Consider the following 57,671-nt stretch of genomic DNA (forward strand, 5'->3'; position numbering starts at 1 on the left):
CAGATTGCCTTGGTCTTTCTATGGAGTCCGAAGGGGCGCTAGAAGTTGCTCGCCGAGCTCGTGGTACGCCACGTATTGCTAACCGTCTACTGCGCCGTGTTCGTGATTATGCGGAAGTAAAAGGCGACGGGCATATTTGTCCGGAGGTTGCTGACAAAGCGCTAAACATGTTGGATGTCGATGCTAAAGGTTTCGACTACATGGATAGAAAGCTTCTGCTGGCGATTATGGAGAAGTTTGGTGGTGGTCCGGTAGGTATCGACAACATGGCTGCCGCGATTGGTGAAGAGAGAGACACTATTGAAGATGTGTTAGAACCTTACTTGATTCAACAAGGTTACCTACAAAGGACGCCAAGAGGTCGAATCGCGACCGACAGAGCGTATTTACACTTTGGAATAGATAAACCCTCCAATCGTTAAATTATTCATTTTTAAAGATCCCAGTTGCATAAGCGCTGGTTTTTTTTGCTTTTTACTGAATAACAACTCTTTGAGCGAGTCGATAAAAAGATCGAAAAGGGAGCTTCAAAAATGGAAACTTTGATTTCAGGTTTGATTTAGATAACAGGAAATGAAATAAGTTGTCATATTTTTTGTTAATACTTTATAGATAGTTGTAATTCGGATGTTGAGGCGGTGTTGAGCATTTGTCACAGATATCATGCGCTGTTATTAAGACAAGCATAATTGGTGTGATTTTAATCATAATTGTACAAAAATAACTCTAATTTGCTCAAATAAATTTGATACAAATCAACGCAGGGTTCTCCCATAAACCTTTTGAAACATACTGATTTTACCAGTAATATTAGCGCCAGCTATATTAGCTCATGCTTAACAATAATCTAACTATAACGGTACGTTTTTGCTACAAATTTCAATTTGTAATAACAATTACATAAATTGTTTTAACATGGATTTTTGCGGTGAATAATCACACAAGTGTCATTCAGCCGACACAAAGGAGTTACCATGATTGATGTTGTTGATCTGTCGCGATTGCAGTTTGCATTTACAGCGATGTATCACTTCCTATTTGTTCCACTGACTTTAGGTATGGCATTTCTACTTGCCATTATGGAGTCAGTTTATGTAATGACTGGCAAGCAAATTTACAAGGACATGACCAAGTTCTGGGGTAAATTGTTTGGTATTAACTTTGCTCTTGGTGTAGCGACAGGCTTAACCATGGAGTTCCAGTTTGGTACTAACTGGTCTTACTATTCTCACTATGTTGGCGACATTTTTGGTGCTCCGCTAGCTATCGAAGCGCTTGTTGCATTCTTCCTAGAGTCTACTTTTGTTGGCCTATTCTTCTTCGGTTGGGACAGACTGTCAAAGCGTCAGCACTTAGCGGTAACTTGGTTAGTAGCACTTGGCTCTAACTTCTCTGCGCTTTGGATCTTGGTAGCAAACGGCTGGATGCAAAACCCAGTGGGTGCGGAATTTAACTTTGAAACTATGCGTATGGAAATGGTGAGCTTCGCTGAAGTTGTACTAAACCCAGTAGCACAAGTTAAATTCGTACACACAGTAGCTTCTGGTTACACAACGGGTGCAATGTTCATCCTTGGTATCAGCTCATACTACATTCTTAAAGGTCGTGACCTTGCCTTTGCTCGTCGCTCTTTCGCGATTGCAGCGTCTTTCGGTATGGCGGCGATCTTGTCAGTAATCGTACTAGGTGATGAATCTGGTTACGAGCTTGGTGAAGTTCAAAAAGTGAAGCTCGCTGCTGTAGAAGCGGAATGGCACACTGAAGAAGCACCAGCCGCATTTACTGTTTTTGGTATTCCAAACCAAGAGACAATGAATACTGACTACGCAATTAAAATTCCTTACGTAATGGGTATCATCGCAACGCGTTCGCTTGATACTGAAGTAACGGGCCTACGTGACCTACGTGATGACCACGTTGATCGTATCCGTACTGGTATGTACGCGTACGAGCTGCTTGAAAAGCTACGTGCAGGCGATAAGTCTGAAGAAAACATGGCTGCGTTCGACGAAGTGAAAGGTGACCTAGGTTACGGCTTGCTTCTTAAGCGCTACACAGACGACGTTGTTGATGCAACTGAAGACCAAATCCAAATGGCTGCGGATGATTCTATCCCAACAGTTTGGCCTCTATTCTGGTCATTCCGTCTGATGGTTGCTTGTGGCTTCATCATGCTGTTTGTATTCGGTGCTGCGTTTGTTCAAACGTGTCGTCAGAAAATCGAACAGAAACCATGGGTACTTAAAGCTGCGCTATTCTCAATCCCACTTCCTTGGATTGCGATTGAAGCAGGTTGGTTCGTTGCTGAGTTTGGTCGTCAACCATGGGCGGTTGGTGAAATCCTACCGGTTAACGTTGCTGCATCAGCACTGACTATTGAACAGCTTTGGACTTCTCTATTCGCTATCCTGGCACTTTACACAGTGTTCTTGATTGCTGAAGTTTACCTAATGCTGAAATTCGCACGTAAAGGTCCAAGTAGCTTGAAGACAGGCCGTTACCACTTCGAACAAAACGATAACTCTGTTGAAGACAAAGTTAGCCGTTCAGTTGAAGTATAAGTGAGGGAATATTATGTTTGATTACGAAAGCTTACGACTTATTTGGTGGGTATTGATCGGTGTTCTACTGGTTGGTTTCGCCGTAACTGATGGCTTTGATATGGGTGTTGCCGCTCTGTCACCTGTTATCGGTAAGAGCGACACTGAACGTCGTATTATGCTAAACACGATTGCCCCTCACTGGGATGGTAACCAAGTTTGGCTTATCACTGCGGGTGGTGCATTGTTTGCTGCATGGCCACTGGTTTACGCAACGTCGTTTTCTGGCTTCTACTTCGCAATGTACGCGACGTTAGCAGCGCTTTGGTTACGTCCACTTGCACTTGACTACCGCTCTAAGATCGAAGATCCAAAATGGCGCAAAACTTGGGACTATGCACTTTGCTTTAGTGGCGCAGTACCACCAATCATTTTCGGTGTGGCATTTGGTAACCTACTACAAGGTGTTCCATTTGAACTGAACGAATTTATGATGTCTAAGTACCATGGTACGTTCTTCGCTCTGCTTAACCCATTTGCATTGCTTTGTGGTGTGTTGGCTCTGATGTTGTTCGTGATGCAAGGTGCAACATGGCTTCAAATGAAGACAACAGAAGCGCTGCACGCTCGTGCTCGTAACGTTGCTCAGATCACTGGCCTAATTGCTATTGCTCTATTCGTTATTGGTGGTTTCTGGGTTCAATCTATCGAAGGCTATGTAATTACGAGCACTATCGATACGTTTGCTGACTCAAACCCACTAAACAAAGAAGTATCACTTCAAGTGGGTGCTTGGATGACAAACTTCGAAACTTATCCAGCAATGTGGGCTGCGCCGATCCTTGGTGTAGCAATGCCACTGCTTGCTGTGATTGCATCTCGCTTTGAGCGTGGTGGTTTCGCATTCTTGTTCTCAAGCCTATCGAACGCTGGTGTTATTCTAACGGCTGGTTTTGCAATGTTCCCATTCGTAATGCCATCAAGCCTGAACCCTAACCAAAGCTTGACTATGTGGGATTCAACAGCGAGTGAGCTAACGCTTGGTCTTATGACTGTCGTTGCGGCGGTAATGGTTCCTGTGATTCTTGGCTACACAACTTGGACATACTACAAAATGTTCGGTCGTCTAGATAAGAAACACATCGAAGATAACGACGTTTCAGCTTACTAAGCTAGAAGTGAAATAACTTAGGAGAAATTTTATGTGGTACTTCGCATGGATTTTGGGTGTACTTCTAGCATGTGCATTCGGCATCATCAATGCTCTATGGCTAGAGCATTCAGAAATGATGGACAAAGACAGTGAGTAATCTCGCAGAGCAAATCGCTAAGCTGCATCAACCAATGGATAAGACTCTGCTTAGAGCCTTATCCCTAGTATTGGGTTTCATGCATGTGGGTTTAGTGATGTGGGATCCTGAAGCGTATGCGACAAGCATCGGTGGCTTTAACGCGATCATCGGGCCAATGTTCATTTGGGCAGTATGCTCAAGCATGGTTTACGGTATCGGATTTAAGCCAAGAGCTTGGATGTGGCAGCTACTGTTTAGCCCATATGTTTCACTCACAATTTTGCTCTACCTAACGACGCTGCGCCTTCTATAAAAGGCAAAGGATTTAGGTTCATAACAACGTGAACCTTTATACTTGTTGGGTTTTTAGCCAAAAAGAGGTCATCTTATACAGATGGCCTTTTTTTTCGTCTCTCAAATCAAAAAATTCACAGCGATATACTATTAATGATAAGGAGTTAGGTTATAGTGAAATCTTTATCGTTTTGGATTGTGGTATCAAATTGCAGGGATTATCTAAGCCATTTACGTGGCCAGTGACAGTGTATTACGAAGACACCGATGCGGGTGGCGTTGTATACCATTCAAACTATCTTAAGTTTTTCGAACGCGCTCGAACTGAGATGTTGCGCTCAATTGGCGTTTCTCAGCAAGTATTGTTAGAACAAAACATCGGTTTTGTAGTCCGACATATGGACATTGATTTTATTCAAGGCGCGCGTCTTGATGATTCTTTACAAGTCATTACAAATATTTACGAGTTGAAGCGAGCTACCTTGGTCTTCTGTCAAGAGATCGTAAATCCTGATGGCAAGGCATTGTGTAAAGCAATGGTTAAGGTAGCATGTATCGATAATCAAAAAATGAAACCCAAAGCAATGCCAACATTTATTCTCACGGAGCTAACGAATAGTGACTGCTGAAATCTCAATCTTAGGCCTAATTTTAGAAGCTAGTTTACTAGTTAAGATGGTCATGCTGACTCTTATGGGCATGTCTGTTGTTTCTTGGGCGATGATCATAAAAAGAAGTAAAGTGTTATCTCAAGCTTCTAAACAAACAGAAGTGTTTGAAGACAAATTTTGGTCAGGCGTTGATCTTGCAAAACTGTACCAAGAGAGCAACAAACGCAAAGACGAGCTTTCTGGTACTGAAGAAATTTTCTACGCAGGCTTTACTGAGTTCGCTCGCCTTCGTAAATCGAATGCAACATCACCTGACTTCATCATGGAAGGCACTGGCCGTGCGATGCGCGTTGCCGTTGCTCGTGAAGTCGATGAACTAGAAACTAACTTACCTTTCTTGGCGACCGTTGGCTCTATCAGCCCATACATCGGCCTATTTGGTACGGTTTGGGGCATCATGCACTCATTCATCGCACTAGGTGAAGTGAAGCAAGCGACGCTCGCAATGGTTGCCCCTGGTATTGCAGAAGCACTGATCGCAACAGCAATGGGCCTATTCGCTGCGATTCCAGCAGTAATGGCGTACAACCGCTTCAGCAGCCGAGTAGGCAAGCTAGAGCACAACTACGCGACTTTCTCTGAAGAGTTTCACAGTATTCTTCACCGTCAAGCGATGGCTGGCAGGGAATAATAGATGGCTGGATACCAACCTAAAAAACGCAAAATGACAGCAGAGATTAACGTTGTACCTTACATCGACGTTATGCTTGTTTTGCTGATCATTTTTATGGTGACTTCGCCGTTTGTTACTCAAGGCGTTGACGTTGAATTGCCTCAGGCTTCAACGGCTAAATCGGCACAAGACCTACTGGGTGACGACAATGCAAGTTTCATCATCGTTGAAGTGAACAAAGACGGTGAACTTGGCTTGAGCGTTAATGACGAAGAAGTACAGCGTGGCTTATCAATGGAAGATATTATCGTCCGTGTGAAAGCCGAGTTGTCTCTGAAGCCAAACTCTCCAGTGGCGGTTGGTGGTGATGCCGCAACGCCATACGCTGAAGTGGTTTTATTACTTGATGAATTAAGCCGTGCAGGTGTGCCAAAGGTTGGCCTTTTAACGGATATAAGGGAATAGCTCCGTAGCATTCATGAAAGCGAATAATAAAAAATCCAATAATTTCAGATCACCGCTTCTTATTTCTCTTGGGCTGCACGTCATTTTATTCGTTGCGCTCATTTGGGGGGCGGATTTCACGATGTCAGAGCCAAAGCCTACAGGGCAGATGGTTCAAGCAGTGGTGATTGATCCTCAGTTGGTTCGCCAGCAAGCTCAACAGATTCGTCAACAAAGAGAAGCGGCAAGCAAGAAAGAGCAAGAGCGTCTTGACAAACTAAGACGTGAAAGCGAACGACTTGAAAAGAATCGTAAAGCTGAAGAAGAAAATATTCGCAAGCTAAAAGAACAGCAAGCGAAAGAAGCTAAAGCAACTCGTGAAGCTGAAAAGCGTCGAGTTGAGAAAGAGAAACAACGCAAAGCTGAAGAAGCGCGTTTACAGCAAGAGCAAAAGAAAGCCGCTAAAGCCGAAGCTGACCGTAAGCTAAAAGAAGCTGCGTTAGTGAAAGCCGAGAACGAGCGTAAAGCCAAAGAAGCGGCAATCGCAAAAGCTGAACAAGAACGCGTGGCAAAAGAAAAAGCAGCGAAAGAGGCAGCAGACAAAGCTCGTAAAGAGAAAGAAGCCGCTGAACTCGCGGAAAAGCAACGCATAGCGAAAGAGAAAGAAGCGGCAGCCGCAGCAGAGAAAGCCCGTAAGGCAAAAGAAGCTGCAGCAAAAGCAGAAAAAGAGCGTAAACAACAAGAAGCCGCATTGAACGATATCTTTGCTGGGCTTGAAACGGAAGCGACTCAAAACTCTTCAGCAAGACAACAATTTATCACTGATGAAGCGCAACGTTACGGGGCTATCTATACCCAACTGATTCAACAGAACCTGTTGTTAGAAGACAGCTATCGAAGACGCTCATGTCGAGTGAACCTTAAGCTGATTCCAACGGGCTCTAACGCGATATTGGGTAGTTTGAGTATCTTAGATGGCGATAGCCGTTTATGTGCAGCAACCAAGCGTGCGGTGGCACAAGTACAATCTTACCCGTTGCCTAAAGACCCAGACATTGTGAACTCACTGAAAGACATTAACTTAACTGTATCACCAGAGTAAAAGGACGAACTTGTGTTAAAGAAACTATTACTGAGTTTTGTTTTCTTAATAGCTACAAGCAGCCAGTTTGCACATGCAGCGCTGGAGCTGGTTATTACAGACGGTATTAACTCTGCAAGACCTATCGCTATTGTACCTTTCCGTTGGGAAGGCTCAGAGCCATTGCCACACGATGTATCAGCGGTTATCGCTTCTGACTTACAGCGCAGTGGTAAATTCAGCCCAGTTGCGACAAGCAAAATGCCTCAAACGCCTTACAGCGAAACTGAGGTTAACTTTGATGCTTGGACTAACCTAGGTGTTGACTCATTGCTTACCGGTAGTATCACTAAAAATGCCGAAGGGCAGTATGTGGTGAATTACCAATTGATCGACATTGTTCGTGGTCAACTGACCAAAGGACAAAGCCGTGCACTAAGCGATGAAGGTCAATTGGTTCTTTCTAAAGATCACGTGCTGTTCAACAAGAAGGCTACGGTTCCTGGCAAGCGCTTGAGAGAGTACGCACACCGTATCTCAGACCTAGTGTATGAAGAGCTAACTGGTGAGAAAGGCGCGTTCTTAACTCGTATCTCTTACGTGGTAGTGAACGATAAAGACAAGTACCCGTATCAACTTCGTGTTGCTGACTACGATGGCTTTAACGAGCGTTTAGTACTTCGTTCTAAGCAGCCTCTCATGTCTCCAGCATGGTCACCAGACGGCAAAAAGCTAGCTTATGTGAGCTTCCAGAATGGCCAAGCTGAAATATTCATCATGAATATTTACACGGGTGAACGTGAGAAAGTGACGTCATACCCTCGTCACAATGGTGCGCCAAGATTCTCGCCAGATGGTAAAACATTGGCATTGGTATTGTCGAAAACGGGCAGCCTTCAGGTGTACACACTTGACCTTGCTAGCCGTAAGCTGACTCAAATTACCCGCGGCCGTTCGAATAATACTGAACCATTCTGGCACCCAGATGGCAAGTCTCTTATTTTCACATCGGATCGTGGTGGTAAACCACAGATTTATAATGTAAATTTGTCCAATAATTCGACTTCTCGTATTACTTGGCAAGGTAGCCAAAACTTAGGTGGCCAGATCACTCCTGATGGTCGATTCATGATCATGGTGAATCGCAGCAACTCAGGTTTTAACTTGGCTAAGCAAGATTTGGAAACCGGTGCGGTTCAGGTACTAACAAAAACATTGTTAGATGAGTCTCCAAGTATTGCACCGAATGGAGGTATGGTTATCTATAGCTCTATTTACAACAAAACAAATGTACTATCGATGGTTTCTATCGATGGACGTTTTAAAGCTAGATTACCGGCAACTAACGGACGCGTAAGAGCGCCTGCATGGTCACCGTTCCTCTAGGGAAAATTACATATTCTTTTAGCTATTGATAGTGTTAACTATTGTGGCATTTAACTATCTATAGCACTCTTAGTCGCTGTAGAAACTAAGTTTGATAACGTAAGGAAAAAAAGATGCAACTTAACAAAGTTCTTAAAGGCTTGATGATTGCACTACCAGTGATGGCAGTAACGGCATGTAGCTCAACTGATGAAGCAACATCTGCAACATCTGGTACTGAAAGCAACCAAACAACTTCAGGTTCAGAAGGCAATGTAGACACAACTGTTGTAACGCCAATTGACGCTAACGGTCAACTGTCTGAGCAAGAGCTTAAAGAGCAAGCGCTACGTGAAACTCAAACAATCTACTTCGCATTCGATAACTCTACTATCGCTGGCGATTACGAAGAAATGCTAGCAGCTCACGCAGCATACCTAGTTAAGAACGTTGACATGAACGTTACTATCGAAGGTCACGCTGATGAGCGCGGTACTCCTGAGTACAACATCGCACTTGGCGAGCGTCGTGCACAAGCTGTAGCGAAATACCTACAAGCTCTAGGTGTTCAAGCTGACCAAATCTCTATCGTAAGCTACGGTGAAGAGAAGCCACTTCTTCTAGGTCAATCTGAAGATGTGTACGCTAAAAACCGTCGCGCAGTACTAGTTTACTAATTTTAGTAGACTATATAATTGAGGAATTGCCTCATGTTCAGTAACACAAAGCGAGTCATTTTGCTTTCGTTACTGGCAAGTGCAGCGAACACCGCGTTCGCTGCACCAGCTCCAGTATCCGATCTCAATAGCACCGCAACCAATTCATCATCTTCCTCTCGATCAGCATCTAACGAATCAGATATTGAGCGTTTAGAGCGCCTGCTTCAAAATCGCAATCTCGTTCAGCTTCAAATGCAACAGCAAATCGACGACATGGCACTGGAGATCAGTGAACTTCGTGGTGAGCTGGAACGAAACAGCTACGATATGAAGCAAATGCTAGAGCGTCAGCGTGAACTGTTCATTGAACTGGATCGCGTAAGAGGCGAGGTGAAAGCAGCAGGAACAGCAACGGTAGCAGTGGCGGCGAGCGAAGGCTCTAAAGACGCTTCTGGTACGTTCAGTACTGATGTGGATGAGCAAACTGCTTATCAAAATGCTGTAGATATGATTCTAAAGCAACGAGACTACACGGGTGCTATCGCTGCATTCCAAAAGTTTCAAAAAGACTTCCCAGATTCTACCTTCACACCTAACTCACATTACTGGTTAGGTCAGCTTTATTTCGCTAAGAAGCAAGATAAAGAAGCCGTGAAGAGCTTCGCTGCTGTTGTGTCGTACAAAGACTCAAACAAGCGAGCAGATGCACTGGTTAAGCTTGGTGACATAGCAGCGCGCAACAACAACGCGACGCAAGCTAAGAAATATTACCAACAAGTCGTAACCGAGCACCCAAACAGTGCTTCGGCTAAAGTGGCCAAAACCCACTTATAACCAAAATAGGGGTGCTTAGGCGCCTCTTTTTTATACCTGTTCACTTCCGTTTAGTGTTTACTTCTCTTGCTAGTGATGACAACACATCGCCTTGTTTATGCGTTTTAAGCATTAGCTAGTCACCGCTTGCAACCAATCCTTTTTGATCCCAATCGCTGTCCTGTGTAGAATACTCGGATTCTCGGAAGAAGTTGCGTAGAGCAAGAGCAATGAGTCATATACTAGATAAAATCGATACAGTTTACCCGTTTCCGCCTAAGCCAGTTCCATTGAGCGACGCTCAGAAACAGGCCCACATCGCAAACATCAAAAAACTACTTCAAGAAAAAGATGCAGTTCTAATTGCACACTACTACACCGATCCTGAAATTCAGGCTCTGGCAGAAGAAACTGGTGGTTTCGTTGGCGATTCATTAGAGATGGCTAAGTTCGGTAACCGTCACTCAGCAAGCACTTTGATCATCGCTGGTGTTCGTTTCATGGGTGAGTCTGCAAAGATTCTTACTCCTGAAAAACGCATTTTAATGCCAACACTTGAAGCTGAATGTTCGCTTGATCTTGGCTGCCCAGCTGACAAATTTACAGAATTTTGTGATGCTCACCCTGACCACACTGTGGTTGTATACGCGAACACCTCTGCAGCTGTTAAAGCTCGTGCAGACTGGGTAGTTACGTCGAGCATCGCTTTAGAAATCGTTGAAAGCCTAGACGCTGAAGGCAAACCCATTATTTGGGGGCCAGACCGTCACCTAGGTTCTTACATCGCAAATCAAACTGGCGCTGACATGTTGCTTTGGCAAGGTGAGTGTATCGTTCATGATGAGTTCTCAGCTGATGCTTTGAAGAAAATGAAATCGGTATACCCAGAAGCGGCTATCTTGGTTCACCCAGAATCACCAGCAAGCGTGGTTGAACTGGCTGATGCTGTAGGCTCAACAAGCCAACTGATCAAGAAAGCAAAAGAGCTGCCTCATCCACAGATGATTGTTGCGACAGACAAAGGCATCTTCTTCAAGATGCAGCAATTGGTTCCTGAAAAAGAGCTGATTGAAGCGCCGACAGCGGGTGCTGGTGCAACGTGTCGTAGCTGCGCACACTGTCCTTGGATGGCAATGAACGGCCTTGAAGCGATTGAAAACGCGCTTGAGAATGGTGGTGAGCAACACGAAATCTTCGTTTCTGACGAATTACGCGTGAAGTCTCTTATTCCATTGAACCGCATGCTAGATTTTGCAGAGCAGTTAAATGTGCAGGTAAAAGGTAACGCGTAAGTCGTTCTTTTATCTAACCAATAAAAAAACCAGCCACTAGTGCTGGTTTTTTTGTATCTGCGTATAGGCCGCCAATATCAATCTTGTGGTCATGTATCTTTTTCTGATGATACATCTTGTTGATATCGCGTATTTTTTCTAGCATGTAAGTAAGAGGAAAAGATTAGAGGCTCGAATGATAATCTGGTTACAACTCAAACGCTGGATCAAAGCAAACATCTTTGTTTTGAATGGCAAAAACTTACTGTTCACTTTTCTTGGCTACATCGCTTTATCGTGGTCGATGCTGTATTTGGCGGGTGAAACAGATTTAACCAGTTCGGTTACCGTATTCGCTTACTACTTGGTGGTGACGGCTTCTACGGTTGGTTATGGTGATTTATCACCGACCACGGTAGCGGGGCAGTGGATCGTTATTCTATTTGTGATTCCAGGCGGGTTGAGCCTTTTTGCCGCGTTGCTCGGTAAAGTGGCGACAGAAGGTGTTGAATATTGGCGAGCGGGCTTGCTAGGAAAAAGGAGAGTTAGAGTGGACAACCACATTTTGATGTTGGGGTGGAATGAGCAAAGAACCATTCATCTCATCCGCATGCTACAACACGAAGAAACGGGTAAACGACCAATCGTGCTATGTACGCGTTCAGATATCGAGAACCCGTTACCCGGTGAAATCAATTTCGTCAAAGTAAACAGCTACACCGATGGCAAAGAGATGGAGAAAACGGGCATTGAGTCTGCAAGTTGCATCCTGATTGATAACCCAGAAGACGACATTACGTTATCTGCGGCGCTTTACTGTGCCAACCGAAACCCTAAAGCGCACCTTCTTGTTTACTTTAAAGATGAAGCGCTGAGCGACCTGCTACACAAACATTGTCCAAACTCTGAATGTATTCCGGCTGTGGGTGCTGAGATGCTAGCAAAGGCTGCGGTAGACCCAGGTTCCAGTGCGCTTCACCAAGAATTATTGAGCTCAACAAGAGGTATGACACAGTATTCAACGTATTTCCCTGAAGACGCTGAGTCTGTCACCGTCGCGCCTATTTTCTCAGTGTTTAAAGAGAAGTATCAAGCAACTCTGATCGCCATTGATACGGGGAGCGGTATTGAACTCAACCCAGAGTTAGATCAAGTGGTCAGCAGTGGTACTAAGCTGTTTTATATTGCTGATGAGCGAATTGATGACTTCGATTGGAAAGGCTTCTAAAGCGACTATTTTATTTCGTCTGAAAACTAAAAAAGGCCTCATAATGAGGCCTTTTAGCTTGTATAAAGCTAACTGTTATTGAGCTTCAGCCAGTGCAATGCCACGCTGCGTTAGTCCGCAAAGCATCACAGGAACAGCGTTAAAGATCTCTTCGAACTGCTCTAGGCCTTCGATGCCTTGCTCTGCAAGCGTAGCAATTGACGTTTCTGGATCGTAAAGCATGCTCAGTGACAGCAGGACACCGCCAACGAGTGCGTTATCTTCGCTCTCTTCAGGCATTAGTGTTTCCCAATCGTCGCGAGCAATCTGCCAGCCTTGAAGCAAGCCTTCACAAAAATCACGAGCGGCAGTGTTCACCACTTCTTCGTCGTCTAATTGACAAGCTTCAGGCCAAACCCAAGTCCCTTCAATCAGTTCTGGGCGGGTTTTATTCCAAAGCTCGATGATAACTTCAATGTAGCTTTCTAGCTGTTCACCATCCGTAAAAGGTGCGACTTCTTCGCCACCCCATAAGAACGGTAGCCACTCATGCGGGGTTAACACATTCGGTGCCGCTGCCATTGCAGTGACAAAGCCCATTGTTTTGTGTTCTGTGATTAGCTTTCCTTCCAACTCTGGAAGCGCAAGAATATCTTGTAAAGTCAAAGTGAGGTACCGTAAAAGGGAACATATTTGCGCTTATAGTACCAATGAACTTGTGCCAATCAAGCTTCAATCTAAAAAGGCTTGATGTCATGGATGATAAACACTAGGTTTAACAGAAAAGAAAACAATAAAAGAATTATGCAGATACGGTCGTCTTTAAAGAAAAAAAGCATGGTAGCGCTTGGATTATACCTTGCGATGTTTATTGCCATTGTCGGTAGTGTGACGTATTACGTCGTAGAATCCCCTGTGCGCGCCAAATTACAACAAAACCTCGACTTGCGTACGCAACTGTTATCCGCATTGATTACAGAGCCACTCAGTAGTTCTCGAGGCTTCGTAGACAGTCTCGTTGGGTTTGCTCAAGCGCATCGTAACGGTGATGATGTTATTCCGCTCTTTAAGTCCATGTTGGCGGCGAGCGACGATACGATTGTCAGTGCCGGTATTTGGCCCGAACCTTATGCGCTTGATTCTAAAAAGCTTCTCAACAGTTACTTTTTTAATAAAGCCGACGATGGAATAATCGACCAGATATATTCTTACAACAACCCCCAAAATGCCCCTTATCAAGAAGAGTATTGGTACACCTCTGTCGTCAACCAAAAACAAGGCACGATCTCTTGGAGCGATGTGTATATCGATCCATACACACACGTTCGAATGATTACGGCGTCTTCCCCTTATTATTACGACGGTACTTTTGCCGGTGTTGCCACGGTGGATCTCTCGCTCGAAGAGCTGCTTGGTTTTATCAAGAACCACGCCGAAGAATACAACCTTGGCATTACGCTCAGAGATAAGCTTAACCAAGTGTTGGTTTCGCATAACTTTAATCTCGTTGAAGGCATTTACATCAGTAGCAATCAATTTGGTGATTTCGGCTGGCAAGTGGATGTGGTGAACTCCAAATCACGAGTAGAAGACGAAGTGTTTCGTCAGGTGATGAGCATTGAAGGCGGTATTGTTCCGCTATTGCTACTTTGTGTCATGGCGGGGTATTACTTATTGAACCGTTATTTGATTAGTCCAATCACAAGGATTGCAGCACAGGTTGATAGTTCGAAAGCCGGCGAAATCATTGATGTGGATTACTCGAGTGATGACGAAATCGGCCATTTGATTAAAACCTTCAACGAAAAGACCATTTATCTCGAAGCGGAAAAGGTTAAAGCTCAGGCATCCACCAATGCAAAAACCGCTTTCCTTGCGACCTTGTCACATGAAATTCGCACTCCGATGAATGGGGTATTGGGTACCGCTCAAATCCTATTAAAAACGCCTCTAAATTCTGAACAAGAGAAGCATCTTAAGAGCTTGTATGAGTCCGGCGATCATATGATGACTCTACTCAACGAGATCTTAGACTTCTCGAAGATCGAGCAGGGCAGGTTGGATCTTGATGAAACGCGTTTCCCGCTTGATTCGATCATCGGCAGTATTAACAGTGTTTACTACACATTGTCTTCCGAGAAAGGGCTTCAATTCAAAGTGTACTCTGAGGTGACTTCGGGTCGTTGGTACTTCTCAGATAAAGCTCGCCTTCGCCAAATTTTGTTTAATCTATTGAACAACGCGGTGAAGTTCACCTCCAGAGGCTTTGTTGAGGTGTACCTGAAAGAAGTTGTAGAGGGGAGTGACACCTATCTGAGCATTCGAGTTCGTGATACCGGAATTGGTATTTCTAAAGAAGCTCAGAAGCGTATTTTTAAACCGTTTGAACAAGCGGAGTCTTCGACCACAAGGCGTTTTGGCGGTACTGGCCTTGGCCTCGCGATTGTGAAGAAAATTGCCCAGTTGATGGATGGCAGTATTACCGTCACCAGTGAAGAAGGGATAGGCACGAGTTTTGATGTTCGCTTGAAGATTCAGCCATGTCAGCCAGGAGAAATCGAGAGTTTGCCACATAAGAAGTTGGACTACTCTGGCTTAAAGGTACTGATCGTCGAGGACAACCGAACTAACACGGTGATCATTGAAGCCTTCATGAGCAGTAAAGGCTTTACCTGTAAGAGCGTCGAAAACGGTGAACTTGCGATACAAGCCGTGGTTGCTGAGCGCTTTGATTTGGTGCTCATGGATAACCATATGCCTGTGATGGATGGCGTTGAATCAACCACTGCTATTCGTGCTTTGATAGGCGATGTGTCATCGGTATTGGTGTTTGGTTGTACGGCTGATGTCTTTAAAGAGACTCGTGAGCGTATGTTGGGGGCAGGTGTGGATTATATTATTGCTAAGCCGATTGACGAGCGTGAACTGGATGATGCCTTGTTCCGCTATTCAAATAAGCTTTATCAATACCATGAAGTAAAAGCGGATGAGCTCGAAAGCCAAGACGTAAAACCACACGATTCGAAAAGTAAAAGCGAGTCACTGCCTAAACCTGATCTTCGCAACAAAGATAACACTGAAGAGCTGTTAGTGACGTTGTATGTGGCGCTAGAAGACAACAACCTAGAACTGATTCAATTTGCACTAGAGAGCCTACGTGTCCACGTTGAAGCTATGAACAACGCGGAACTTACTGAACAAGTCGATAAAGCGTTAGAGCAGGTTGCTTTAGGATCACCACCTACACAAGATGTCATTAATATCATTACTGTAAATCTACCTATGGCTTAAATGTTGTTTAATTACGGTAAGTAAATGACGAACTGTCCAATATTTGACCTTGGTTGGATTTTTTGGTGAAAGTGACTGCTTTTAAAGTGGTTTTTGGTTGTTAATTTACAACTTGATTTTTAATTTGGAGTGTATGACTACTAATCTTGTGATTTAATAGCGACATTATCTGGTGAGGTGCATATGTGCCTTGTTTATATGTTACTAAATCACTAATTAAGCAGTGATATATTTTAGGTTTGTCGTCAATGAAGTCTCGTGGTCCATTTTGTATTCGAAACGCAGCTGCGGATACATTTGCTATGGTCGTTTTCTGTTTTATTTCTGGCATGATCGTAGAAGTGTTTATTTCTGGTATGACGTTTGAGCAATCTCTTGCTTCTCGAACGTTATCTATTCCTGTAAACATTGCTATCGCTTGGCCTTATGGCGTTTTTCGTGATTGGTTCTTACGCAATGGTGCAAAACTTTCAGAAAGCTCATTGATGAAAAACTTGTCTGATTTGATGGCATACGTGTTATTCCAGTCTCCAGTGTATGCGGGTATTTTGTTGGCAGTGGGTGCTTCAGGCGACCAGATCGTTACGGCTGTCACCAGTAATGCAGTTATCTCGTGCGGTATGGGCGTACTTTACGGCTACTTCCTCGATATGTGTCGTAAATGGTTTCGAGTTCCTGGCTACTATCAACAAGCTTAAGAAAAGCAACAAGCGTAAGTGCAGCGAAAGAATGAAATTTGGTTTGTTTTTGATCTAATGAGTTAATTTGTAATCGAACAAACCGAAAAAGGCACTTTTTTTGAGAATGCCCCTTGACCAAAGCAAGCAGAATCAATAAAGTAGCGCCTCGTTGAGTGACATGCTCAACACACAATTTGTGGAAGGATGGCTGAGTGGCTTAAGGCGCTCGCCTGGAAAGCGAGTATACGTTTATAGCGTATCTGGGGTTCAAATCCCCATCCTTCCACCACTATTCAAAACCCTAGCAGAAATGCTGGGGTTTTCTCGTTTTAGAGCCTCTATATCCCACCTCATCTGTATACCTCCCTAATATCCGTTCCTTTAATCATTGCTTTATAGTTATAATCTCTATTAATACCGTCGCAGAATTAACCATATTAGGTGTTTTTATCATAGATAATCGCTTGATTTTTTGGCGTGAACCTAGATTATTAATAGTACGCAATATTATGAATAATCTAACTATTAGGAATCCATAACCTCATGACAGAAACCCTAGTTTCTCCAATGCTCTCTTTTACGATCGCGATTTCATTACTGTTTATCGGTAAAGGTTTGATCGAGCGATCTGAAGTATTAAGAAAGTATTCACTGCCAGAGCCTGTGATTGGTGGCTTTGTCTGCGCAGCGACCGTAGCGGCGCTTTACTATATTTTTGAAATCCAAATCACTTTTAGCCTAGATGTCAGAGACTTTTTGCTTCTCTACTTTTTTGCTGGCATCGGGCTCCAAGCGGATATTAAAACACTGATTAAAGGCGGGCGACCGTTGTTCATCCTACTGTGTCTTGCTGCCATTTTTATCGTGTTGCAAAACGTAGTCGGAATGGCAGTCGCTTCTGGCTTTGGAATGGATGCGAAAGCAGGCTTGCTATCTGGGTCTGTTAGCTTGATAGGCGGCGTAGGCACAACGTTAGCTTGGGCGCCAATGTTTGTGGAAGAGTTTGGTATTGCTAACGCGCTCGAACTTGGTGTCGCTTCAAACACGGTTGGTTTAATTGCAGCGTGTGTGATTGGTGGTCCGATTGCGAACTACCTGCTCAATAAACACAAAGTAAGCCCTTCTAATGAAGAAGAGGTTACGGTTGGTGCATTCCAAGAGAGTGAAACAAAAACAGAGCTTAGCCACTACGGCGTTCTGTGGGCGTGGTTGATTCTTAACTTAACACTAATGCTGGGTTACAGCTTGAGTGAAGTTATCGACTCGATGGGCCTAAAACTGCCGTTATTCGTTAGCTGTTTGATCGCAGGTATCCTAATCGGAAACGTTGGTCGCGCACTGTTTAAGAAACGTCGTACACAAGAGAAAATCGCTCAAGGCCGCAAAGGCTTAGCGATGATCTCTGATATTTGTTTAGGCATGTTCTTGACCATGGCATTGATGGGGTTGCGTATCTGGGATCTCGATGGACTGTTTGGCTATATCTCTGTTGTCATGAGTATCCAGATCTTGCTTTCCCTGTTGTTTACTGTGTTTGTCGTTTATTACTTGATGGGAAGAAACTACGATTCTGTGGTGATATGTTCAGGCTTCGGTGGTATCACTCTAGGCTCGACCGCAACAGCAATTGTGAACATGACCGCAGTAACTCATCGATATGGCGCAAGCCCACAAGCATTCATTGTGGTGCCATTAGTATGTGGTTTCTTTGTTGATTTGATCAACGCATTGGTGATCAGTTTCTTTGTTGGTCTGTAGTGAAGTGACCGGTTATTGACTGCTTGAGGTTTACATCGGGATAATGACCACAAAGGCGATGACGAAAGTTGTCGCCTTTGTGTTATCTACAGCAAAAAATACACGTATATCAACCTTTGATGTAATGCCTTGAAGTGACTCGGTGCACAAGTTAGTAAGAGCAATTACGATCTTGATAAATTGGGATATATGTTCGCAGCAAATTTGTGAGACGCTTGATTAAGTGTCAGTTGAATTACAAGGAAGTTGAATGCACCACTTTAATATCCGTGCTCTCGAGTACTTAAACGCGTTATCAAAATACAGGTCGTTACGTAAGGCATCTAAGATGATGAACGTTGACCCTGCCGCGATGAGTCGAATGCTGACACAGTTAGAAGCGCAAGCGGAAATGAAAGTATGGGAGCGCAACAACCGCCAATCTCTGCTGACTGAGGCGGGGAACGAACTGTTGAACTACTATCGCTCCATTGTTCGTGGAGAGGCGGCAGTGCTTGCTCGACTAACCAAGCTTAAAAACCTCAAGGGCGGTAATGTTAGCATCGCGATTGGAGAAGGATTTATTACTAACTTGGTCTCTAAACCGATGCAAACCTTCATGACTCGTTATCCTGATATCAATCTTTCTATTGAGATCGCAGGGGCATTGGATGCAGTCAAGATGTTGGAAGATCAACAGATAGACTTTGCGATAACCTATGCGTCTGCACCACATCCTAAACTGCACTCTCACGTTGAACGCAGCCATCCGCTCGAATTGATTGCTCCGAAGGGGCACTTCCTTACGATGAAAGAAGCACCAGTGGTAATGCAAGATATTCAAGACGCTTCTCTCGCCTTGATCGATAACTCGACCGGCATGGGGAGGCTGGTAAAGCAGGCTGAACAAATTTCCCATCTTACCTTGCAGCCAAAGCTACAAACCAATTCGGTCACTGCACTGACAAACTTTGTTTCAGCAGGGTTGGGCGTCACCTTTATGCCCAAGCTCACCGTGATCGATGAGATAAAATCAGGGCAGATTGAAGTGGTTGCGACCGAGTTGGAGATGTTATCGAAGGCGACGGTTAAGGTTCAATCTTTGAAAGGCCGTGCACTAACGCTACAAGCGGAAACCTTGTTAGATTTCTTACTCGAGAACGCCACTTTCTTGAGTCATGACGCTTACAATATCTAGGCTTAATCAGTTTACTTAGCGACTCCTACCTAAGCTTTCAAATACCGCCAATATCACACTTCCAAACTGCTGGATTTGTTTTCGAGTCGAATTGATGTTTTGTCAATGCCACCTCTATTGTTAAGTCAACACATGCGGAATAAGTTACAAATTATTAACGAAACGAGTTTTAGACTGACAGCTGTGTTCGACAGATTTGGCTTTGTCAGGCATTAGGGGAAGATAATGGAAGTTATTGTAATTGGCAGTGGTGTTATTGGATTGACCAGCGCATGGTACTTGGCAAAAGAAGGTCACTCGGTCACGGTTATTGATCGTCAAGATAGCAGTGGCAAAGAAACCAGTTTTGCGAATGCCGGGCAAATTTCTTACGGTTATTCATCACCATGGGCGGCACCGGGCATCCCTTTGAAAGCGATGAAATGGCTTACCCAAGAACATGCGCCACTTAAAGTGAAGCCTTCTCTTTCTCCAGAGTTAATGTCTTGGGCGACTAAGATGCTCGCCAACTGTAATGAAGCCAAGTACGCACAGAATAAATCGCGGATGTTACGAGTCGCTAACTACAGCCGAGATTGCCTGACTCATCTAAGAATCAGTGAAGATTTGGCTTATGAGGGCAGGCAGAAAGGCACCTTGCAAGTATTCCGAAGCGAGAAGCAACTCGATGCTATTCAGCAGGATATGAAGCTATTAACAGAGAGTGGAATCGAACACTCGCTGTTTGATGTTGAACAGTGTCTGTCAGTGGAGTCTGGTTTAGCAGACGTTAAAGACAAGCTGGTGGGCGGCCTGTATTTACCACACGATGAAACCGGTGATTGTCATCAGTTCTGTTTAGCGCTGACTGAGAAGGCCAAGCAACTTGGTGTTAGGTTCGTGTTTGATACTGAAGTGGTAAGTTTGAATCATCAGAACCAAACCATAAAGAGCATTACGACAACTCAAGGTGAATTCAAAGCGGACGCTTATGTGGTAGCTTCGGGAAGCTACTCTCGTGAGCTGCTCAAGCAAGTGGATTTATCAATCCCGGTTTATCCAGTCAAAGGGTATTCGTTAACACTTCCGATCGTGAGTGCAGATAAGTCGCCGACCTCTACAGTAATGGATGAAACCTACAAGGTAGCGATGACTCGTTTCGATGACCGAATTCGTATTGCAGGGACGGCAGAGCTTGCTGGCTTCAATTATCTTATTCCTGAAAAACGTAAAGCCACGATTGATATGGTGATAAAAGATCTTTTCCCACAGGCGGGGGATTTCTCTAAGGCAGAATACTGGACAGGGTTAAGACCGATGACTCCGGATGGTACGCCTATAATCGGCGCGACGCCTATCAAGAATCTATTTACCAATACAGGCCATGGAACTCTAGGTTGGACAATGGCATGTGGCTCAGGAAAGATCTTGGCAAGCGTGGTCAGTGGCTCTGCTAGTGATATAAAAACTGATGACTTGAGTATCCACCGCTATATGTAAAAGCAAGCCGTTAGTTATCTTGCCTATGGTTTGATGATATCGACATTAGGAGCATGAAGCGGATGCACCTAATGTTGTAAATCTAGGTGCATGGTTTTAAGTCTCCTCTATTTATAATCACGAGATGACTTGAGACTTAAATGATCTTAGCTCTGGCGGTAGCTCCTTATTTACGAGGTTAATAGCTTTGCGATGTTCTAATCCAATGGATCTCACTACGTCCCCGAAATGTTGGTTAAACAATAGCTCGAAATCACCACTGAGTTTGTAGTCTTGCAGTTTGTCCTCAAGTAATTGAGCCAGTTGAGCCTTGTCTGGGTGGACATAGAAGACCAGAGGAAGAGGGTAATAAAGCATAATACTTTTTTCTATGACTAACCCATCCAGGGAATAGGTATGTTCTTGGTATATGCTTTCAACTTCATTGGCTCCGAGTGACACATAATCACATTTTTTATCTGAGAGAAGTTTCAGAATCTCTGGTAACGTTCCTTGCTCTAGTACTCGATATCCATTTGCTCTAAACAGCTCAGCATCAGCCCATGTCGCAGGAATTCCAGCGATAAGTGATTTCAGTTTATTGCTGTTGATATTATGGAATGTGGGTTGATCTTGTTCCCTAATTATCAGGATACGGTGTCCTAATAAGCCTTTACAAATTGGAGAGTTGAGTTTGATTGCAGGCTTATCAGCAAATTTACGGTTTCCCGCCACCGTGACGAGTACATCATAATTCTTGCGGAATATATTTCCTTCATCCTCAGCTCTTGGAAAGTCTGTATTATCGCTGTGAACGACAATAGGTTCGTTCGGATCCCAATTCAACAAGCTATGAATTAGCTCCAACTCATAGTGCTGTCTTTTACCTGATTTATTGCCATTCCAAAAGTTAAACATAGTTGTCCTAAGGGGGAACTTACATTTTATGACTGGTATGCTGACATAGGTTTAGCGTCTAAGAAAGCGCTTTCTTTTGTTTTTGAGAGAATCATACATAGATACAGTCTATGTATGTTGAGAATCGCCACGGAAAGGCTATTTTAAAGAAAGCACATAAGTTCATTGATGGGTTAGAGGTTCGACGATTAGGAAAGACCATGGGGGTACCATTAGTGAATTTTAACTTATTGTTTTTAAATTGTTTTTCGTGTTAGTGAACAATTAATGTGACGAATGGCACTGTTGTGTATTTCTATTCTCAATCTATTCTAAATTTGTGATCTATGGTTCGTTTCACCGAAATGTAAGTTGAAGAATCATTCTATCGGCTTATTATCCACCTAAAGAAAGCGGTTTCTTGATGCGAGTTGCCGATAGTGAATACGAAAACACCCCCCTTTTTTAAAGTTAAAAGAAAGCGCTTTCTTTCTGGTTATTATCATTAAAAGGACAACGTGATGCACAAAAAGACATTGATTGCTTCGCTCGCCATTGGAGCTTTATTCGGAGCCTCTGTACAAGCAGATGAAGTTAAGCAGGGTGGCACACTAACGGTGCCAATTATCAATACTGGCTTTGTTGAAAACTTTAACCCTTATACAACTAAAGACTTGCTGCATGGGGTAATGTTTGAGCCATTGGTCGTATTCAACAACATGACAGGTGATGTTGATTATCGCCTGGCTGAGTCGGTTGAGTATTCAACTGACCTGAAAACATTGACGCTTAAGTTACGAGAGAATTTGAAGTGGTCTGATGGTTCAAAGTTAACTGCAGACGACGTTGTTTTTAGCTTTATGTTGACTAAAGAGGCACCAGCTTTTGACCAGAAAGGTATTTGGTCTTCAGGTAATTTAAAAGAAATCAAATCTATTGACGCGCGAACCGTCGTGTTTGAGCTGACGGAAGCGGATTCTACATTTGCTTGGAACTTAGAGCGTTACCATATTGTACCAAAGCATATTTGGTCGAAAGTTGAAGAGCTGACAACGTTTACCAACCTTAACCCGGTAGGTAGTGGCCCAATGACGACGGTTAAATACATTAAACCGCAACAGATGGAGCTGTGCCGAAACCCAAATTACTATTTAGAAAATAGACCTTATTTAGATTGCATCAACTTCCGTTCTTACAATGACAACTCTCAGATCCAACCTGCCTTAATCAAAGGTGAGATTGATTGGGGTTCAAATTTTATTGCTGACGTTGAGTCAACATTTGTCGATATGGATAAAGAAAATAACCATTTTTGGTATCCAGCGAATGATGCTATCCACCTTTACGTAAATACCAAAGAAGCGCCATTTGATGACCTAAGAGTACGACAAGCACTTTCTATGGCTCTTGATCGTGAAACCATCGTTGATATTGCTGCTTACGGTTATCCGACCGCAAACTTCAATGCTGGTGGCATCGGTGAGCTATACGAAACGCACATTGATAAAAATGTATCTAAGAAATATGGTTATCTAACTAAGTACGATGTTGAAAGAGCAAACGCTTTACTTGATGAAGCGGGCTTAGTTGACAAAAACGGTGATGGATTCCGCGACAAAGCAAACGGGGAAACGGTTGAGTTTGATATCGAGGTTGTAAACGGTTGGACCGACTGGATCCAAGTGGTTCAGATGGTATCTGAATACTTTGAAGAAGTGGGTGTGAAAGCAAACGTTAAGACTGTGGATTGGGCGGTATATGACAGCAATTTGAAAGAAAGCAAATATACCATGTCAATTAACTGGTCAATGGTCGCGACAAATCCAATCTTGGCGTACCAAGAGTACTTCTCAACGTCTCGAATCGGAAAAACTTGGCATGCTGGTCACGGTGTTAATTCACCAGAAATCGACGCATTGATCGACAGCTTCGGCAAAATTGGTGATGCAGAGCAGCAAGAGAAAGTGTTGAGTGAACTTCAGGAATTTACGGCTGAAAACCTTCCCTTTATCCCTCTATTTTCTAACCCAACTTGGTTCCAATACAGTACTAAACATATTGTTGGTTGGCCAAGTGAAAAAGACCCATACGTACAGCCAGTATGGTACGACGGTGGTAAGAGAGTAATAATTCTCAACAATCTACACCTTAAGTAAGTTATTTTTGAGAGGGCTACAGCTTAGGTTGTAGCCCCTAGGTTAAAAGATTTTTATGTCGTTTTTAATTCGCCGATTTGGCTTCTATTTTACCGCTTTCTTAATCGCTATCTCGTTTAATTTCATGTTGCCTCGCCTAATGCCAGGAGATCCTGTTGATGCTCTTTTCGCTGCAGCTCAAGGTCGAATGGATCCTGCTCAAATGGATGCTGTTCGTGAAATGTACGGTTTTGTTGATGGCAATGTTTTCGAACAATACTTCGCGTATATGAAAAGCGTATTCACTCTTGATCTGGGACCTTCAGTGCTTATGTTTCCTGTAAGTGTTTCAGATGTCCTTGCTATGGCACTGCCGTGGACTATGTTCCTAGCGCTTGGTTCGCTGATTGTTGCTCTTATCATTGGTGTCAGTATTGGTACGTATGCATCGTATCGACGTGAAGGGCTATTTGGACAAATTGTTCCGCCAGTTTTGGCATTTATTAGTAACTTCCCGTACATCGTGACCGCGTTACTGTTGTTCTATTTCTTCGGTTTAAAACTCGAACTATTACCTTTGGCATACACTTATGACCCATCGCTAGAGCCAGGTTTTACATGGGAGTTTATTTCTAGTGTGGCTAAACACGCTGTGTTGCCTATGGGCTCTATGGTCCTGGTTGGGATCGCAACATGGGTCTTCAATATGCGTAATGCGATGATCAATGTGTTGGGTGAAGATTACGTAACGATGGCTGAGGCCAAAGGCTTGAGTAGTTATCGTGTTATGTCTCGCTATGCTGGTCGAAATGCCATCCTTCCTGTTGCGACCGCTATTGCAATGGCAATCGGATTCTCATTCGCAGGCTCAATCATGACCGAAGTGGTTTTTAACTACCAAGGCTTGGGGAACATCCTTCTTAAAGGCATAGTTGCTCGTGATTACCCACTTATCCAAGCCATTCTTCTTATCTTGGTGACAGCGGTACTGACCGCTAACTTTATTGCCGACCTTCTATATGTCTGGCTTGACCCTAGAATCTCGAACTGAGGCGCATGATGGATAATTTAATGGATACTCAAAAAACCGCTAACCAGCCGAATATGCCAGTACGTGAGCCAAAATGGTCGTGGAAAAACGTAAAGAAAACTCTCGGTAAAGCTTACGCATTTTTCTACGGTAACCCTCCAGCCATTGTAGGTACTTTTTTACTTACGATTGTCTTAGCTGGGGCGTTATTTGCGCCTGTATTATCGACTCATAATCCAGAAAAGCGCGTAGCACGTCCACATATTGCACCAAGTTCTGAGCATATTATGGGCACTACTCGTAGCGGGCGTGATGTATATAGCCAGGTTCTATTTGGAGCAAGAAAGTCGCTTACTGTTGCGATCTCTGCGGGCGTAATCGCGATGACAATAGCAGTGCTCGTCGGGGTTTCATCTGGTTACTTTGGTGGAAAAGTCGATGAACGCTTGAACTTCGTTACTAACGTATTTCTTGTGTTTCCACAGTTGCCCTTGCTGATTGTTCTCGCCGCATTCTTAGGGCAGGTCGGTTCGCTGGTTATTACCGTGTTGTTAGGAATAACCTCCTGGCCTTGGGGAGCTAGGGTGATTCGTGCACAGACCATGGCAATTAGAAGCAAAGAATTCATCATTTCTGCAGAAGTTATGGGTGAATCAAAAATCCGCATTATTTTAGTAGAGATCTTACCAAACTTAGTTTCGATTGTTTTTGGCGGGTTCCTAGGCACGGTTATCTACGCAATGGGCTCTGAAGCTGGTCTAGGTATTTTAGGTTTAGGTGATGCAACAGAAGTGAGTTGGGGCTCTATGCTGTATTGGGCACAGACCTCTTCATCGTTATATACCGGAGCGTGGTGGGAAATGCTGGTTCCTGCATTGGCGTTAGCGATTACTGGTGGTGGACTCGCATTGATTAACATGTCAATTGACCAAGTGAGCAACCCTAAATTACGTACGGGCCCACACATCAAACTGTGGCACAAACTTAAAAAAGAAGCAGATAAACGCCGAGGCCTATAATGAGCAATCTATTAGAAATTAATAACCTGTGTGTTGATTACGTTTCTCCTAATGGCGTAGCAAGAGCCGTTAATGACGTTAGTATTTCCATTGCGCCCGGTGAAACGCTCGGTATTGCCGGTGAGTCTGGTTGCGGTAAAAGTACATTGGCTTTTGCTATATCACGCCTACACAAAGCACCAGCGCTTATCTCTGAGGGTGAAATACTCTACAAAGGGCAGGATGTTTTAAAGATGAATAACAAGCAGTTACGTGACTTCCGTTGGAATGACGTTTCTATTGTTTTTCAAAGCGCAATGAACTCACTTAACCCTGTCATTACCATCGGTGAGCAGCTAACGGACGTTATTCTAGCGCACAGAAAAATACCTTATAAACAGGCTCACGATCGTGCGGTCGAGCTGTTAGGAACGGTTGGGATTCATGGCGACAGAATGTCGAGCTTTCCCCATCAACTGAGTGGAGGTATGCGTCAGCGAGTTGTTATTGCGATTGCTTTGGCGCTGGAACCTAAACTGATCATCATGGACGAGCCAACAACGGCACTTGATGTAGTGGTTGAACGTGAAATCTTGAATGAACTGTATGAGCTTAAGAGTAAGTTTGGCTTCTCTATTCTGTTTATTAGTCACGACTTAAGCCTCATGGGCGAAATTGCTGATCGAATTGGCGTGATGTATGCGGGTAACCTTATTGAATTAGGTGATGCGAAAACGGTATTTAGTGAACCTAATCATCCTTATACAAAAGGGCTTATCTCTTCATTCCCGACTATTCATGGGCCAAAAGAACGTCTCTACGGGATCCCTGGGAATCCTGTCAACCTTTTGGATACACCTCAAGGATGTAACTTCCAAGAGCGATGTGGCGAATGCATTTCAATGTGCATTAAAAGTGAGCCTCGTTTGGGCGCTATTGCGACTGGGCATCACGTATCTTGTCACCTAGTTTGAGCGAAAGATTATGAATACTTTAAAGAACGTTGATAAAAGCGAAGTTATCTTATCAGTTAAGAATTTGGTAAAAGATTTCCCACTTGGCCAGTCAGTCAAAAGCAATATGATGCGAGCCGTAAATGATGTTTCATTTGATCTTCGTAAAGGAGAAGCATTAGCGATTGTTGGCGAATCTGGCTCAGGGAAAAGCACAGGAGCTCGAATTCTTACCCGAATTTACGATAAGACGGCTGGAGATATCGAATTCAAAGGTGAGCCTCTGTCTGACTATATTGAAAAATATGGTGAGCTTGAATATGCACGCCAAGTGCAAATGATTTTTCAAGACCCGTTTGGCTCGTTGAATCCTGTACATACGATTTACCACCATATTGCGCGACCATTACTTATCCATAAACGAGCAGAAAAAGAAGCGATTCCGAACCTCGTTTATGAATTGCTTGAAATGGTTGGGCTTACACCAGTTAAAGAGACCGCAGAGAAGTACCCCCATGAACTAAGTGGTGGACAACGACAGCGTGTCGCAATTGCACGCGCAATTGCTGTTAGCCCTGAAGTTATCCTAGCTGATGAACCTATCTCTATGCTTGATGTGTCTGTGCGGTTAGGAATCTTAAACCTAATGGCTGACTTGAAGGATAAGCATGGTATTTCGTTCATGTACATCACTCATGACATTGCGACAGCGCGTTATTTTGCTGAGAAAACGGCGGTGATGTATGTAGGACATATGGTCGAATGGGGCAATAGCGACAACGTCACTCAGAACCCACAACATCCGTATTCTCAGTTGTTGTTGTCAGCAGTGCCAGAAGTCGGTAAATCGGGCAAGCGTGACATGAACGTGAAAAAAGGCGATATCCCTTCTTGGAAGCCAAGTAGCGTAGGTTGCCCGTTCGCAAGCCGTTGTATGAAAGCCGATAAACTTTGCACGCAATCAATACCAGAACCGACTCAAATTGCAGAAGAGCATTTTGCTCGTTGTCATCATTTGTAAACTTTAAATCCTTTTTGAAACGCAAAAGAAAGCGCTTTCAAAGTTTAAGTGTAAGAATTTTTTGGAATTTTGATATGAAACAAGACTACAACTCAACACCAGAGGTCGATGGCAAGTTCGTTGATTTAGATGGTGAGCGTTACTACCAAATCTCTAATGTTGACCAAATGACGCCATTCTTTATTAGCGTTGTATCGTCGAGCGATCACTGGTTATTTATTTCATCAACAGGCAGCCTTTCAGCTGGACGCATTCGTCCGGAAAATGCGCTTTTTCCTTACAAGTCTGTTGACCATATTCATGAAAATGCGGAAAACACCGGCTCAAAATCCATCTTCCGTATTGAACATGGCGACAAGGTTGTACTTTGGGAACCGTTTAATACATTCCATGATGGTATTTTTGATGTTGAACGCAATCTTTATAAAAATACGATTGGAGACAAGATTGTATTTGAAGAGATAAACCATACTTTGCAACTACAGTTCCAATACAGCTGGAATACGAGTGAAAAATACGGCTTTATTCGTCGTTCAAAACTGACCAACCTCGCGAGCTTTGAGCGTAAAGTCGAAGCACTAGATGGCTTACAAAATATACTTCCTTCAGGCGCTCCGTTATCAGCTCTTCAAACAAGAAGTGCATTAGTTGATGCGTACAAGTGGAATGAACAAGTTGATGGTAGTTCATTAGCTCTGTTCAGCATGTACGCGAAATTGAGCGATAGAGCCGACCCTGCTGAATCTTTGCTAGCGACGACAGTCTTCAGCTTAGAAACGGAAAGCAGCCAAATTTTATTGACGAGTGCTCAAGTTAATGCGTTCAGAAAAGGTCGAGCGGTTAAAAGTGAACCTTTAACGAAAGGGGTTAGAGGGAGCTATTTAGTTCATAAGTCTCTGACGCTGCGAGCACATCAAACCAAAGTTTGGTCGATTGTCGCTGATATAGACAAGACTCATTCCGATATCTGTCAGCTTCAATCTGAGCTCTCTGTTCCTGCTAACCTAGCACTAGCTTTAGAAAAGAGCGTTGCAGATAATCAAGATGAATTGATCACATTAATGTCTGGCGCGGATGCGTGGCAAATAACAGCTGAAGAAAATACCAGCGTTCACCATTATGCCAATGTGTTGTTCAATAACATGCGTGGTGGCGTGTTTGAAAACGGCTATATGTTAGAAAAGGTTGACGTAGTTAAAACTATGGAAAAGGCCAACTCTCAGGTAGCTGGCCGCCATCAAGACTTTTTTGATCAGTTAGGGGATGTTTTCAGCCATTCTGAATTAGTTTCGCGCGCTAAAGCGACAGGGGATTCTCAATTAGTTCGATTGAGCTACGAGTATCTACCGCTTACTTTTGGACGTCGTCATGGTGACCCTAGTCGCCCTTGGAACCACTATGAGATTAAGCTTAAAGATGAAAATGGCGAACGCTTACTTTCTTATCAAGGCAACTGGCGTGATATTTTCCAAAACTGGGAAGCGATGGCTCTTAGTTATCCAGGGTTCATCAAATCATTCATCTCTAAGTTTGTTAATGCTTCAACGGTGGATGGTTACAATCCGTATCGAATTACTAAAGATGGTGTAGATTGGGAGCTGTTAGAGGCGGATGATCCTTGGAGTAACATTGGTTACTGGGGCGATCATCAAATCATTTATCTATTAAAATTCCTTGAGTTAGCAGACAAATTTGAGCAAAGCGATCTTATCGAATTACTAGAGAGTGACATTTTTAGTTATGCCAACGTGCCTTACGAGCTTTGTGGAGTTCAAGGCCTCTTTGATAACCCTAAAGATACCGTAGAGTTCAACCAAGACTTGCAGGAATTGACAGAGCAACGTGTAAAGAGCTTAGGCAGTGACGGTCGCTTGTTGATGACGGGTGACCAAGAAGTTTATATGGTCAACTTAATGGAGAAGATACTCGTCCCTTTATTGGCGAAATTGAGTAACTTAGTGCTTGATGGTGGTATTTGGCTCAATACACAACGTCCAGAATGGAATGATGCAAACAACGCTATCGTTGGCAACGGCCTCTCAATGGTAACCTTGTACTACATGCGTCGCTATGTTGCCTTTATGCAGCGCCTGTTAGAGAAGTCACCATCGTCATACAGTATTTCCAAAGAAGTGTTTGAGTGGATGTCTTCTGTTACACAGATCGTTTCAGAGGCAAATACAGAGATTCGTCAAGATACGGTCACTCGTCAAACGCGTAAAGCAATGCTGACTAAGCTGGCTAAATCCGCTGCTAATTATCGTGAGCGCGTGTACCGAGTAAATGGATTCTCAGGGAAAACGAAAGTTGAGAAAGAAGCGATTGTTCAATTGATGGGCGCGAGCTTAAAAGTCCTAGATTCTACGATTGCAAACAACTTGCGTGAAGACGGTTTGTACAATGCGTATAACATCTTGAGTTGTTCTGGTGAGAGCTTAATGGTTGAAGAGCTTTACCCTATGCTAGAAGGGCAAGTTGCAGTATTGAGCTCGGGTCTATTATCATCTAAACAAGCGGTTGAGTTGTTGGATAAATTGTTTGCCAGTGACATGTATCGTGCTGATCAAAATAGCTTCATGCTTTACCCTGACCGTGAGCTGGCTTCTTTTATGGACAAAAACTGTTTAGACGCTAAAGACATTGACCAGAGCAAATTGTTAAGCATGATGGTTGTTGCCAAAGATAACCGATTAGTAAACCAAGACAGCAAAGGTTCTTACCACTTCAATTCAAGCTTTGAAAACAAAGGTTTCCTTCAGGCTGCGATTGATGAAATTAAAGCCGATTACCCGTCAATTAGTGATGATGAATTTTGTCATGTATCTAGTTTGTATGAGCGTGTATTCAACCATAAAGCCTTTACTGGGCGTTCGGGAACCATGTTTGGTTATGAAGGTTTAGGTTGTATCTATTGGCATATGGTTTCTAAGTTGCTGCTAGCTGTGCAAGAAAACTATCAGCATGCTTGGAGTATGGACTCTAATAGCCAGGAAACTCTTAAATTAGCGGATTACTATTACAAAGTGAGAGCTGGTATTGGTTTCAACAAAACGCCGGAAAACTACGGTGCGTTTCCGACGGATCCGTATTCTCATACGCCAAAGCACTCTGGAGCACAGCAGCCAGGGATGACAGGGCAAGTTAAGGAAGAAGTGATTACTCGTTTTGGAGAGCTAGGTCTAGAGGTCGTTGATGGCACAATTGTAATTAACCCTTCACTTCTTAGTCCTAAAGAGTTCTTACAAAAAGCGGCGACTTTTGACTGCCAAAATATTGAAGGACAAATGCAGAGCTTTATTGTTCAGGCTGGGCAACTGGCTTTTACTTACTGTCAGGTACCGTTTATTTACCAACTCAATGATGAGCCAACACAGGGTATTGAAGTTCAGTTTAAAGACGGAACAAGTGAGGCATTTGCATCGTTAACGCTAAACCATGAAATGGCTTCACAGCTCTTTTCTCGTAGTGGTCTTATTGAGAAAGTCGTTGTCGTGTTGTCAAAGCACCAGTTACTCTAATTCTAATTTAAAGTGAAATAAAAAGGCTCTAAGTGAATACTTAGAGCCTTTCTTTTAAGTGTAAAAAATGGGGTGCTTGATATACAAAAATCAAAGCTTAGCCACGGACTCTCTTACAATCAATGTCGGGGTTAGTTTGTGCTTCAATGGGTATTCGCGTTTATTAATTAACGATAAAACACCTTTTGCAGCTTCTTCTCCCATCTCATGAACTGGAAAGTCGACCGTCGATAAGCGAGGACGAATATGCTGGCTATGAGTATCGTTATCGAAGCCTACGACTGAAAGGTCTCGCCCAATAATGAGGTTTCGCTCTGCTGCTACGTCATATACAGCAAGCGCGATGTTGTCATTTTGACAGAAAATCGCGGTGATCTCAGGGTCTCGGTCTAACAAGCGTCGCGCAGCTTCGTGGTTGCCTTGATGATCAAAGCGTCCCTCTACAAACAGCCCTGCGTCGTATTCGATACCGAACTCTAACAAGGCATTTCGATACCCTTGAAAGCGATCTCTACTATCAACTTTACTCAACTGGCCTGTGATACAAGCGACTTTTTTATGCCCGTTCTCAAGTAAGTGCTTCGTTGCAAGGTAGCCACCAAGCTCATTATCAATGTAAATACAGCGATCAGAAATCTCAGGAATAAAACGGTTGAGAACAATCATTGTTTCACTGTCTTTCGCTATTTTGATCAGTTCGTCATCACTGAGCTTGTCTGAGTGAACAATGAGGCCATCCACAAGTTTAGATTGCAAAAACTGGATAGAATCGAGCTCTTTGGTTCGTGATTCCTGGCCACTTGTAACGATTAAGTGAATATTATTTTGGCGAACGGTATCTTCGGCTGTATGCATTAATGGTCCATAGAAAGGCCCATCAAGCGAACCAACTAGCATGCCAATGCTATTTGAACGACTGGAGGCTAGAGCTTGTGCAAACGCATTAGGCTTGTAGCCCAGTTGATCAATAGCTTTGAATACTTTTTCGCGATTGGCTTCCTTTACCGTAGGGTGACCATTTAATGCTCGTGAGACGGTTGATTGAGAAACTTGAGCAAGTTCAGATACTTCTTTAATGGTGATCAATGGTAGTGGCCTTATCTCTACAAGGAGTGAACTAAGCTATATTACCTTCGTGATCAATAAGAGCCTAGTAATCCAATGATTAATATTTAAAAACTCAGAACTGCTTAACGCTAAATTTGAAGGTTAAGCATACAAAGTAAGGTCACGAATATTTCCATATACTCGTTCAAATATCAAGCAAGCGCTTTCTTTGTGTTGTAATAAAAGTGAATCTGTTTTTCTGAACTTCGTTGTAAGCTAGAAAAAACAGAAGCCTTAGAATAAAGGGATTCTAGGGTGTTATGCAGATAATCAGGTCAAAAAAATCTTGAGAATCTACACAAACCACAACGAATTTTAGCAAAATGTGAAACCCAACAAGAAAGCGCTTTCTTAAGGTGAGCGTTGTCTCTTTTTTGAACTATGCACTTTTATATACTCATTTTGAAACAGTCGTGCATGGCATATTGGGTCCATGCTCGCGGACTTATTCATTTATCGACTTTCTGTTATGGGCTCCGATATTACGTGTCGCCTGCTTAGAAAGTCGTGATACAAGGAGTTGTAATGCAAGATCTAACCAATCAGGTAAAGATATTAACGTCTTTTATTTCTGCCGCTTTGATGTCTGGCTGCACGGCGATAGAGCTGCCGGTATCCGAAAGTGCTGACTTAGCTCAAACTGAAAAAGCGATTGTGCTATCCCATGCTCCAGTTACTTTAAGTTCAGACTGGCAATTGGTGTGGGAAGACCAGTTTGAAGGCGAGCAAATAAATAAACGTAATTGGTCATTAGAAGTGAACTGTTGGGGGGGCGGGAACAATGAACAACAGTGCTACACGGATGATCCCAATAACGCATTTGTTAAAGATGGCTTTTTACACATTGTCGCGCTGAAGCAAAGTCATACTGGGCCTGACAATGCTGAAGGTACGATTGGCGGAGCAACTAAGACACTCCCTTATACTTCTGCGAGGCTTAGCACAAAAGACAAGCGTGACACCAAATATGGCCGTTATGAAATCAGAGCAAAGTTACCTGGTGGACAAGGTTCATGGCCCGCAATTTGGATGCTGCCAACCGACAATAAATATGGCACATGGGCAGCTTCTGGCGAAATCGATATTATGGAAGCGGTTAACCTAAACACACTTTCAGATGCGGCGGGAGTGAAAAATGATGATCTAGAGAGCCGAGTCTACGGGACGTTACATTACGGACGAAATTGGCCAGACAATGTTTATAAAGGGCAGGCCGCGACATTGCCAAATGGTGTGAACCCTACTGAGGGCTTCCATACATACGCGATTGAGTGGGAAGAAGGTGAAATTCGTTGGTATGTAGACAATATTCATTACGCGACTCAAACTCAAGAGGGCTGGTACAGCCAATATGAAGCGGAAGAAGGGGAACTCATTAATGCGAGTGGAGCAGCTCCGTTTGATGAAAAGTTTCATTTGTTATTGAACTTGGCTGTCGGTGGAGCGTGGTCAGCAAACGCAAATGATAAAGGCATCGACGAAGGTTTGTTTCCGAAAACAATGCTAGTTGATTCAGTAAAGGTATACCGTTGTAAGGTTGATCGTTGGAAAGGAAAAGGGTGTGCAAGTCGCTCTGAACATGCAATACAAGTAATAGGGCACGAAGCTCCAGAGATCTTAGCAACCGATGATAGTTATGCTGATGGACCAACGTTGGAGATTTTTACCGAAACTCTTAACGCAAGCTTGGCTTATGCAAGTTATGACCCATTGGATATTGTTGACTATCAAGAAGTGAGCGAACCAGATCGTGGAACAGTGCTACAAGTGAATAAGAATGAAGGATCAGGAAATATCTATTTTCGTTCTCCTGTAACGGATGTGACACATTGGCAAGAAACGGGTGAACTGGTCTTTGATTTGAAAGTTGAGAGTATGGCCGACGGGGTTGAACTACTGGTTAAGATGGACAGTGGCTGGCCGAAAACAAGTGACTATACCGTGCCGCTATCAGCAATGAATGAATGGAAGACGGTACGTATTCCAATAGCTGACATTTTAAAGAGAGACAACCGTTTTGCTGGTGGGAATCAGGCTGATCCAACAATGATCACTAACCTTTTAGTGTTTGAGCCTCAAGGAAAAATGAGTTTTAAATTAGACAATATGCGATTTGAAAAGTAAGCCTTTTAACTAAGGGGTTTGAATAAAAGTCTGAATATAAAGGGAACATACAATGTATGTTCCCTTTTTTATTTTGACGATTATTTGAGGAAGGCAATCGACGATGTATTCCGAAACAGGTTCTGAGTGATTGAACGGAGCAATTCGTCCTTAATATGTAAACAGTGACATTTTTCTTGGTTCCATGATTGTTCAAACAAAATACTTAACATCTTTATTTTTGTGACTCACGCATAAGAAAGCGCTTTCTTTGGTGGGGTTGATCACGGTTTATATTCACGAGATCGATTTATACTCTTTCCATACCAACTGAGCGGTTAGAGCCAATAAGATTAAGAGTGCATAGTGAATGTGGGCTTAGATTTGATCTTCTTTAAATCTGTTCGATTGGTTTTTTTAAGAAAAACAAAGAAAGCGCTTTCTTTTTGAAAGTATAATTTGGAACATGGAGTTATTATGAAACTTTCTAAGCTTACCCTTGCTTGTTTAGTCGCTACTGCTGGCTTGTCTACTGTACCTGCTGTACATGCCGAAAAATCGGATGGATTTGAATTTCACGGTTATTTCCGTGCTGGTGTTCTATTCAGTGAAAATGATGATTTTAAACGAGCAAAGTTCCCAGCATCTAAAGAGCGTTTAGGTCGATTGGGTGTTGAGTCGGATAGCCACTTTGAAGTTGCACTGCAGAAAAATTTTGAGAATGACGGTGGTCAGAAAATTCGAATCAAAACACGAGCAGCAGCCAACAATGCGGAATATGCAACCAACCAACTTGGTGCCAATGCCGATGCAACCAACAGCGAAATTGGTATGGCAGAAACTTTTGTCGAGTTTGAAGGTGTATCTGAAACCGGTGTTGTATGGGGTGGTAAGCGCTTTTATGGTAAAGATAATTACATCTTTATGACCGACTTTTTCTACACGGATATGTCAGGTACTGGTGTTGGTATTGAAGGTGTTGAGCTAGGTGGTAATAAGTGGGACTTTGCTTATATTGCAAGCGATGACTCTGGCGATACAAGTTTCTGGGGTGACAGCAACAACATCATGCATGCACTTCATGCTGGCGTGAACTTTGGCAGTGTTGAGCTTCACGCTATGGCTAAGTATATGCCAGACAATATGGTCGATTTAGGTTTTGGTAATGGCCCAGAAGCATTCGCTGAGAATGGCTATGAAATGACGGCAATTGTTCACACTGAGTCTGTCTTTGGGTTGTCAGATAAAGGTTTTACAAAATACATCGCGCAGGCTGGTAAAGGCTTAGGTTCAGGTAACCTTTTAGGCGGTACTCTTACGACTTACAACACGTACAAGCCTGGTAGCGACTATCAAAGTTGGTTAACGACAGGCACGGGCTGTGGTACGTCTTGTTTGAAGGCTGTTGATGAAAACGATGTATCGCTACGTGCTTTAGCATGGGGTGGGTACTTTTTTGAAAATGGTGTGAATATTTTCCACTCTCTTCAAACCCAGTACAACGATTTTGACAATGGTGACACAGACGGCTGGGTATCAGCAATGGTGCGACCAACGTTCCCAATTTCAGAAAACTTCTTTATCGCTACCGAAGCTGGTTACATGTACAACTACGAAGACCGTAATGGTGAGTCAAAGAATTCTTATGATTACAAGCTAACAGTAGCACCGACTCTAGTTGTGCACTCTGGCTTCGGTCCATCTCCAGAAATTCGCTTCATGGCATCTTACCTTGATGGTGAAATGCAAGATGGTACGGGTAAAGAGGGCGACTTTGTTGTAGGTATTCAAGCTGACATGTGGTGGTAGAATTTTTTACCTTCGGGTCTTAAGTGATATCGAGCATACCGGGGGAGTGGTATGACGGCCTTGCCTTTAGGGCGGGCAAGGTTCTCGATATCCTATTTATTGCAATAGTTGAGCTCTTTCCTAGCAGCACAAAGAGTTTCATTTTTATTGCTATGAGTCTTCCATATTTGAGTTTCGTTTCAAATGTGTTCTTGCCAAAGATACTCATCGACCGCTTCGAAAGGAGCGGTTTTTTTATGTGTGACATATCTAATCTTTTAAGGCTTAAGGTTTAAGGTTTAAGGTTTAAGGTTTAAGGGGGAAAGGGGGAAAGGGTTATGAGTTATGGGAAGAATGTTGCTTTCTAAATTCGCGAGGGCTGCATCCATTTTGGGCCTTAAAACATTTGGAGAAATAGTTGCTGTCAGAAAAGCCGCAAGACTCAGCAATGTGTTGGATGCTTTTGTTGTCGTTTAATAATAAGGATGCCGAGTGTCGAATTTGAAGGTCTTTGACGTATTGGTTTGGGGATGTATTTAAAAACTGCCTGAATAACCTTTCTAGTTGCCGCTTGCTGATATAGGCCGCTTGCGCAATGGTTTCTGTATCTAATCCTACTTCTTTGTAATGACGGTCAATATGTGCGAGAGCACGGCTCAATGCCAGGGTTGTTCTTGGTAAGCTATGGGTCTGTTCTTGATATCGCCGAGCAAGTTCTATCGCAAGTTGCTGCATTGTGCTCGTCAATATGATTTCAAACCCCTGTTCTGCGTTGTCGTATTCCGATTTGATTTGTTGTAGAAGTCCATTGATTCGTTTCAACTGAGAAAGTGATAACGTAAGCTTTGCTTGATATTCAGATGCTTGTCGAGCAATTGGTTCTACCTTGAAAAGCGCTTGATAACCTGGCATTTGACGCATTGAAGGGACCTCAAAAAAAGGCAATGCCGTATCAAACATCAAGTTTACAATCTTCAGTTTATTTACTTCACAAAATCCATGTTCAATATCCCCATTAATAACAAATACATCTCCTGTACTTAAAGGGTAAGTGTGGCTAGCTACCGTATGCTTTCCACTACCACTCACAACTAAGAAAAGTTCAGAAAAGTCATGGCTATGTACGTCAAAGTCGAAATCGTGATGACCATCGACATAGGCAAATTTTATCTGAGGATATCTCTGATGACTTTGGAGTCTAAACTTGGTTTTCATGTCGCTATTTTACCTATTTCTGTCGCTTATTTGGTAGTTAAACGCCGTGGTTAAGATTACTATTTTTTGAACAAAGACAATATTAACTTTTAGAGCGAGAGGTCAAATTTTTGCTCTAAGTAAAAAAATAGTAGGACTTTAAATGAATACTGTGGAAATTCTCGAAGCACAGAAGCAGCTTGCACCCATAAGTCGACAAGCGGCTACTGAGGGCATTGTGCTACTAAAAAATAGTGATTCAATATTGCCATTGCAGGCTAGTGATACGGTGTCTCTTTTTGGTCGCTGTCAGATTGATACCTACCGAAGTGGCACTGGATCTGGTGGAGCTGTGAATGTCCCTTATTCCGTTAATGCATTACAGGGCTTGTATGAGAATCCAAACATCAATCTTAATCTCAGTTTGGTGGAGGTATACAAACGTTGGGTCAAGGACAACCCGTTCAATGACGGAGGAGGTGGTTGGGCAGCAGAACCTTGGTTTCAAGATGAAATGCCTCTTTCAAATTCAGTTGTGATGGATGCCGTTGCCAAATCTAACAAAGCCGTTATTTTTATCGGTCGAACGGCGGGTGAAGATCAAGATAATGCACAGCAGCAAGGCAGTTACAATTTAACCGCGCTAGAAATACAAATGTTGGAGAAAGTGACAGAATATTTTGATGATGTCATTGTGATACTGAACGTGACCAACATAATCGATATGTCATGGACAAGTTCACTTAAAGGTTCTGCTGCGATTAAGGCTGTTCTGTATAGTTGGGCCGCAGGTATGGAAGGTGGGCATGCTTTAGCTGATGTTTTATCAGGTGATGTTAGCCCGAGTGGACGTTTGACCGACACTATTGCGCACTCTTTATCTGATTATCCTTCCAGCGCTAGCTTCGGAAATAAAGAGCGTAATCTGTACCAAGAGGATATCTATGTCGGGTATCGGTATTTTGAAACTTTCAATCCTAAAGCTGTTCAATTTGAGTTTGGTTTTGGGCTGTCCTACACCCGCTTTTCCAATAAATTAAATGCATTGACGACTCTTGGTTCCGGCTCTGAACAAGAGTTGGTCTTCGATATTGAAGTTAAAAACATAGGCGAGAAATACAGTGGTAAGGATGTGGTTCAACTGTATGTTGAATCGCCTCAAGGTCACCTTGGTAAGCCTTCACGAGCACTGATCGGTTTTGTGAAAACACCGACCTTGGACCCGCAAGATACGGTGTGTTTGACTATTTCATGTCCTCTATCTTCCTTCGCATCATTTGATGACTCCGGTAAAACGGGACACCCAAATAGTTACGTACTTGAAGCTGGAGAATATCACTTTTATCTAGGAGGAAGTGTTCGCCAGGCAAAGCTTGTTAGTGAGAGCGTTAAAATAGAAGAGCTGTTAGTTGTTGAGCAATTAACGGAAGCACTTGCTCCTGTCACCGGATTTAGTAGGTTGATCCCAAAAGGCAACGAGGAAAATGGTGTTTACAGTTGCGATTACGAATCTGTGCCGCTGCGAACTATTGATTTGAGTAAACGTATTCTGAGTGAGCTTCCAAGCTCTATTCCTCTTGGTGAAGATACGGGCATTCGTTTACTGGATGTTAAGCAGGGGCGAGCGAACATTGACGAATTTATCTCGCAAATGACCGTAAAGCAGTTAGCGACAATTGTTCGTGGGGAAGGTATGTGCAGCCCTAAGGTGACGCCAGGTACTGCTGCTGCTTTTGGGGGTGTTTCGCCGAGCTTATTTGATTTAGGTATCCCTGTCGTTGCAGCTGCTGATGGTCCGTCTGGTATCCGAATGGACAGCGGACATAAAGCATCTCAAGTCCCAATTGGTACATTATTAGGCTGTACATGGAACCCAGAACTGAATGAGAAACTATTTCATTTAGTGGGGAAAGAGATGCAAGCCAATCATATTGATACGTTGCTTGGTCCTGGGATTAACATCCACCGCCACCCTTTGAATGGTCGAAATTTTGAGTATTTCTCAGAAGATCCATTTCTCTCAGGGGTAATAGCTGCATCTCAAACTCTTGGTCTTAAAGCTGCAGGAGTATCTGGCACAATCAAGCATTTGGTGGCGAATGATCAAGAAACGTCACGGTTTGATGTTGATAGTGTTATATCTCAAAGAGCACTTCGTGAGATTCATCTGAAGCCTTTTGAAATAGCGGTAAAACAAGGAGGAGCTTCGAGTGTTATGACCTCCTACAACCCTATTAATGGTCACTGGGCTGCATCCAATTACGACCTCAATACTACGATTCTTCGTGGGGAGTGGGGTTATAAAGGGATAGTGATGACGGATTGGTGGGCAAAAATGAATGACCCAATCAAAGGTGGCTCTGAAAGTCGAAGTTACACATCCTTTATGCTTCGCTCTCAAAATGATCTTTATATGGTTGTTGAGCATGATGGTGCGGAAAATAACGTGTCGAATGACGATACGTTACAGGCGCTTGAAAACGGAACGTTGAGCTTAGGGGAGTTGCAACGAAGCGCGATGAATATTTGTCGTTTTATTATGGACTCTCCAGCAATGGGTCGCCCATTAGTCGCTTTTGATCCAGTTAAGAGCTTTGAGGCGACCCAAAATCTTAATAAACAACAGAGTAAAACTGATGGAGACTTTTGCTCTCTGACGGCAGAGCAACATGCAATAGTATTACCACTTAATATCAGAGAAAACCGTAGCATTGTTTTGGAAGTTAAACAGGCTGGTGTGTATCGATGTGCAGGTATTGTTAACTACGATAGTGGCACTTTGGCTCAATCTGCGTGTAGTTTAAGTCTCAATAACGTGTACGCGATGTCTCTATCAGTGAATGGTACTAATGGCGAGACAGTTTCAGTTGAGGGGCTCTCCGTTAAGCTTGATAAAGGCTTTTATTCTTTGGATATTGAATTCATCAAATTAGGCTTAGAATTGGAGCAATTAGTATTTTCGTTTATGCCTGAATAGGGCTAAGGGATAACAGTCGTTTATTTAACTCTCGTTGCTCAAAAAAGAGGTAAAGTGAGAGAAAATAAACGACTACTTTGAGGTTGAGTTATTGTGCTTTTTGATATTGCTTCATCGCGTCAACAAAGGAGTTTCGCATCCCTTCGATTCCTAATCGCTCAGATTCTTCAACGTAAGTCAGTGCTGCACTAAAATCTCCAGATGAAACCGAGTTTTCTATAAGAGTTTGATAAACCTCTTTCTTATTCAGTGTATTTTCCGTTAATAAATCTGATTGGGCTACGGTTGATTCTGGAATAATTTGTTGAACTCGCTTTTGACGGTTTTGTTCTTCAACAACGGTGGTTACCGCTGTGAATTTAAAATCAAAGGAGACTTTCCCGATTGCAGAATGAGGGATGGCGTAGTCCGTGTTATGAGCGATGTTTGCCTGGATATCACCAGAACGTATCGCCATATCACTTGGTTTTTCGACAGGAGTTGTTTCCGCGAGTGCTTCGCTGGTTGTGAATACGACCAAGTAAGCAGGAGCCTCGCCGTTTAAGTAACGTTCTTGCAGTTCGATTTGCGCGCCATATTGTGCACCATCAAGCAGGCTAAGTGGTTGGTACTTAATACTTTCATTGCCAATGACATCTAGCGGCTGGTAATTTTTGTCTAAGACTAAAAGTGACGGAACGAATGCTGAATAACTAGCATTTGAAGTCACTGAAAAACGAATAGCATCTAGTGTTGCAGGAAGCTTTAGCCCTCCAGCAAAGGATCGGCCCGATTTGAACTCGATCTTAGGGCTTGCTGTGGTGATCGAAACAGATGTTTCTTCTGGGTTCGTAACGCTTTGATATTGAATTGTACTCAGGTTTTCACAGCAGTTTTCGTTGTTCTGTAGTGACTCTAGCCCCGGAGAAGTTTTGTGGTAGCTAACCGGTGACTCTGTCACTGTTGAACAGGCGCTTAGTGCGAATACCGCTGGTAGAATTGCTAAATATTTCATAATTTCTCACAGTTAAAAAAGCATATCTGATTCAGAGTGCCTGATTGATAATAGAGACACACTACAAGAAAGCGCTTTCTTTTTGAGTGACGAACACCAAATTTAAAGAAATACTCGCTAATAATTAGTACGAATTAGGTAACAGGCTGCCGTTGGGCTGTTACCTAGATTGAAAGTTAACGAGATACCGAACTTAACAACTGAGTAAAGCGTTGCCATGATTTTTGGTCAGCTTCATGTTGATAGTTATTCGATCCGAATACTGTGAAGGCGTGTGGCGCACCACTATAAGTGATCATCTCATGCGGAACTTTGGTTGATTCAAGTTGAGCGGCGAGGCTTCCAAAGTCGTGCATTGAAATCATGGCATCAGCCGTGCCGTGGAACACGACTACGGGAGCTTTAGTCTGCGAGTAGTCTTGACCTTTTGGTGTTGATAAACCGCCATGGAAGGTGACATAAGCCTTCGAAGGAATGCCCGCACGAGCGGCTTCCAATACAGCGGCTCCGCCGAAACAGTATCCCATCATTACGTTGTTATCTAAGTTGCCGCCAAGTCTTTTCGCTTCCATGGCACCAGCGTTGAGCAACGTACGCATTTTTTCTCTGTCTTTATACAGCTCGCCTGTATGTTGCTTTTTATCTTTCACTTCCGTAGGGCGAATGCCTTTACCAAATAGGTCGATGGCGAACACGTTGTAACCGAGTTCGTTGAGCATCTCAGAACGTTTCTTTTCGTAATCGGTTAAGCCATCCCAATCGTGTATTAGCAGTACCAAAGGCGCTTGGTCACTGGCTTCACTCCAATAACCTTCGTAATCCATCCCATCGACTTGGTAAGTGACGTTTTCTCCTGATATCGCAGAGAAGGGCAGTAAAACTGAAAACAGGCCGAGCGTAGTGAGTTTTCGCATGCGTAATTCCTTTCGATGACAATTGACGTTCCAATCGAAAGTATAGATAACGCGATGATTCTCGCCAGATTTCTGTCTCTAACTTGAAATGTCTGGCAGGGATAGCAGGTGGCTATTACTGATAAACAGCCATCGAAAGGGAGTGCGATGGCTGTTCATGATGCGCTGAGAAATTCTCAGTTCGCAGAAACGCGGGGCATTAGAGTAGAAAAGAACGGATTACTACCAAGTAGCGTTATCAGCGGTGTGGCTACTTCGAAGTTCTGGGTACTTACGTTGATAGCGCGGCAACATCGACTCATTACCTAAGATGCCACCTTGATGGATATAGATGACGGTTTTGGTTGGGTTCTCTTCTTGCCATTGCTCTAAGCATTGCCACATTAATGGGTCGTAGAGCAGGTCGAATTCAATATCAGTTTGTTCTTGTAGATCCAACCAAGTTTGATAGTCCTGCTGGTACAACTTACCAAAGTGGTGTTTGGCTTTAAGCGGTAATATCTGCGGGTGATCGGTTTCGCCAAGCTCGTTGAACTGTTGCGTTAGGTAATCACTGCCGCCAACACATGCACAGGTTAATACCGGGATGTTGTGTAGTTTTAAATGCTTATGTAGATACAGAGCCGTGCTGCCTGTGCCTGCTGGCAGTGCCACAACAAAATCGTATTGGTTTTCAAAGCGAGTCCAGCTCAGTATTTCCATCGCCAGTTGTTTTACGCCATATTCAGAAAGCTGAGAGCGTCCACCTTCTGGTAACACAATGCATTGTGAGTCAGGTTGTCTTACTTGCTCAATATACTCTTGTGGATGAAGCTCAGAGCCTGTTTCTTTGACTGAAATAACCTCAGCCCCGAGATCGATAGCGCCACGGTAGTTGCCGAGTGGGCGTTCTTGTAGCCATCGAGGTAGGTGATCAACGTAAAACTCAAGCGTCCAACCTTTGATTTTTGCAAGTGCGGCTAGCGAGAACAATGAGTTGGCTTGAGCGGAACCATAGCTTATTAGGGTGGTAGTGCTTGGGTGCTCGTCTTCCAGTAGCTTCATGAACTTTCTGGCTTTGTTGCCGCAAAAGTGGGAATGAAGCTGATCGTCACGCTTTAAGAAAAAGGTGTGGTCGTTGTATTGATGTTGAGTTACAGGGCTATTATTTAGTTTCATCGCACTTAGACAAAATGCTGACTCAAGAGCCAGCATTTTTAAATCAAATAGGACGGACGAGTATCTAGTAGCCAGAGGCGGCTGTAAACCAACTAAATCAAGTTTTCGTTCGATATTGACGCGGATGAATCGGCTTGAAAGGTGATCTTGGCTGTGCATCCACCACAGCTGCGATTAAACAATTCAAAGTCCCAATGAAAACGCTGACACAAGTCATCGACAATCAACAAACCTAGCCCGTGTCCATTCGGGTTGTATTGCTCCTGCAGGCCTTCGCCTTGGTCTTCAATAATAAGACTGTCTTGAGAAAGGGTAATAGTTACTGTACCGCTATTAGTGGCTGCAATCGCGTTTCTTAACAAGTTACCGACCAACATATTCATTATCGCGCTGGTGGCCTGAATTGTGGGTTCTGATTGAACTTGTAAGGTTATCGCGACTTCCTTCTCGTCAGCCTGCAACGAATTTTTAGAAACGATAGTCTCTAGCTCTTGCTGGCTGAATAAGCGTAGCGGTGCATCGTCACTGTTTCTTTCATAGCGAACGAGACCAAGCAGTGCATCGACCATTTCAGACATTTGAACAATGGCTTCATCAATACGTTCAACCTGACGAGATTGAAATTCGGTTGTTTCGCTTCTCAGTAACAGTTTGTTGGCACCACGAGCAACAGTCAACGGAGTTCTTAGTTCATGACTTGAGTAGCGTGCGAAAGCTTGCTCGCGTTTTACTAGAGAATTGATTTCTCTTCTGTATTGATTGAGTTGATCCGTCAACTGACGAAACTCCACCGCCGCATCGTCATTCACTCCAAATTCTTCGTTTAGATTGAGCTTATTGGATTCAAGCTGTTCAGACAGGGAGTTGAAGGGCTCAATCAGCCGTTTAGACAACCGATAGAGCAGAGCTCCGAAGCTGAATATTAGAATAGAGAGAAGGGCTAATACAAATGTGGTGGCATAAACGAGCTCAAAGACACTAAGCTCGACACGGTCTATTTCAGAAAGCAGAACAATAGGGTGAGTTCTACCTTCATGAGTATACTCGCCTACATAGACCATGCGAGATTCTGGATCTTCACCGACCTCACCAATGAAATTTTCTTTGCCTTCAATATACTTTAAATACTTTTTCGGTAGATAGGAAAGATCGTTGTAAGCGATAGTCAGGTCATCAATACGAAGCTCTCCACTTTCACCTGACTGGAATAACCCGACTGCATAGTTGCGGTCAATTAGGATGCGTCTTTCACCCACGCGGTCTTCCGACAAGTACAGGGCTGTGATAAATACCACATAGACAAATGCCGACACAATTACGGCCATTAACCCAAAGAAAACCGCTAAGCGGCCCGTTAGGGTTTTTGTGCTTGTAAGAACATTTGAAATCAATTCGATGGCTCCAATCGGAAGCCAACTTTAGGCACCGTAATTAACATCTGAGTGTCGAAAGGCTTGTCGAGTTGATTACGTAACTGATAAATGTGACTGCGCAACACATCATTGTTGGGTTCGTTTTCTTCCCATAACTTGTAGGAAATAGCTTCACGAGTGACTACTTCAGGTGCGCTTTGGCACAGCATCTCAAGTATGGTGTAAGTGGTTGGGTTGAGCGCTAGTAGTTTATCTTGGCGGTAAGCTTTACGGGTTTTTTGGTCGATGGTGAGTTCATCGAACTGAAGTTTTGAAGAGGCGACTTTTCCGCGGTAACGACGGACTAACGCGTTCATTCTTGCTTCTAGAATATCCAAATCAAATGGCTTGGTGAGGTAATCATCGGCACCGTGTTCAAAGCCTTTCAGCATATCTTCTCGGCTATCTAAGGCGGTCAGCATCAAAATAGGTGTCGCGTTACCTTGGTCTCGCAGTTTATTACAAACCGTTAGGCCGTCCATTCTCGGTAACATTAGATCCAATATGATGATATCAAATGAGTTTTCCAACGCGAGTTGTAGGCCAAGTTCACCGTTGTCTGCGTAATCGAGTTCCATGCCAATACACTCAAAATAATCAAACAAGACACCTGCAATTTCACGGTTATCTTCGACTAATAGAACTCGTTTCATTTTGATTCTCATACAGAAATAGACAGTAACATTATCCTGAGTGAGCGTGAAAAATATGTCAATAACATAACTTTCACTTATGGGAGGGTAGATTGGCTTCAGATTAAAAAATAGAAGAACGTATTATGTCTGAACTTCATATTAGCCGCCCTAAGATATCTACATCGCAGATCAATCCTGCGGTCTCTTTGTCTATCATTGTGCCTTTTTACGATGAACAAGAGGTATTGGAAGAGTTCCACTCTCGCCTTACCAAGGTGCTTGATAGCTTACCGATCACGAGTGAGATTGTTTATGTCGACGATGGCAGCAAAGACAACAGCTTGGACTTGGTGAGTTCATTCACTTCAATCAACAGCTCAATCTCGGTGATTGGTTTAAGCCGTAACTTTGGTAAAGAGTCAGCCATGAGTGCTGGCCTTGAGCATTGCCGAGGACAAGCGGTGATCTTGTTAGACGCAGACCTGCAAGATCCGCCGGAGCTGATCCCACAAATGGTTGCCAAGTGGCGCGAAGGCTATGACGTTGTGAATATGCAGCGCAGCCAGCGTGATGGTGAAACGTGGTTTAAGAAGTTTTCAGCGGCGAGCTTTTACAAAGTCATGAATGTGGCTGCGAAAATCGATGTTCCTGAAAATGTCGGTGATTTCAGACTGTTGAGCCGTGAAGTCGTCGACCATATCAATCAACTTCCTGAACGTAATCGCTACATGAAAGGTATTTTCTCATGGCCGGGTTTTAGGCAAGCAACGATTCAGTTTAAGCGCGACGCGCGCTTTTGTGGCGAGACCAAGTGGAACTACTTGAAGCTGGTTGGCTTGGCGATGGATGGCATCACTTCATTCTCTATCCGCCCACTGCGTATTGCGACGGCCGTTGGTGGCTTAGTGGCACTTACCGCTTTTGTGTATGGCGTCTTCATCGTGTTCAAAACCATGATGTTTGGTGAGCCTATTACTGGCTATCCGTCAATGATGGTGGTACAGCTTGCCCTTGGCGGTATCCAACTGTTGTGTATTGGTTTAATGGGAGAGTACATAGGTCGTATTTTCATTGAAACCAAGAATCGTCCTTTGTATCTGATCCAATCGGTGGTCGATACACCGGCATTAAAAACACATTCTAAATTAGAGGAGTCAGCATGAGCCTGAACCTGAACCGAACGCACCTATGGTACTTGTTGGCTTTTGCATTGGTTTTAAGGCTTTTATCTTTGGCAACCTATCCATTAATGGATACCACAGAAGCGCGCTATGGCGAAATGGCACGTCTGATGGTGGAAACTGGGAATTGGTTAACGCCTCAGTTTGATTACGGTATTCCTTTCTGGGGTAAGCCACCGTTGTTTACATGGATGAGTGCGGCTGGGATTGAGCTGTTTGGTTTGAGTGAGTTTGCTGTGCGTGCACCACACTGGCTAGCAGGTTTTGCGACGATTCTGTTGGTTGCATACATGGCTAAGCGTACCGGACAAAGTGCCTTGGTGGCGGCTGTGGTATTGGCGACATGTGGTATTTTCTCTATTGCGGCGGGTGCTGTGATGACCGACATGGCGTTAACGTTAGCGATGACCATTGCCATGCTGGGTTTCTACCTATGTTGGCTAGGAGGAGAAGCGGGGAAGGGTGAAGGGAGTGCGAAGACTAATCGGTCTTGGGGTTATGTTGGTTTCATTGGTTTAGCATTAGGCTTGCTGGCAAAAGGGCCGGTAGCGATTGTCATCATGGGTATCGCAGTTTTCCCTTGGTTGGTATTACAACACGGCTTCTTTGGTGCTTTCAAAGCGCTTTGGCAACGTTTCCCATTGTTGTCTGGTTTAGGTGTGATGTTAGCGATTGCTCTACCTTGGTACATCATGGCTGAAATGGCAACGCCGGGCTTCATCGACTACTTTATTGTTGGCGAACACTTTAAGCGTTTTGTTGTGAGTGGTTGGGAAGGGGATCTTTATGGTTCAGCCCATGATGAAACAAGAGGAATGATTTGGGTTTTCTGGATTCAAGCAGCTGCGCCGTGGTCGATTGTGTTGCCTATTTTGACTTTTGCTCGTCGTAAGAAAATCGCAGAAGTTAACGCTGAACATAATGGGTTATTTTCATTCCTTGTGTGTTGGTTGGTCTCTCCTCTAATTCTTTTCACTATGGCGGGTAATATTCTTCCAGCTTACGTCCTACCGGGTATTCCGGCCCTTGGTTTGCTGGTGGCAATGCTTGTGGTAGAAAAAGATAAGAAGTGGTTCTCGAGTGTGGCTTTAGTGTTACCTGTGTTGTTAATGATTGCGATGGTCTACCTCAACCTAGGCAAAGCGAACGAGAAAAGTGACCGTATTATCTTCGAGCAGATCACGGATGAAGCGCCGAGCTTTTACATCGGTAAACGACCGTTCTCTGGGCAATTTTACAGTCATGGACAAGCGAAAAAGCTACTTGATGTTAAGCAGTTAGATGGTATCGACAAGTTCTATCTGATTGGTAAAAGAGCGGAAGTAGAAACCAAGATTAAAGACAACGCGTTAACCTGTATTTTAGAACCGACGGTGAAGATCAAGCGCGCTCTATTTAGTTGTCATAGCCAAAATATCAAACCAAATCTATCGTTGAGCCATATTCGAAGTGATGGCGATGTTCAATTTTAACTCGTCATCGAGACTGTTTAGCCACAAGTTCGACGCGCTAAACAAAAAACTACAACCTCACCATAAGATGATTAAATTCGCTATGGTGGGGGCGGGTGGCTTTGTTGTCGATTGTGCCGTGTTTGCATTGCTGCATTACGTTATTGGGCTGCCGTTAATGAGTGCTCGAATTGGCTCTTTCATCGTTGCAGCAACGACAACCTGGTTTGGAAATCGAGTGTTGACCTTTGAATTCAAAGGGCAGGGGAATTGGTCCGAAAAGCTGATTCAATGGCAAAAGTTCATGTTCTCTGCATCAATATCGGCGATACCTAATTTGCTGTGCTTTAAGTTGATGACTGAATTGCTGCCTGCATTTACTGGGGCAGTGTTTATCGCAATGGCGGTTGGCATCTTGGTGGGCATGGTCAGTAACTATTTGCTTAGTCAGTATTGGGTGTTTGCTCGTTAGGCTATCTTGTAACAGACACAAAAAAGCGCAGCTAAATAGCTGCGCTTTGTGTTTTTACGATAGCGAAGTCAATCGGTTCGCGATATTAGCGTTGTGCTGCGCGCTGGCGGTTCTTGCCGTTACTTGCAGGTTTGCCACCTTGACCATTGCCCGCTTTGTTACGGTTTGGTTTGCCATTTCCGCCGCCATTACCTTGTGATTGCTGACCACCAGGACCTTTCTTAATGAAGCCAGTCGCTGGTTTACGAGCATTGCCATTACCGCCACCTTGGTTAGCATTACCTTGGCTACCGTTGCCGTTACCATTCGGCTTCTTGCCACCCGGTTTCTTACCAGAGTGGTTACGTGGGCTTTCGCCACCAAGACCTGGCTGAGATTTACTGTGCTTAGTCGCAAAGCGTTGTGAACCGTGACGACCAGACTTACGACGTTGTGCCGGTGTTTGTGCATCAAAGTCTTCTGCTGGTACTAGGCAGTTTGCTTTGTCACCAATTAGGTGCTGTTTACCCATGCTGATCAGTGCTTCACGGATGATTTTCCAGTTTTCAGGATCGTGGTAACGAAGCAGTGCTTTATGCAGACGACGTTGACGATCACCTTTCGGCACAGGAACATCTTCACGCTTCTTATATTTCACGCGTTTCAGAGGGTTAGTCTCTGAGTAGTACATCGACGTTGCATTACACATTGGCGATGGGTAGAAGTTCTGTACTTGGTCACACTCGTAGTTGTGCTTTTTCAGCCACATTGCAAGGTTAAGCATGTCTTCATCTTCTGTGCCCGGGTGAGCAGAGATAAAGTAAGGAATTAAGTACTGTTTCTTACCGGCTTCAGCGCTGTACTTCTCGAACATCTCTTTGAAACGATCGTAAGTGCCCATGCCCGGCTTCATCATCAGATCCAGTGGGCCTTTTTCAGTATGCTCTGGAGCAATCTTCAAGTAACCACCAACGTGGTGAGTCACAAGCTCACGAACGTATTCTGGAGATTCAATCGCTAAGTCGTAACGTACACCAGAAGCGATCATGATCTTCTTAACACCCGGTACTTTTCTCGCAGAGCGGTACAGGTCGATAGTGTGTTGATGGTCTGTGTTTAGCTTTTCACAGATTTTCGGGAACACACATGATGGACGACGACAGTTAATTTCAGCTTTTGGATCTGAACAACCTAAACGGTACATGTTCGCCGTTGGGCCGCCCAAGTCAGAAATAGTACCTGTGAAGCCCGGTACTTTATCTTTAATGTCTTCGATCTCATCCAAGATAGATTCTTTCGAACGGTTCTGAATGATGCGACCTTCGTGCTCTGTGATTGAACAGAAAGAACAACCACCAAAACAACCACGCATGATGTTAACCGAGGTTTTGATCATGTCGTATGCTGGGATTTTCGCTTTGCCGTACATCGGGTGCGGAACACGCTTGTACGCAAGGCCAAACACGTAGTCCATCTCTTCTGTGGTCAATGGAATAGGCGCTTGGTTAATCCAAAGCTCGCGATCACCGTGACGTTGAATCAGAGCACGACCTGAGTACGGGTTTGTCTCAAGGTGCAGAATACGACTAGCGTGAGCGTAAAGAATACGGTCATTGTTTAGCTTTTCGTAACCTGGGATACGAACCGCTGTAGTTTTTGCATCGTGACGAGAAGGGCGAATAGTAATAGGTTGCGCTTTTACTTCTTCTTTTTCGTCTTTCTTGGTATCACACTGAGTTTCAACTTCGTACGGGTTAACCGGAACATACGCTTTGTTCGGCTTTTCGATACGAGAAGAGTCAATGATCTTGAAGCCTTCAGGGGCCGCAGGAAGATTGATAGCAGTACCGCGGATATTGGTCAGCGTAGACATGTCTTCACCATCGGCAATGCGGTGTGCTACTTCAACCAGTGCACGCTCAGCGTTACCAAAAAGAAGAATGTCTGCTTTTGCATCAAACAATACAGAGCGACGAACTTTATCCGACCAGTAGTCGTAGTGAGCCACACGACGCAAGCTCGCTTCAATACCACCAAGCACGATTGGCGTGCCTTTGTAAGCTTCACGACAACGTTGAGAATAAACCAGAGTTGCACGGTCAGGACGCTTGCCACCTTCATTGTTCGGTGTGTAAGCATCATCGTGACGTAATTTGCGATCAGAGGTGTAGCGGTTGATCATGGAATCCATGTTACCCGCTGTGATGCCGAAGAATAGGTTAGGTTTACCTAGCTTCATGAAGGCATCTTTATTGTCCCACTTTGGTTGAGCAATAATGCCCACGCGGAAACCTTGAGCTTCAAGCAGACGGCCGATGATAGCCATACCAAAGCTCGGGTGATCGACATAAGCGTCACCAGTTACAATAATAATGTCACAGCTATCCCATCCAAGAGCATCCATCTCCTTTCTACTGGTAGGCAAAAAGGGTGCAGTTCCGTAGCACTCGGCCCAGTATTTTTTGTGTTCGTGAATAGGAGTGATATCGCTGTACATATTTCAACCTCTGATTTTTGAGGCGGGAATTATAGCGGCATGAGCCTAGACTAGCCAGTAGAACATGCCCCTGTTAGTTCTGGTGTCTTTCGTCTTTTTACGGTAAATGGCGACAAAAGAGCCATACAACAGCATAGTAGAAGCCTTGAATAACGTCGCTAATTTGTGATTTTGATTAGTGTTCGCAGCAGTTTTTGATATTATTCGCGAAAATAAGTCTGAAGAAGTAGATCCACAATGGTCGAAACGTTACTAGTACAATTTGCTCCGATGCTTTTAGGAGCCCAACTGATCTTAACCCTTATCTTGGTGAAAGGGGATATATGTCCAGGGCAGCGTGGCCGTATCCACAAGATGTTACCTGCGATTGGCGTGCTGTGGCTTGCCGTCGCTTCAGTAAAAATTGAAGCCTTTCTGGTCGTGTTTGCGATCTTTTATTTCTATTCTCAAGTCCAAACCAAGAAGACACGTGATTCCGGCCCTATTTGGGTGATGTACTTAGCTTGTGGTTTAGCGCTGTCTTACGTGGCTATTCAAGCGACGGAACAAGCAACTACTGTTGGCATTATCACTACTGTATTGCTAGTGGCACTGTTAGGCTCAGCGTTTGGCCATTTACTACTGACAATTGCAAGAACACGCTTACAGGCATTTCACCGAGTTCTGCCCGTTGTTGGTGTGTTGACGGGTATGTTAGTGGTTTTGGCGACAGTCGTGAGTGTCTATTCTTTGTCTGAAGCTCAATTAGAGCCTGTGATTTCAACGTTACTGTTCAGCTTTGTTTTGTTAATCTCCGCTATCGTGGTTTGGTGTTGGCATTTACTGTTCGTTAAAACCCCGGAAAAACTGCAACTGACAATTTCGTTACTGATGTTATTGGCTGCGGCTGTGGGTTTAACGCCAGTTTGGGCACTTTAATCGCGCACTTTCATTAATTACGTAAGCTCAATAATCACGTATTCTCTTTAAGAAGTGTGATCAGTTTTTTAGCATGGCGTTGGTAAGCGTTCTAAACTTATTTCTAGTCGGTGTGTTCGTAAGGAGTACGAGATGGATTTAAGCAACGTCAAAGGTTTCGATAGCATTATCTTGCTGGGAATCGTGAATGAGAAACTTCGCCTAGAGTGCGATAGCTTTGAAGAGCTGATCAGTATGTATGAAATGGATATAGAAAGTGTCGTGGGCAAGCTCGATATGCTTGGCTATCAATACGACCCATTGACTAACCAGTTTAAGTCTTATCCAAGATAGTCTATTTTCGCGAATCAACAGATATCGAAAATCATCGATACTGAAACTAAAAAGTCACAGATTATCTGTGACTTTTTTTGTTTCTGGCGTTTGCCTTTCCGATTTAATACAGGCTTAAGCTAGCTCAATAATGAACCTCTTAAACGACCTCAATACCATCTAAGTGACTCTTACTCTGCTGTCTTGCTGTGCTAAAGAAAGCCTGTAGGTAACGTTTGTCTTTTTCTGAGTTTCTTACTGCGGCAAACAGTCTTCTTGAAAGCCCTTTACCTAACGGTTTGCTGGCTATCAAACCTTGTCTTGAGAACTCACTGATCGCCCAATTTGGTAATGCCGCGACACCTAATCCTGCCGATACCATTTGCACCAACATTAAGGTGTTGTCTGCTTGTTTCCACTTCTTAGGTTCTACACCTGCTGGTTGCAAAAAGTGCTTCACTACGTCTAAACGCTGCTTTTGAACTGGGTAGGAGAGCATAGTGAGATCGCTAAGATCTTGCGGTTCAATGCTCGCCTTTTCTGCCAAAGGTGAGTTGATTGCCGTGATCAAGCGCATCTCAAAATCAAAGAGTGGTTCGTAGTGAACCTCAGAGCGAGGCTGTATATCAGAGGTGATCACCAAATCTAGCTCGCCTGCCATTAGCGCGGGTAGCGGCTCAAACCCAAAGCCTGACGAGAAATCTAGCGTTACGCTTGGCCAAGCCACTTGATATTCCTTCAAAGCAGGCATTAACCATTGGAAGCATGAGTGACATTCAATCGCCATGTGCAAACGACCATTCACATCCTCTTTCAGGCTCGCGAGTTCGTTCTCCGCTTTAGCTATTCTTGGCTGTATCTCATCGGCAAGCCTAAGCAAAATCTCACCTTCAGAGGTGAACTTAACTGGTCTAGTTTTACGTAGGAAAAGCTGACCACCGATACGCGCCTCAAGGTCTTTCAGTTGGTGAGAAAGCGCCGACTGAGTCAAGTGAAGAGAAGTTGCCGTCGCTGTTAGCGAGCCGCTGTCTCTTAAGGTAGTCAATGTTCGAAGGTGTTTAAGCTCTATCATGAGTTTTCCTCATATTCCCTAAGCCAATTCAATATTTCTTAATAATCACCCTACGGGGTTTTCTTTCATTTGTAAACGTCTAGATGTCCAGATGGATTTAATTTTTCAGCTTTAGATTATTCAAGATGAATATTTTTAATAAACAAGATGAATATTTGGACGTTGTTCATCGTTCAGATTAGGGAGATAGTTTAGCCATCTAGACGCCTTGTAAAGAACTTAAACCATAAGCTAGGCAGTTTGATCGAACACTAAAAATTATTGAATAAGGAACAGGTTCATGACTACGACAACGCATATTTTAGGCTACCCACGTATCGGCGAAAAACGCGAACTCAAATTCACTTTAGAAAAATACTGGCGCGGTGAGATTAACCAATCAGATTTAAAGCAACTCGGTAGCGAACTAAGAAATCGTAACTGGAATGTACAAGCTAAGGCGAATCTAAGCTTTGCAACTGCGGGTGACTTCGCATGGTACGACCATGTTCTAACAACGACGTTACTTCTAGGTCATGTACCTGAGCGTCACGCTGGTGGATCAGAAGGTGAAAAAGCCTTCCCAGATTTAGATACCTTGTTCCGCGTTGGTCGCGGTCAATCTCAAATACAATCTCAAAGGCAGCCAACTTGTTGTGGCGCTAAGCACGGCTCTGAAAGCGCTAAAGACGGTGCAGCAGCATCAGATATGACGAAGTGGTTCAACACTAACTATCACTACATTGTTCCTGAGTTCAGTAAAGACGACACCTTTGAAGTGAGTTGGCCACAACTGTTTGACGAAGTGAGTGAAGCGATTAAAGCGGGGCATAAGGTGAAGCCAGTTCTTCTAGGCCCATTATCTTATTTATATCTCGGCAAGGAAGTAGAAGAGGGCTTTGACCGTTTAACTTTGCTTCCACGCTTGCTTACCGCTTACCAAGCGATTCTGGCAAAACTGGCCAAGTTGGGCGTTGAGTGGGTACAAATCGATGAGCCCATTCTATCTCTGGAACTTGAGACTAAGTGGGCAGATTCATTCAAATTGGCTTATCAGGTGATTCAAGGTGATGTGAAGCTACTCCTTACCACGTACTTTGATTCTGTGACTGACACGTTAGATAAAATCATGGAACTGCCCGTCAACGGCTTACACATCGATTTGGCTGCCGCACCCCAGCAACTCGATGAAGTGGTGAACAAGCTACCTGAAGATTGGGTGCTTTCTGCAGGAGCAATCAACGGACGCAATGTTTGGCGAGCAGACTTAGCCGCGCAGCTTGAGTTGCTGCAACCAGTGAAAGAAAAGCTAGGCGATAAACTATGGGTCGCAAGTTCATGTTCATTGCTGCATAGCCCAGTCGACCTTGAGTTAGAAGAGACGCTTAGCGAAGAAGTGAAGAGTTGGTTTGCCTTTGCAAAACAGAAAGTCACTGAGGTGAGCTTATTGGGTGCGGCGTTAGACGGCGACCAAAATGCCATTTTAGCGTGTGAGACGTATAGCCACCCGATTGTTGCACGCAAGAGTGCAACTCATGTGAATAAGCCGCAAGTTCAAGCTCGTATTAACACGATAACTAAAGCGCTAGCAGAGCGCACTGCTCCATACGCAGAACGTGCCGCGCACCAGTCTGAGGTGTTAGGCTTACCGCTATTGCCAACCACAACCATTGGTTCGTTCCCACAAACAGGGGAGATCCGAATTCAGCGTAGTGCTTACCGAACCGGCAAACTGAGTGAAGCGGAATACACAACCGCATTGAAAGGCCATATTGCGGATGCGGTGAAACGCCAAGAAGCGCTAGATTTGGATGTGTTGGTTCATGGTGAAGCGGAACGTAATGATATGGTGGAGTACTTTGCAGAAAATCTAGCAGGCTTTCAAACCACTAAATTTGGTTGGGTGCAAAGCTACGGTTCTCGCTGCGTGAAACCAGCTATTGTAGTCGCGGATATCGAGCGTGAGAAACCGATGACGGTGGAGTGGTCTACCTATGCCCAATCTCTAACTTCTAAACAAATGAAAGGGATGTTAACTGGCCCTGTCACTATCTTGTGCTGGACGTTCCCACGTGAAGACATCTCACGCAAAGAGATCACTAATCAATTGGCATTTGCGCTGCGTGATGAAGTGTCTGACCTACAAGATGCAGGAATCAATATTATTCAGATTGATGAACCAGCGATTCGTGAAGGTTTACCATTGAAAAAACGTGACCACGCAGAATATTTAGAATGGGCCGTCGATGCCTTTAAGATCTCGGCCGCGAGTGCTAAACCAGAGACGCAAATTCATACTCACATGTGCTACAGCGAGTTCAACGAAATCATTGATTCAGTAGCCGCGCTAGATGCCGATGTGATTACCATTGAGACTTCTCGCTCGAACATGGAACTGCTGAAAGCATTTGAAGAGTTCAACTACCCGAATGCGATTGGACCTGGCGTTTATGACATTCACTCACCAAACATCCCGTCAGAAGAGTGGATTGTTGATTTACTTAAGAAAGCGGCAGAGAAAATTCCAGCGGAACGTTTGTGGGCAAACCCTGATTGTGGGCTGAAGACACGGAACTGGGCAGAGACGGAAGCGGCGCTGACTAACTTAGTTTCGGCAACTAAAGCACTGCGTAAAGAGTGGGAATCAACCGAGGCATAATTCAGCTTAGGATTTTGATTGCTTCATAAAACAAAGGCCTCGCATTTGCGAGGCCTTCTGGTTTTATACTTGTTCGAATCTCGAGCTAGAATCTAGCTGCTGCTCTGACACGTCTCTTTGCTGATCAACTTCTCAACCATCAGTTGTCCGCGAGTGTTGCGAATCTTGATGTTGTAAGCCAAGCCCATATCAAGGTTTGCTCTCACTTCAGAGTTGGTGCAGTAGCTATTCACACTCATGTCTACAACTTGGTTTAAAGGCTTAGCACCTTTTGCATCTTGGTTGTAGATCATCATGATTTCGATAACCGTGTTTTTTGCTAGCACGCGCATGACCGACAGTGGGCCATACTCAATCGGCAGGCCTGCAGATAAAACGCCAGCTCGGTGCTGCGCCATCATCTCTAGCTGTCTTTGTTCGTCTTGCTCACTTGAAGCACAGCCTGCAAGCAGAGCTAAAGCCAGTGAGCCAATAATCCATTTTTTCACGTTAAAATACTTTCTTGAATGGTTTTACAATCACATTTTGGTAAACGCCAGCATCAATGTACGGGTCAGCGTCTGCCCATGCTTGTGCATCTTCCAAAGAGTTAAATTCAGCAATCACAGTTGAACCTGTAAAGCCTGCTTCGCCAGGGTTATCTGAATCAATCGCTGGCATTGGACCTGCTGTTAACAGTCGGCCTTCATCGTGAAGTGTTTGTAGGCGTTCTAGATGTTGTGGGCGAACACTTAGGCGTTTTTCTAATGAATTTTCGACGTCTTGAGAAAAAATCACGTACCACATATTGAGATATCCTTATTTTACTTCACTAAATTTGGGGCGTTTAAATTCGCTATCTTGCTAATTTACGCGAACTAATTGGTATTGGAAGGGCTAATGATAAGAAATTGTGAATTGGTGCGAGAGAGTTGTATGGTCGTTAGGGCGTGTTGACCTTTCGTGGTTAAATTTTGTTCGGGTGGGGACGCCTAGTCAAAAGCGTTTTAATCGCGGCGAGGGGGAAGTAGCCTAGTCATTCTAAGCAAATCTCCCTCAACAAAGAGTAAAACGCTTTTAGCTGAACCCTTCGGGCAGCGTTTGCTGGTCATTTCTACTACGTTATCGGCTTCTTATGGAGGCTAGCTACACATCAAAGCCTCTGCCTTGTATAAATACCCAGCAATTCGCTGCAAAAGTCAGCTCGAAAGGTCAATGCGCCCTAGTAATTTCATTTATAAAAACTAAAGACCATCGGTGCCACACGCTTAATAAAAGGTGTTATTTGTTGATTGGGCGAGGCTTACCACTTTCATCAACCGCAACGTAGTTGAATGTCGCGCCACAAACCTTGTAGCGGTCGCCGATACCGTGATCAAGTACAGGCTTAACCCAGACTTCTAGGTCGATATTCATCGAGCTGCGACCAATCTTAGTGCAGTCACCATAAACACACACAACATCACCCACTGAAACCGGCTGTTTGAACTCGATACTCGATACTGAAACCGTGACTATCTTGCCGTTAGATATCTCTTTTGCCAGTATGCCGCCAGCAAGGTCAAGCTGTGACATTATCCAACCACCGAAAATCTGGCCTGCTGCATTTGTATCAGAAGGCATCGCTAATGTGCGAAGAAGTAAAGAACCAATCGGGTTCAAAGTTGATTGAATAGTCATTGTCGTACTCTTAATGGTATTGATTGTTTTAAATTTAAATAGAT

48 protein-coding genes and 1 tRNA gene (1 of these 49 running past the window's edge) are annotated in these 57,671 nt (G+C 43.8%); 35 read left to right on the forward strand and 14 right to left on the reverse strand.

Annotated features, from left to right (window positions below; translation table 11 throughout):
• The 14 genes from ruvB to AB4482_RS08215 form a co-directional block, all read left to right on the forward strand.
• Positions 1-422, forward strand: partial view of a Holliday junction branch migration DNA helicase RuvB gene (gene ruvB, locus AB4482_RS08150; protein WP_017062078.1) — the final stretch only. It extends 595 nt beyond the left edge of the window; 422 of the gene's 1,017 nt are visible here — the last part of the coding sequence; its start codon lies off the left edge, out of view; it ends in the stop codon at positions 420-422.
• Between the two features lie 552 nt (positions 423-974).
• Positions 975-2,561 carry a cytochrome ubiquinol oxidase subunit I gene (cydA, locus tag AB4482_RS08155; RefSeq protein WP_017062077.1) on the forward strand — a complete coding sequence of 529 codons (1,587 nt, stop codon included), beginning with the start codon at positions 975-977 and terminating at the stop codon, positions 2,559-2,561.
• 13 nt (positions 2,562-2,574) lie between these two features.
• Positions 2,575-3,711, forward strand: a complete 1,137-nt coding sequence (gene cydB, locus AB4482_RS08160; RefSeq protein WP_017067531.1) for a cytochrome d ubiquinol oxidase subunit II — start codon at positions 2,575-2,577, stop codon at positions 3,709-3,711.
• Between the two features lie 31 nt (positions 3,712-3,742).
• On the forward strand, positions 3,743-3,850 hold the full coding sequence (gene cydX / locus AB4482_RS08165) for a cytochrome bd-I oxidase subunit CydX (RefSeq protein WP_000270284.1): 108 nt from the start codon (positions 3,743-3,745) through the stop codon (positions 3,848-3,850).
• Positions 3,843-4,145 (forward strand): cyd operon protein YbgE, encoded by a 303-nt coding sequence (gene ybgE, locus AB4482_RS08170; RefSeq protein ID WP_017067532.1) that lies wholly within the window; start codon positions 3,843-3,845, stop codon positions 4,143-4,145. Before cydX ends, ybgE begins: the two co-directional genes overlap by 8 nt.
• Before the next feature lie 172 nt (positions 4,146-4,317).
• The gene (gene ybgC / locus AB4482_RS08175) at positions 4,318-4,755 is read left to right on the forward strand and encodes a tol-pal system-associated acyl-CoA thioesterase (RefSeq protein ID WP_017067533.1); all 438 of its coding nucleotides are present in this window, start codon (positions 4,318-4,320) and stop codon (positions 4,753-4,755) included.
• Complete coding sequence (gene tolQ / locus AB4482_RS08180) at positions 4,745-5,428, forward strand: protein TolQ (protein WP_017062073.1); 684 nt, start codon at positions 4,745-4,747, stop codon at positions 5,426-5,428. Before ybgC ends, tolQ begins: the two co-directional genes overlap by 11 nt.
• Positions 5,429-5,431: 3 nt before the next feature.
• The gene (tolR, locus tag AB4482_RS08185) at positions 5,432-5,875 is read left to right on the forward strand and encodes a protein TolR (RefSeq protein ID WP_017062072.1); all 444 of its coding nucleotides are present in this window, start codon (positions 5,432-5,434) and stop codon (positions 5,873-5,875) included.
• Positions 5,876-5,888: 13 nt separating this feature from the next.
• Positions 5,889-6,956, forward strand: coding sequence for a cell envelope integrity protein TolA (gene tolA, locus AB4482_RS08190; protein WP_372132245.1), 1,068 nt, complete (start codon positions 5,889-5,891; stop codon positions 6,954-6,956).
• A 12-nt stretch (positions 6,957-6,968) separates the two neighbouring features.
• Complete coding sequence (gene tolB, locus AB4482_RS08195; RefSeq protein WP_372132248.1) at positions 6,969-8,321, forward strand: Tol-Pal system beta propeller repeat protein TolB; 1,353 nt, start codon at positions 6,969-6,971, stop codon at positions 8,319-8,321.
• A gap of 113 nt (positions 8,322-8,434) precedes the next feature.
• Positions 8,435-8,977: a peptidoglycan-associated lipoprotein Pal gene (gene pal, locus AB4482_RS08200; protein WP_017062069.1), complete on the forward strand. Its 543-nt coding sequence runs from the start codon at positions 8,435-8,437 to the stop codon at positions 8,975-8,977.
• Between the two features lie 33 nt (positions 8,978-9,010).
• Positions 9,011-9,793: a tol-pal system protein YbgF gene (gene ybgF / locus AB4482_RS08205; protein ID WP_017072257.1), complete on the forward strand. Its 783-nt coding sequence runs from the start codon at positions 9,011-9,013 to the stop codon at positions 9,791-9,793.
• A 209-nt stretch (positions 9,794-10,002) separates the two neighbouring features.
• Positions 10,003-11,064 (forward strand): quinolinate synthase NadA, encoded by a 1,062-nt coding sequence (nadA, locus tag AB4482_RS08210; RefSeq protein WP_017062067.1) that lies wholly within the window; start codon positions 10,003-10,005, stop codon positions 11,062-11,064.
• A gap of 175 nt (positions 11,065-11,239) precedes the next feature.
• Positions 11,240-12,271 carry a potassium channel family protein gene (locus AB4482_RS08215; protein ID WP_017063519.1) on the forward strand — a complete coding sequence of 344 codons (1,032 nt, stop codon included), beginning with the start codon at positions 11,240-11,242 and terminating at the stop codon, positions 12,269-12,271.
• A 75-nt stretch (positions 12,272-12,346) separates the two neighbouring features.
• Here AB4482_RS08215 and AB4482_RS08220 read toward each other — a convergent pair whose 3' ends face one another.
• The gene (locus AB4482_RS08220) at positions 12,347-12,916 is read right to left on the reverse strand and encodes a UPF0149 family protein (RefSeq protein ID WP_017062064.1); all 570 of its coding nucleotides are present in this window, start codon (positions 12,914-12,916) and stop codon (positions 12,347-12,349) included.
• 171 nt (positions 12,917-13,087) lie between these two features.
• Here AB4482_RS08220 and AB4482_RS08225 point away from each other — a divergent pair, with 171 nt between their 5' ends.
• The 6 genes from AB4482_RS08225 (at position 13,088) to AB4482_RS08250 (ending at position 20,635) form a co-directional block, all read left to right on the forward strand.
• Complete coding sequence (locus AB4482_RS08225; RefSeq protein ID WP_017062063.1) at positions 13,088-15,541, forward strand: hybrid sensor histidine kinase/response regulator; 2,454 nt, start codon at positions 13,088-13,090, stop codon at positions 15,539-15,541.
• A gap of 248 nt (positions 15,542-15,789) precedes the next feature.
• Entirely contained in the window at positions 15,790-16,239 is a 450-nt protein-coding gene (locus AB4482_RS08230; protein ID WP_017062062.1) for an L-alanine exporter AlaE, read from the forward strand.
• 180 nt (positions 16,240-16,419) lie between these two features.
• Positions 16,420-16,510: transfer RNA gene (locus AB4482_RS08235), tRNA-Ser, on the forward strand.
• Between the two features lie 254 nt (positions 16,511-16,764).
• Complete coding sequence (gene gltS / locus AB4482_RS08240; RefSeq protein WP_017062061.1) at positions 16,765-17,979, forward strand: sodium/glutamate symporter; 1,215 nt, start codon at positions 16,765-16,767, stop codon at positions 17,977-17,979.
• Positions 17,980-18,229: 250 nt separating this feature from the next.
• Positions 18,230-19,156 (forward strand): LysR family transcriptional regulator, encoded by a 927-nt coding sequence (locus tag AB4482_RS08245; RefSeq protein WP_017063521.1) that lies wholly within the window; start codon positions 18,230-18,232, stop codon positions 19,154-19,156.
• Positions 19,157-19,381: 225 nt separating this feature from the next.
• Entirely contained in the window at positions 19,382-20,635 is a 1,254-nt protein-coding gene (locus AB4482_RS08250; protein WP_136973585.1) for a D-amino acid dehydrogenase, read from the forward strand.
• Positions 20,636-20,752: 117 nt separating this feature from the next.
• On the opposite strand, the gene AB4482_RS08255 is transcribed toward AB4482_RS08250, so the two are convergent.
• Positions 20,753-21,532: a hypothetical protein gene (locus tag AB4482_RS08255; RefSeq protein WP_017071751.1), complete on the reverse strand. Its 780-nt coding sequence runs from the start codon at positions 21,530-21,532 to the stop codon at positions 20,753-20,755.
• 500 nt (positions 21,533-22,032) lie between these two features.
• Here AB4482_RS08255 and AB4482_RS08260 point away from each other — a divergent pair, with 500 nt between their 5' ends.
• From AB4482_RS08260 to AB4482_RS08285, 6 genes are all read left to right on the forward strand, one after another.
• Positions 22,033-23,667, forward strand: coding sequence for an ABC transporter substrate-binding protein (locus tag AB4482_RS08260; RefSeq protein WP_017071752.1), 1,635 nt, complete (start codon positions 22,033-22,035; stop codon positions 23,665-23,667).
• Positions 23,668-23,722: 55 nt separating this feature from the next.
• Entirely contained in the window at positions 23,723-24,697 is a 975-nt protein-coding gene (locus AB4482_RS08265) for an ABC transporter permease (protein WP_017071753.1), read from the forward strand.
• Positions 24,698-24,717: 20 nt separating this feature from the next.
• Positions 24,718-25,695: an ABC transporter permease gene (locus tag AB4482_RS08270; protein ID WP_371957688.1), complete on the forward strand. Its 978-nt coding sequence runs from the start codon at positions 24,718-24,720 to the stop codon at positions 25,693-25,695.
• A complete protein-coding gene (locus AB4482_RS08275) occupies positions 25,695-26,648 on the forward strand; it encodes an ABC transporter ATP-binding protein (protein WP_372180776.1) in 954 nt (317 codons plus the stop codon). The genes AB4482_RS08270 and AB4482_RS08275 overlap by 1 nt, the downstream gene beginning before the upstream one ends.
• Before the next feature lie 10 nt (positions 26,649-26,658).
• Complete coding sequence (locus tag AB4482_RS08280; RefSeq protein WP_017071889.1) at positions 26,659-27,648, forward strand: ABC transporter ATP-binding protein; 990 nt, start codon at positions 26,659-26,661, stop codon at positions 27,646-27,648.
• Positions 27,649-27,722: 74 nt separating this feature from the next.
• Positions 27,723-31,166 (forward strand): hypothetical protein, encoded by a 3,444-nt coding sequence (locus AB4482_RS08285; RefSeq protein ID WP_102319663.1) that lies wholly within the window; start codon positions 27,723-27,725, stop codon positions 31,164-31,166.
• A gap of 90 nt (positions 31,167-31,256) precedes the next feature.
• On the opposite strand, the gene AB4482_RS08290 is transcribed toward AB4482_RS08285, so the two are convergent.
• Positions 31,257-32,252, reverse strand: a complete 996-nt coding sequence (locus AB4482_RS08290; RefSeq protein ID WP_372180778.1) for a LacI family DNA-binding transcriptional regulator — start codon at positions 32,250-32,252, stop codon at positions 31,257-31,259.
• Between the two features lie 546 nt (positions 32,253-32,798).
• Between AB4482_RS08290 and AB4482_RS08295 the strand changes: the two genes are divergently transcribed.
• On the forward strand, positions 32,799-34,397 hold the full coding sequence (locus AB4482_RS08295) for a family 16 glycosylhydrolase (protein ID WP_372180779.1): 1,599 nt from the start codon (positions 32,799-32,801) through the stop codon (positions 34,395-34,397).
• A 456-nt stretch (positions 34,398-34,853) separates the two neighbouring features.
• Positions 34,854-36,185, forward strand: a complete 1,332-nt coding sequence (locus AB4482_RS08300; RefSeq protein ID WP_017070688.1) for a carbohydrate porin — start codon at positions 34,854-34,856, stop codon at positions 36,183-36,185.
• A 315-nt stretch (positions 36,186-36,500) separates the two neighbouring features.
• Here the strand turns inward: AB4482_RS08300 and AB4482_RS08305 are convergent, their stop codons facing one another.
• Entirely contained in the window at positions 36,501-37,379 is an 879-nt protein-coding gene (locus AB4482_RS08305) for a helix-turn-helix domain-containing protein (protein WP_017071401.1), read from the reverse strand.
• Between the two features lie 142 nt (positions 37,380-37,521).
• On the opposite strand from AB4482_RS08305, the gene AB4482_RS08310 reads away from it, so the two are divergent.
• A complete protein-coding gene (locus AB4482_RS08310) occupies positions 37,522-40,335 on the forward strand; it encodes a glycoside hydrolase family 3 C-terminal domain-containing protein (RefSeq protein WP_017071400.1) in 2,814 nt (937 codons plus the stop codon).
• 88 nt (positions 40,336-40,423) lie between these two features.
• On the opposite strand, the gene AB4482_RS08315 is transcribed toward AB4482_RS08310, so the two are convergent.
• The 5 genes from AB4482_RS08315 to AB4482_RS08335 all read right to left on the reverse strand — a co-directional run bounded on the left by AB4482_RS08315 (position 40,424) and on the right by AB4482_RS08335 (position 45,466).
• A complete protein-coding gene (locus AB4482_RS08315; RefSeq protein ID WP_061038885.1) occupies positions 40,424-41,329 on the reverse strand; it encodes a MalM family protein in 906 nt (301 codons plus the stop codon).
• Positions 41,330-41,505: 176 nt separating this feature from the next.
• Positions 41,506-42,243: a dienelactone hydrolase family protein gene (locus AB4482_RS08320; RefSeq protein ID WP_136973590.1), complete on the reverse strand. Its 738-nt coding sequence runs from the start codon at positions 42,241-42,243 to the stop codon at positions 41,506-41,508.
• Positions 42,244-42,465: 222 nt separating this feature from the next.
• On the reverse strand, positions 42,466-43,401 hold the full coding sequence (locus AB4482_RS08325; RefSeq protein WP_136973591.1) for a pyridoxal-phosphate dependent enzyme: 936 nt from the start codon (positions 43,399-43,401) through the stop codon (positions 42,466-42,468).
• A 92-nt stretch (positions 43,402-43,493) separates the two neighbouring features.
• Positions 43,494-44,792, reverse strand: a complete 1,299-nt coding sequence (locus AB4482_RS08330; RefSeq protein WP_017063525.1) for a HAMP domain-containing sensor histidine kinase — start codon at positions 44,790-44,792, stop codon at positions 43,494-43,496.
• On the reverse strand, positions 44,789-45,466 hold the full coding sequence (locus tag AB4482_RS08335) for a response regulator transcription factor (RefSeq protein ID WP_017062034.1): 678 nt from the start codon (positions 45,464-45,466) through the stop codon (positions 44,789-44,791). The genes AB4482_RS08330 and AB4482_RS08335 overlap by 4 nt, the downstream gene beginning before the upstream one ends.
• Positions 45,467-45,591: 125 nt before the next feature.
• Between AB4482_RS08335 and AB4482_RS08340 the strand changes: the two genes are divergently transcribed.
• From AB4482_RS08340 to AB4482_RS08350, 3 genes are read left to right on the forward strand one after another with little or no spacing between them, the layout of a single operon-like run.
• Positions 45,592-46,611 carry a glycosyltransferase gene (locus AB4482_RS08340; RefSeq protein ID WP_372180781.1) on the forward strand — a complete coding sequence of 340 codons (1,020 nt, stop codon included), beginning with the start codon at positions 45,592-45,594 and terminating at the stop codon, positions 46,609-46,611.
• 2 nt (positions 46,612-46,613) lie between these two features.
• Positions 46,614-48,101: an ArnT family glycosyltransferase gene (locus AB4482_RS08345; protein WP_372180816.1), complete on the forward strand. Its 1,488-nt coding sequence runs from the start codon at positions 46,614-46,616 to the stop codon at positions 48,099-48,101.
• Positions 48,088-48,552 (forward strand): GtrA family protein, encoded by a 465-nt coding sequence (locus AB4482_RS08350; protein WP_372097804.1) that lies wholly within the window; start codon positions 48,088-48,090, stop codon positions 48,550-48,552. Before AB4482_RS08345 ends, AB4482_RS08350 begins: the two co-directional genes overlap by 14 nt.
• An 85-nt stretch (positions 48,553-48,637) precedes the next feature.
• Here AB4482_RS08350 and AB4482_RS08355 read toward each other — a convergent pair whose 3' ends face one another.
• Positions 48,638-50,935, reverse strand: a complete 2,298-nt coding sequence (locus AB4482_RS08355; protein ID WP_017067347.1) for a YgiQ family radical SAM protein — start codon at positions 50,933-50,935, stop codon at positions 48,638-48,640.
• Between the two features lie 330 nt (positions 50,936-51,265).
• On the opposite strand from AB4482_RS08355, the gene AB4482_RS08360 reads away from it, so the two are divergent.
• Positions 51,266-51,946, forward strand: coding sequence for a hypothetical protein (locus AB4482_RS08360; protein ID WP_102398187.1), 681 nt, complete (start codon positions 51,266-51,268; stop codon positions 51,944-51,946).
• Positions 51,947-52,078: 132 nt separating this feature from the next.
• Complete coding sequence (locus tag AB4482_RS08365; protein ID WP_004736508.1) at positions 52,079-52,279, forward strand: DUF4250 domain-containing protein; 201 nt, start codon at positions 52,079-52,081, stop codon at positions 52,277-52,279.
• Between the two features lie 139 nt (positions 52,280-52,418).
• On the opposite strand, the gene AB4482_RS08370 is transcribed toward AB4482_RS08365, so the two are convergent.
• The gene (locus tag AB4482_RS08370; RefSeq protein ID WP_017063530.1) at positions 52,419-53,330 is read right to left on the reverse strand and encodes a LysR substrate-binding domain-containing protein; all 912 of its coding nucleotides are present in this window, start codon (positions 53,328-53,330) and stop codon (positions 52,419-52,421) included.
• Positions 53,331-53,610: 280 nt separating this feature from the next.
• Here AB4482_RS08370 and metE point away from each other — a divergent pair, with 280 nt between their 5' ends.
• Positions 53,611-55,968, forward strand: coding sequence for a 5-methyltetrahydropteroyltriglutamate--homocysteine S-methyltransferase (gene metE / locus AB4482_RS08375; protein WP_372180782.1), 2,358 nt, complete (start codon positions 53,611-53,613; stop codon positions 55,966-55,968).
• Positions 55,969-56,060: 92 nt separating this feature from the next.
• On the opposite strand, the gene AB4482_RS08380 is transcribed toward metE, so the two are convergent.
• The 3 genes from AB4482_RS08380 to yciA form a co-directional block, all read right to left on the reverse strand.
• Positions 56,061-56,456, reverse strand: coding sequence for a GspS/AspS pilotin family protein (locus AB4482_RS08380; RefSeq protein WP_017062026.1), 396 nt, complete (start codon positions 56,454-56,456; stop codon positions 56,061-56,063).
• 1 nt (position 56,457) lies between these two features.
• Entirely contained in the window at positions 56,458-56,754 is a 297-nt protein-coding gene (locus AB4482_RS08385; protein ID WP_004741234.1) for a YciI family protein, read from the reverse strand.
• Between the two features lie 474 nt (positions 56,755-57,228).
• A complete protein-coding gene (gene yciA, locus AB4482_RS08390) occupies positions 57,229-57,627 on the reverse strand; it encodes an acyl-CoA thioester hydrolase YciA (protein ID WP_017061510.1) in 399 nt (132 codons plus the stop codon).
• Positions 57,628-57,671: the final 44 nt, after the last annotated feature.

Origin of the sequence: Vibrio sp. 10N.222.55.C7, from assembly GCF_041473335.1 — a bacterium.
GTDB classification, from domain to species: Bacteria; Pseudomonadota; Gammaproteobacteria; order Enterobacterales; family Vibrionaceae; genus Vibrio; species Vibrio crassostreae_C.

Excerpts from the sequence above, each read along its gene's own strand:
- cydA (WP_017062077.1), top strand. The coding sequence starts at position 975 with ATGATTGATGTTGTTGATCTGTCGCGATTGCAGTTTGCATTTACAGCG.
- cydB (WP_017067531.1), top strand. The coding sequence starts at position 2,575 with ATGTTTGATTACGAAAGCTTACGACTTATTTGGTGGGTATTGATCGGT.
- cydX (WP_000270284.1), top strand. The coding sequence starts at position 3,743 with ATGTGGTACTTCGCATGGATTTTGGGTGTACTTCTAGCATGTGCATTC.
- tolR (WP_017062072.1), top strand. The coding sequence starts at position 5,432 with ATGGCTGGATACCAACCTAAAAAACGCAAAATGACAGCAGAGATTAAC.
- tolA (WP_372132245.1), top strand. The coding sequence starts at position 5,889 with ATGAAAGCGAATAATAAAAAATCCAATAATTTCAGATCACCGCTTCTT.
- pal (WP_017062069.1), top strand. The coding sequence starts at position 8,435 with ATGCAACTTAACAAAGTTCTTAAAGGCTTGATGATTGCACTACCAGTG.
- ybgF (WP_017072257.1), top strand. The coding sequence starts at position 9,011 with ATGTTCAGTAACACAAAGCGAGTCATTTTGCTTTCGTTACTGGCAAGT.
- nadA (WP_017062067.1), top strand. The coding sequence starts at position 10,003 with ATGAGTCATATACTAGATAAAATCGATACAGTTTACCCGTTTCCGCCT.
- AB4482_RS08215 (WP_017063519.1), top strand. The coding sequence starts at position 11,240 with ATGATAATCTGGTTACAACTCAAACGCTGGATCAAAGCAAACATCTTT.
- AB4482_RS08225 (WP_017062063.1), top strand. The coding sequence starts at position 13,088 with ATGGTAGCGCTTGGATTATACCTTGCGATGTTTATTGCCATTGTCGGT.
- AB4482_RS08230 (WP_017062062.1), top strand. The coding sequence starts at position 15,790 with ATGAAGTCTCGTGGTCCATTTTGTATTCGAAACGCAGCTGCGGATACA.
- gltS (WP_017062061.1), top strand. The coding sequence starts at position 16,765 with ATGACAGAAACCCTAGTTTCTCCAATGCTCTCTTTTACGATCGCGATT.
- AB4482_RS08245 (WP_017063521.1), top strand. The coding sequence starts at position 18,230 with ATGCACCACTTTAATATCCGTGCTCTCGAGTACTTAAACGCGTTATCA.
- AB4482_RS08250 (WP_136973585.1), top strand. The coding sequence starts at position 19,382 with ATGGAAGTTATTGTAATTGGCAGTGGTGTTATTGGATTGACCAGCGCA.
- AB4482_RS08255 (WP_017071751.1), bottom strand. The coding sequence starts at position 21,532 with ATGTTTAACTTTTGGAATGGCAATAAATCAGGTAAAAGACAGCACTAT.
- AB4482_RS08260 (WP_017071752.1), top strand. The coding sequence starts at position 22,033 with ATGCACAAAAAGACATTGATTGCTTCGCTCGCCATTGGAGCTTTATTC.
- AB4482_RS08265 (WP_017071753.1), top strand. The coding sequence starts at position 23,723 with ATGTCGTTTTTAATTCGCCGATTTGGCTTCTATTTTACCGCTTTCTTA.
- AB4482_RS08270 (WP_371957688.1), top strand. The coding sequence starts at position 24,718 with ATGGATACTCAAAAAACCGCTAACCAGCCGAATATGCCAGTACGTGAG.
- AB4482_RS08275 (WP_372180776.1), top strand. The coding sequence starts at position 25,695 with ATGAGCAATCTATTAGAAATTAATAACCTGTGTGTTGATTACGTTTCT.
- AB4482_RS08280 (WP_017071889.1), top strand. The coding sequence starts at position 26,659 with ATGAATACTTTAAAGAACGTTGATAAAAGCGAAGTTATCTTATCAGTT.
- AB4482_RS08285 (WP_102319663.1), top strand. The coding sequence starts at position 27,723 with ATGAAACAAGACTACAACTCAACACCAGAGGTCGATGGCAAGTTCGTT.
- AB4482_RS08295 (WP_372180779.1), top strand. The coding sequence starts at position 32,799 with ATGCAAGATCTAACCAATCAGGTAAAGATATTAACGTCTTTTATTTCT.
- AB4482_RS08300 (WP_017070688.1), top strand. The coding sequence starts at position 34,854 with ATGAAACTTTCTAAGCTTACCCTTGCTTGTTTAGTCGCTACTGCTGGC.
- AB4482_RS08305 (WP_017071401.1), bottom strand. The coding sequence starts at position 37,379 with ATGAAAACCAAGTTTAGACTCCAAAGTCATCAGAGATATCCTCAGATA.
- AB4482_RS08310 (WP_017071400.1), top strand. The coding sequence starts at position 37,522 with ATGAATACTGTGGAAATTCTCGAAGCACAGAAGCAGCTTGCACCCATA.
- AB4482_RS08315 (WP_061038885.1), bottom strand. The coding sequence starts at position 41,329 with ATGAAATATTTAGCAATTCTACCAGCGGTATTCGCACTAAGCGCCTGT.
- AB4482_RS08320 (WP_136973590.1), bottom strand. The coding sequence starts at position 42,243 with ATGCGAAAACTCACTACGCTCGGCCTGTTTTCAGTTTTACTGCCCTTC.
- AB4482_RS08325 (WP_136973591.1), bottom strand. The coding sequence starts at position 43,401 with ATGAAACTAAATAATAGCCCTGTAACTCAACATCAATACAACGACCAC.
- AB4482_RS08335 (WP_017062034.1), bottom strand. The coding sequence starts at position 45,466 with ATGAAACGAGTTCTATTAGTCGAAGATAACCGTGAAATTGCAGGTGTC.
- AB4482_RS08340 (WP_372180781.1), top strand. The coding sequence starts at position 45,592 with ATGTCTGAACTTCATATTAGCCGCCCTAAGATATCTACATCGCAGATC.
- AB4482_RS08350 (WP_372097804.1), top strand. The coding sequence starts at position 48,088 with ATGTTCAATTTTAACTCGTCATCGAGACTGTTTAGCCACAAGTTCGAC.
- AB4482_RS08355 (WP_017067347.1), bottom strand. The coding sequence starts at position 50,935 with ATGGATGCTCTTGGATGGGATAGCTGTGACATTATTATTGTAACTGGT.
- AB4482_RS08360 (WP_102398187.1), top strand. The coding sequence starts at position 51,266 with ATGGTCGAAACGTTACTAGTACAATTTGCTCCGATGCTTTTAGGAGCC.
- AB4482_RS08365 (WP_004736508.1), top strand. The coding sequence starts at position 52,079 with ATGGATTTAAGCAACGTCAAAGGTTTCGATAGCATTATCTTGCTGGGA.
- AB4482_RS08370 (WP_017063530.1), bottom strand. The coding sequence starts at position 53,330 with ATGATAGAGCTTAAACACCTTCGAACATTGACTACCTTAAGAGACAGC.
- metE (WP_372180782.1), top strand. The coding sequence starts at position 53,611 with ATGACTACGACAACGCATATTTTAGGCTACCCACGTATCGGCGAAAAA.
- AB4482_RS08385 (WP_004741234.1), bottom strand. The coding sequence starts at position 56,754 with ATGTGGTACGTGATTTTTTCTCAAGACGTCGAAAATTCATTAGAAAAA.
- yciA (WP_017061510.1), bottom strand. The coding sequence starts at position 57,627 with ATGACTATTCAATCAACTTTGAACCCGATTGGTTCTTTACTTCTTCGC.